The organism is Pseudomonas sp. Pseusp3, assembly GCF_047304225.1.
GTDB classification, from domain to species: domain Bacteria; phylum Pseudomonadota; class Gammaproteobacteria; order Pseudomonadales; family Pseudomonadaceae; genus Aquipseudomonas; species Aquipseudomonas fluorescens_CD.
In genome coordinates this window covers 1-57,671 of sequence record NZ_JBGLYV010000032.1, presented here as the reverse complement: position 1 = coordinate 57,671, position 57,671 = coordinate 1, and the positions used below count along the sequence as shown (strand labels likewise).

The 57,671-nt window shown below is 60.7% G+C and carries 54 protein-coding genes and 1 pseudogene (1 of these 55 running past the window's edge); 3 read left to right on the top strand and 52 right to left on the bottom strand.

What is annotated here, in order from left to right:
- The 52 genes from flhA to ACCD00_RS13270 all read right to left on the bottom strand — a co-directional run.
- Positions 1-113, bottom strand: partial view of a flagellar biosynthesis protein FlhA gene (flhA, locus tag ACCD00_RS13525; RefSeq protein ID WP_413425170.1) — the beginning only. 2,017 nt of this gene lie to the left of the window's left edge; only the first 113 of its 2,130 coding nucleotides appear in the window; the start codon lies at positions 111-113; the stop codon falls past the left edge of the window.
- 211 nt (positions 114-324) lie between these two features.
- A complete protein-coding gene (gene flhB / locus ACCD00_RS13520) occupies positions 325-1,464 on the bottom strand; it encodes a flagellar biosynthesis protein FlhB (protein WP_413425168.1) in 1,140 nt (379 codons plus the stop codon).
- A gap of 3 nt (positions 1,465-1,467) precedes the next feature.
- Entirely contained in the window at positions 1,468-2,250 is a 783-nt protein-coding gene (gene fliR / locus ACCD00_RS13515; RefSeq protein ID WP_413425166.1) for a flagellar biosynthetic protein FliR, read from the bottom strand.
- Between the two features lie 3 nt (positions 2,251-2,253).
- Positions 2,254-2,523, bottom strand: a complete 270-nt coding sequence (fliQ, locus tag ACCD00_RS13510) for a flagellar biosynthesis protein FliQ (protein WP_413425164.1) — start codon at positions 2,521-2,523, stop codon at positions 2,254-2,256.
- Positions 2,520-3,278 carry a flagellar type III secretion system pore protein FliP gene (gene fliP / locus ACCD00_RS13505; RefSeq protein WP_413425162.1) on the bottom strand — a complete coding sequence of 253 codons (759 nt, stop codon included), beginning with the start codon at positions 3,276-3,278 and terminating at the stop codon, positions 2,520-2,522. Before fliP ends, fliQ begins: the two co-directional genes overlap by 4 nt.
- Positions 3,278-3,691, bottom strand: a complete 414-nt coding sequence (gene fliO, locus ACCD00_RS13500; RefSeq protein ID WP_413425183.1) for a flagellar biosynthetic protein FliO — start codon at positions 3,689-3,691, stop codon at positions 3,278-3,280. The genes fliP and fliO overlap by 1 nt, the downstream gene beginning before the upstream one ends.
- Before the next feature lie 30 nt (positions 3,692-3,721).
- A complete protein-coding gene (gene fliN, locus ACCD00_RS13495; RefSeq protein WP_057398370.1) occupies positions 3,722-4,168 on the bottom strand; it encodes a flagellar motor switch protein FliN in 447 nt (148 codons plus the stop codon).
- A 66-nt stretch (positions 4,169-4,234) separates the two neighbouring features.
- The gene (gene fliM / locus ACCD00_RS13490; protein ID WP_007983373.1) at positions 4,235-5,203 is read right to left on the bottom strand and encodes a flagellar motor switch protein FliM; all 969 of its coding nucleotides are present in this window, start codon (positions 5,201-5,203) and stop codon (positions 4,235-4,237) included.
- Positions 5,204-5,212: 9 nt separating this feature from the next.
- Positions 5,213-5,716 carry a flagellar basal body-associated protein FliL gene (gene fliL / locus ACCD00_RS13485; RefSeq protein ID WP_413425160.1) on the bottom strand — a complete coding sequence of 168 codons (504 nt, stop codon included), beginning with the start codon at positions 5,714-5,716 and terminating at the stop codon, positions 5,213-5,215.
- A gap of 229 nt (positions 5,717-5,945) precedes the next feature.
- Positions 5,946-7,316, bottom strand: coding sequence for a flagellar hook-length control protein FliK (locus tag ACCD00_RS13480; RefSeq protein ID WP_413425158.1), 1,371 nt, complete (start codon positions 7,314-7,316; stop codon positions 5,946-5,948).
- An 83-nt stretch (positions 7,317-7,399) separates the two neighbouring features.
- The gene (locus tag ACCD00_RS13475; RefSeq protein WP_413425156.1) at positions 7,400-7,768 is read right to left on the bottom strand and encodes an Hpt domain-containing protein; all 369 of its coding nucleotides are present in this window, start codon (positions 7,766-7,768) and stop codon (positions 7,400-7,402) included.
- Between the two features lie 30 nt (positions 7,769-7,798).
- Positions 7,799-9,505: a SpoIIE family protein phosphatase gene (locus ACCD00_RS13470; RefSeq protein WP_413425154.1), complete on the bottom strand. Its 1,707-nt coding sequence runs from the start codon at positions 9,503-9,505 to the stop codon at positions 7,799-7,801.
- Positions 9,506-9,510: 5 nt separating this feature from the next.
- Positions 9,511-9,810 carry an STAS domain-containing protein gene (locus ACCD00_RS13465; protein WP_085717005.1) on the bottom strand — a complete coding sequence of 100 codons (300 nt, stop codon included), beginning with the start codon at positions 9,808-9,810 and terminating at the stop codon, positions 9,511-9,513.
- Between the two features lie 199 nt (positions 9,811-10,009).
- Entirely contained in the window at positions 10,010-10,459 is a 450-nt protein-coding gene (gene fliJ, locus ACCD00_RS13460) for a flagellar export protein FliJ (protein WP_413425152.1), read from the bottom strand.
- A gap of 6 nt (positions 10,460-10,465) precedes the next feature.
- Positions 10,466-11,824, bottom strand: coding sequence for a flagellar protein export ATPase FliI (gene fliI, locus ACCD00_RS13455; protein WP_413425150.1), 1,359 nt, complete (start codon positions 11,822-11,824; stop codon positions 10,466-10,468).
- Positions 11,814-12,599, bottom strand: a complete 786-nt coding sequence (gene fliH, locus ACCD00_RS13450) for a flagellar assembly protein FliH (RefSeq protein WP_413425148.1) — start codon at positions 12,597-12,599, stop codon at positions 11,814-11,816. The genes fliI and fliH overlap by 11 nt, the downstream gene beginning before the upstream one ends.
- Before the next feature lie 4 nt (positions 12,600-12,603).
- On the bottom strand, positions 12,604-13,623 hold the full coding sequence (fliG, locus tag ACCD00_RS13445) for a flagellar motor switch protein FliG (RefSeq protein ID WP_007983391.1): 1,020 nt from the start codon (positions 13,621-13,623) through the stop codon (positions 12,604-12,606).
- Entirely contained in the window at positions 13,616-15,403 is a 1,788-nt protein-coding gene (gene fliF, locus ACCD00_RS13440; protein WP_413425145.1) for a flagellar basal-body MS-ring/collar protein FliF, read from the bottom strand. Before fliF ends, fliG begins: the two co-directional genes overlap by 8 nt.
- 16 nt (positions 15,404-15,419) lie before the next feature.
- Positions 15,420-15,746 carry a flagellar hook-basal body complex protein FliE gene (gene fliE / locus ACCD00_RS13435; RefSeq protein ID WP_008021337.1) on the bottom strand — a complete coding sequence of 109 codons (327 nt, stop codon included), beginning with the start codon at positions 15,744-15,746 and terminating at the stop codon, positions 15,420-15,422.
- 258 nt (positions 15,747-16,004) lie between these two features.
- Positions 16,005-17,390 carry a sigma-54-dependent transcriptional regulator gene (locus tag ACCD00_RS13430; protein ID WP_413425143.1) on the bottom strand — a complete coding sequence of 462 codons (1,386 nt, stop codon included), beginning with the start codon at positions 17,388-17,390 and terminating at the stop codon, positions 16,005-16,007.
- Between the two features lie 5 nt (positions 17,391-17,395).
- The gene (locus ACCD00_RS13425; protein ID WP_413425181.1) at positions 17,396-18,589 is read right to left on the bottom strand and encodes a sensor histidine kinase; all 1,194 of its coding nucleotides are present in this window, start codon (positions 18,587-18,589) and stop codon (positions 17,396-17,398) included.
- A gap of 128 nt (positions 18,590-18,717) precedes the next feature.
- Entirely contained in the window at positions 18,718-20,193 is a 1,476-nt protein-coding gene (locus ACCD00_RS13420; protein WP_111280501.1) for a sigma-54 dependent transcriptional regulator, read from the bottom strand.
- Positions 20,194-20,365: 172 nt separating this feature from the next.
- On the bottom strand, positions 20,366-20,662 hold the full coding sequence (locus tag ACCD00_RS13415; RefSeq protein WP_015096255.1) for a hypothetical protein: 297 nt from the start codon (positions 20,660-20,662) through the stop codon (positions 20,366-20,368).
- 10 nt (positions 20,663-20,672) lie between these two features.
- On the bottom strand, positions 20,673-21,068 hold the full coding sequence (gene fliS / locus ACCD00_RS13410) for a flagellar export chaperone FliS (protein ID WP_413425140.1): 396 nt from the start codon (positions 21,066-21,068) through the stop codon (positions 20,673-20,675).
- A gap of 129 nt (positions 21,069-21,197) precedes the next feature.
- Entirely contained in the window at positions 21,198-22,634 is a 1,437-nt protein-coding gene (gene fliD / locus ACCD00_RS13405; RefSeq protein WP_413425138.1) for a flagellar filament capping protein FliD, read from the bottom strand.
- 82 nt (positions 22,635-22,716) lie between these two features.
- Positions 22,717-23,070 (bottom strand): flagellar protein FlaG, encoded by a 354-nt coding sequence (locus ACCD00_RS13400; protein ID WP_413425136.1) that lies wholly within the window; start codon positions 23,068-23,070, stop codon positions 22,717-22,719.
- A 72-nt stretch (positions 23,071-23,142) separates the two neighbouring features.
- Positions 23,143-23,994, bottom strand: a complete 852-nt coding sequence (locus ACCD00_RS13395; protein WP_111280493.1) for a flagellin domain-containing protein — start codon at positions 23,992-23,994, stop codon at positions 23,143-23,145.
- A gap of 242 nt (positions 23,995-24,236) precedes the next feature.
- Positions 24,237-24,503 (bottom strand): hypothetical protein, encoded by a 267-nt coding sequence (locus tag ACCD00_RS13390; protein WP_413425134.1) that lies wholly within the window; start codon positions 24,501-24,503, stop codon positions 24,237-24,239.
- On the bottom strand, positions 24,500-25,792 hold the full coding sequence (locus ACCD00_RS13385; RefSeq protein WP_413425132.1) for a motility associated factor glycosyltransferase family protein: 1,293 nt from the start codon (positions 25,790-25,792) through the stop codon (positions 24,500-24,502). Before ACCD00_RS13385 ends, ACCD00_RS13390 begins: the two co-directional genes overlap by 4 nt.
- A gap of 91 nt (positions 25,793-25,883) precedes the next feature.
- On the bottom strand, positions 25,884-26,810 hold the full coding sequence (locus ACCD00_RS13380) for a ketoacyl-ACP synthase III (RefSeq protein ID WP_413425130.1): 927 nt from the start codon (positions 26,808-26,810) through the stop codon (positions 25,884-25,886).
- 226 nt (positions 26,811-27,036) lie between these two features.
- On the bottom strand, positions 27,037-28,089 hold the full coding sequence (gene pseI, locus ACCD00_RS13375; RefSeq protein WP_413425128.1) for a pseudaminic acid synthase: 1,053 nt from the start codon (positions 28,087-28,089) through the stop codon (positions 27,037-27,039).
- Positions 28,082-29,587 carry a UDP-2,4-diacetamido-2,4,6-trideoxy-beta-L-altropyranose hydrolase gene (gene pseG, locus ACCD00_RS13370; protein WP_413425126.1) on the bottom strand — a complete coding sequence of 502 codons (1,506 nt, stop codon included), beginning with the start codon at positions 29,585-29,587 and terminating at the stop codon, positions 28,082-28,084. The genes pseI and pseG overlap by 8 nt, the downstream gene beginning before the upstream one ends.
- Positions 29,584-30,291: a pseudaminic acid cytidylyltransferase gene (pseF, locus tag ACCD00_RS13365; RefSeq protein ID WP_413425124.1), complete on the bottom strand. Its 708-nt coding sequence runs from the start codon at positions 30,289-30,291 to the stop codon at positions 29,584-29,586. The genes pseG and pseF overlap by 4 nt, the downstream gene beginning before the upstream one ends.
- On the bottom strand, positions 30,288-30,908 hold the full coding sequence (locus ACCD00_RS13360; protein WP_111280481.1) for a pseudaminic acid biosynthesis-associated methylase: 621 nt from the start codon (positions 30,906-30,908) through the stop codon (positions 30,288-30,290). Before ACCD00_RS13360 ends, pseF begins: the two co-directional genes overlap by 4 nt.
- Positions 30,908-32,098, bottom strand: a complete 1,191-nt coding sequence (gene pseC / locus ACCD00_RS13355) for a UDP-4-amino-4,6-dideoxy-N-acetyl-beta-L-altrosamine transaminase (RefSeq protein ID WP_413425121.1) — start codon at positions 32,096-32,098, stop codon at positions 30,908-30,910. Before pseC ends, ACCD00_RS13360 begins: the two co-directional genes overlap by 1 nt.
- Before the next feature lie 134 nt (positions 32,099-32,232).
- Entirely contained in the window at positions 32,233-35,157 is a 2,925-nt protein-coding gene (locus ACCD00_RS13350) for a TIGR00180 family glycosyltransferase (RefSeq protein ID WP_413425119.1), read from the bottom strand.
- 52 nt (positions 35,158-35,209) lie between these two features.
- Positions 35,210-35,938 carry a cephalosporin hydroxylase family protein gene (locus ACCD00_RS13345; RefSeq protein WP_015096269.1) on the bottom strand — a complete coding sequence of 243 codons (729 nt, stop codon included), beginning with the start codon at positions 35,936-35,938 and terminating at the stop codon, positions 35,210-35,212.
- 30 nt (positions 35,939-35,968) lie between these two features.
- Complete coding sequence (locus ACCD00_RS13340; RefSeq protein ID WP_413425117.1) at positions 35,969-36,634, bottom strand: NeuD/PglB/VioB family sugar acetyltransferase; 666 nt, start codon at positions 36,632-36,634, stop codon at positions 35,969-35,971.
- The gene (locus tag ACCD00_RS13335; protein ID WP_413425115.1) at positions 36,631-37,752 is read right to left on the bottom strand and encodes a DegT/DnrJ/EryC1/StrS family aminotransferase; all 1,122 of its coding nucleotides are present in this window, start codon (positions 37,750-37,752) and stop codon (positions 36,631-36,633) included. The genes ACCD00_RS13340 and ACCD00_RS13335 overlap by 4 nt, the downstream gene beginning before the upstream one ends.
- Positions 37,749-38,975, bottom strand: coding sequence for a methyltransferase domain-containing protein (locus ACCD00_RS13330; RefSeq protein WP_413425113.1), 1,227 nt, complete (start codon positions 38,973-38,975; stop codon positions 37,749-37,751). The genes ACCD00_RS13335 and ACCD00_RS13330 overlap by 4 nt, the downstream gene beginning before the upstream one ends.
- The gene (locus tag ACCD00_RS13325) at positions 38,972-39,532 is read right to left on the bottom strand and encodes a dTDP-4-dehydrorhamnose 3,5-epimerase family protein (RefSeq protein ID WP_413425111.1); all 561 of its coding nucleotides are present in this window, start codon (positions 39,530-39,532) and stop codon (positions 38,972-38,974) included. Before ACCD00_RS13325 ends, ACCD00_RS13330 begins: the two co-directional genes overlap by 4 nt.
- Positions 39,529-40,611, bottom strand: a complete 1,083-nt coding sequence (gene rfbG, locus ACCD00_RS13320) for a CDP-glucose 4,6-dehydratase (protein WP_413425109.1) — start codon at positions 40,609-40,611, stop codon at positions 39,529-39,531. The genes ACCD00_RS13325 and rfbG overlap by 4 nt, the downstream gene beginning before the upstream one ends.
- Positions 40,593-41,366 carry a glucose-1-phosphate cytidylyltransferase gene (gene rfbF / locus ACCD00_RS13315; RefSeq protein WP_413425107.1) on the bottom strand — a complete coding sequence of 258 codons (774 nt, stop codon included), beginning with the start codon at positions 41,364-41,366 and terminating at the stop codon, positions 40,593-40,595. Before rfbF ends, rfbG begins: the two co-directional genes overlap by 19 nt.
- Before the next feature lie 442 nt (positions 41,367-41,808).
- Positions 41,809-45,402 (bottom strand): glycosyltransferase, encoded by a 3,594-nt coding sequence (locus tag ACCD00_RS13310; protein WP_413425105.1) that lies wholly within the window; start codon positions 45,400-45,402, stop codon positions 41,809-41,811.
- A 115-nt stretch (positions 45,403-45,517) separates the two neighbouring features.
- A complete protein-coding gene (locus ACCD00_RS13305; RefSeq protein WP_413425103.1) occupies positions 45,518-47,089 on the bottom strand; it encodes a flagellar hook-associated protein 3 in 1,572 nt (523 codons plus the stop codon).
- 13 nt (positions 47,090-47,102) lie between these two features.
- Positions 47,103-49,148 carry a flagellar hook-associated protein FlgK gene (gene flgK, locus ACCD00_RS13300; RefSeq protein ID WP_413425101.1) on the bottom strand — a complete coding sequence of 682 codons (2,046 nt, stop codon included), beginning with the start codon at positions 49,146-49,148 and terminating at the stop codon, positions 47,103-47,105.
- A 23-nt stretch (positions 49,149-49,171) separates the two neighbouring features.
- Positions 49,172-50,458 carry a flagellar assembly peptidoglycan hydrolase FlgJ gene (gene flgJ, locus ACCD00_RS13295; protein WP_413425099.1) on the bottom strand — a complete coding sequence of 429 codons (1,287 nt, stop codon included), beginning with the start codon at positions 50,456-50,458 and terminating at the stop codon, positions 49,172-49,174.
- Positions 50,459-50,469: 11 nt separating this feature from the next.
- Positions 50,470-51,579 (bottom strand): flagellar basal body P-ring protein FlgI, encoded by a 1,110-nt coding sequence (locus ACCD00_RS13290; RefSeq protein ID WP_413425179.1) that lies wholly within the window; start codon positions 51,577-51,579, stop codon positions 50,470-50,472.
- An 18-nt stretch (positions 51,580-51,597) separates the two neighbouring features.
- Complete coding sequence (flgH, locus tag ACCD00_RS13285; RefSeq protein WP_413425097.1) at positions 51,598-52,293, bottom strand: flagellar basal body L-ring protein FlgH; 696 nt, start codon at positions 52,291-52,293, stop codon at positions 51,598-51,600.
- Positions 52,294-52,345: 52 nt separating this feature from the next.
- Positions 52,346-53,131 (bottom strand): flagellar basal-body rod protein FlgG, encoded by a 786-nt coding sequence (flgG, locus tag ACCD00_RS13280; protein WP_015096282.1) that lies wholly within the window; start codon positions 53,129-53,131, stop codon positions 52,346-52,348.
- 45 nt (positions 53,132-53,176) lie between these two features.
- Positions 53,177-53,917, bottom strand: a complete 741-nt coding sequence (locus tag ACCD00_RS13275; protein WP_008021361.1) for a flagellar basal body rod protein FlgF — start codon at positions 53,915-53,917, stop codon at positions 53,177-53,179.
- Positions 53,918-54,257: 340 nt separating this feature from the next.
- A complete protein-coding gene (locus ACCD00_RS13270; protein WP_413425095.1) occupies positions 54,258-55,817 on the bottom strand; it encodes a sigma-54-dependent transcriptional regulator in 1,560 nt (519 codons plus the stop codon).
- A 394-nt stretch (positions 55,818-56,211) separates the two neighbouring features.
- Here ACCD00_RS13270 and phhA point away from each other — a divergent pair, with 394 nt between their 5' ends.
- The 3 genes and pseudogenes from phhA to ACCD00_RS13255 form a co-directional block, all read left to right on the top strand.
- Positions 56,212-56,997 (top strand): phenylalanine 4-monooxygenase, encoded by a 786-nt coding sequence (gene phhA / locus ACCD00_RS13265; RefSeq protein ID WP_413425093.1) that lies wholly within the window; start codon positions 56,212-56,214, stop codon positions 56,995-56,997.
- 105 nt (positions 56,998-57,102) lie between these two features.
- Positions 57,103-57,459 carry a 4a-hydroxytetrahydrobiopterin dehydratase gene (locus tag ACCD00_RS13260; protein ID WP_007975310.1) on the top strand — a complete coding sequence of 119 codons (357 nt, stop codon included), beginning with the start codon at positions 57,103-57,105 and terminating at the stop codon, positions 57,457-57,459.
- Positions 57,459-57,563 (top strand): annotated as a pseudogene (locus ACCD00_RS13255) (hypothetical protein); the annotation flags it as partial. The gene ACCD00_RS13260 and the pseudogene ACCD00_RS13255, both read left to right, overlap by 1 nt.
- Positions 57,564-57,671 lie beyond the last annotated feature (108 nt).

The following is a 57,671-nucleotide window of genomic DNA, read 5'->3' as shown; positions in this document are numbered from 1 at the left end:
GGCAGCATCATCATCGCCAGCATGACCAGCAGCAACAGCGGCACGCCCAGATTGCCTCGACTGAGGTCGGCAATGTTGCTGCGGGCACTGTTGATTAACTGAGAGCGATCCACCGGTTTTCCCCGTTCCTTTAAAGCAAACTTTTGACGCCTGAAGCGGGCGCAGAGCGGCTACTGCAAGAAGCTTTCCAACTTTTGCAAAGGGAGAAATAGAGCGATTTTTCAGGGGGATATGTGTTGCCTGGGCAGGCCTCTTCGCGAGCAAGCCCGCTCCCACAGGACCTCGTCGAACCCGGCGATGGGGCCGTCAGCGACAGCGCGAAACTCAGGAATCGCGGCGCAAATCCGGCGGAATCGGCAGATCATCCTTGAGCGGATCCGGCCGCTTGCCTTTACCCGCCCTGTATTGGCGAATCTGATAGACGTAAGCCAGTACCTGCGCAACCGCCAGATAGAGCCCGCCGGGGATTTCCTGCTCAAGCTCGGTGGAGTAGTAGATCGAGCGCGCCAGCGCCGGGGATTCCAGCAACAGGATCTCGTTGGCCGCCGCGATTTCACGAATTTTCAGGGCCAGGAAGTCGGTCCCCTTGGCCAGCAATACCGGCGCACTACCCTTTTCCGGGTCGTACTTGAGCGCCACGGCGTAGTGCGTCGGGTTGGTGATGACCACGTCGGCCTCGGGAATGGCGGCCATCATCCGCCGCTGGGACATCTCGCGCTGCAGCTGTCGAATTCGCTGCTTGACCTCCGGCCGCCCCTCTTGATCCTTGTGCTCGTCACGCACTTCCTGCTTGGTCATCAGCAGTTTCTTGTGGCTTTCCCAGAGCTGCACCGGCACGTCCACCACAGCGATGAGGATCAGCCCGCACGCCATCCACAAGGTGCTCCAGCCCACGACTTGCAGGCTGTGAATGATGGCCATGTCCAAGGGTTCATGGGCGATCCGCAGCAGGTCATCGATGTCCGACGACAACACCGCCAGCGCCACGAACAGAATGATGATGAACTTGGCCAGGGCCTTGAGCAGTTCGACCAGCGACTTGGTCGAGAACATGCGCTTGAGCCCGGGGCCGGGGTTCAAGCGGCTGAATTTGGGCGCCATGGAGCTCGCCGCGAACAGCCAGCCCCCCAGGGAAATCGGCCCGATGATGGCGGCCAGCACCAGCGTGATCATCACTGGCTGGATCGACCAAAGGGCAATTTGCCCCGAGCGCATCAGGTAGGTGGCCATGTAACGCTGGTCCAGGATCACTTCCCGCGGCAGCGAGAAGTTGATGCGCATCAGCTCCATCATGTCCTGCGCCATCGCGCCGCCAAAAATCAGCAGCGCCGAGGCACCGACCAGCATGATCGCCAGGGTGTTGAGCTCCTTGGACCGCGCGACCTCGCCCTTTTCACGGGAGTCCTGCTTGCGCTTCTCCGTGGGGTCTTCCGTTTTGTCCTGACCGCTTTCGCTCTCAGCCATGACTCAGCGCGCCCGTGCCATATCGCGCAACAACTGCAAGGCCTCGGAGGCCAGCGGCTGATACTGATTGAGAATGTCCGCCAGCCCGACCCAGACGATAAACAGCCCAAGCACCAGGATCAGCGGGAAGCCGACAGAGAAAATGTTCAGTTGCGGTGCCGCCCGGGTCATGACGCCAAACGCGATGTTGACCACCAGCAGCGCGGTAATCGCCGGTAGTACCAGCAACAACGCAGAACCGAGCACCCAGCCGAGCTTGCCGGCCAGTTCCCAGTAGTGGTTGACCATCAGGCCACCACCCACCGGCAACGTGGTAAAGCTCTCGGTGAGGATCTCGAACACCACCAGATGACCGTTCATGGACAGGAACAACAGCGTCACCAGCATGGTGAAAAACTGCCCGATCACCGCCGTCGATACGCCGTTGGCCGGGTCGATCATCGAGGCGAAGCCCATGCCCATTTGAATGGCGACGATCTGCCCGGCCACCACAAAGGCCTGGAAGAACAACTGCAAGGAAAAGCCCATCACCGCGCCGATGAGGATCTGCTCGGCGATCAGCAACAACCCGCTAAGGTCCAGGGGATTGACCGGAGGCATCGGTGGCAGGCCCGGCGCGATGACCACGGTAATGGCCAATGCGAAATACAGGCGGATGCGCCGAGGCAGCAAGGTCGTGCCGAACACCGGCATGACCATCAGCAAGGAGCCGACGCGAAACAGCGGCAACATGAACGTCGCCACCCAGGTGCTGATCTGCGTATCGGTCAGCGCAAGCAGTGACATGGTTTAGCCGATGACCTGAGGAATGCTGCCGTACAGCTGAATGATGTAGTCCATGAAGGTCTGCACCAGCCACGGACCACCGACGATCAGCGTCACCAGCATCACCAGCAGGCGCGGCAGGAAGCTCAGGGTCTGTTCGTTGATCTGGGTGGCGGCCTGGAACATCGCCACCAACAGCCCCACCAGCAGGCTCGGAATCACCAGCACGGCGACCATCATGGTGGTCAACCACAGGGCTTCGCGGAAAATGTCTACGGCGACTTCAGGGGTCATGGCGAGACACCACCGAAACTGCTGGCCAGGGTGCCGATGATCAACGCCCAGCCATCCACCAGCACGAACAGCATGATTTTGAACGGCAGGGAAATGATCAGCGGCGACAGCATCATCATACCCATGGCCATGAGCACACTGGCCACGACCAGGTCGATGATCAGGAACGGAATGAAGATCATGAAACCGATCTGGAATGCCGTCTTGAGCTCGGAGGTCACGAAGGCCGGCACCAGGATGGTCAGCGGCGCCTGATCCGGCGTCGCGATGTCAGTGCGCTTGGACAGGCGCATGAACAACTCCAGATCACTGGTACGGGTCTGGGCGAGCATGAAATTCTTGATCGGCACCTGCGCCTTGGCGACGGCATCCTGGGCCGTCAGCTTTTCCGCCAGATACGGCTGCAAGGCGTCCTGATTCACCCGGTCGAACACCGGCGCCATGATGAACAGGGTCAGGAACAGTGCCATGCCGGTGAGGATCTGGTTCGACGGTGTCTGCTGCAGGCCCAAGGCCTGGCGCAGGATCGAGAAGACGATGATGATCCGGGTGAAACTGGTCATCAGCATGACAAACGCCGGGATAAAACTCAGCGCGGTCATGATCAGCAGGATTTGCAGGCTGACCGAGTACTCCTGCGCACCCTGCGCATTGGTGCCCAGGGTGATGGCCGGGATCGACAGCGGATCGGCGGCGAATGCCAGCGGCGAGGCCAGCATCAGGGCCAGCGTCAAGACGATGCGTAGCGCACCCATTACTTCTTATCCTTCTGATCTTTACCCAGCATCTCCAACAGGCGCTGGGCAAATTCCGGCGTCGGCTTCTCGCTACTCGGCACTTGCACCGGCTCCTTGAGAACGTGCAGCGCAGTAATGCTGCCCGGGCTCAGGCCCAACAGGATCTGCTCGTTGCCGACCTGTACCAGCATCAGCCGGTCGCGAGGCCCCAGTGCGCGGGAGCCGACAATGTCGATCACCTGCCCCTTGCCGGCCGGTCCGGCCTGCTGGACCCGACGCAGCAACCAGGCGAGGAGGAAGATCAGCCCCAGCACCAGCAGCAGGCCGAACACCAGTTGCGTCAGTTGGCCGCCCACACCACTGTTCACCGCTGGCGCAGCAGCCGTGGTCGCCGTTGCAACCGGTTCGGCCGCCAGCACGCTGAACGGCATGACCAGCACAGCCCCCAGAAGCTTTTTCACTCAGCGCAGCTTCTTGATGCGTTCGCTTGGGCTGATCACGTCCGTCAGGCGGATGCCGAACTTCTCGTTGACCACCACCACTTCGCCGTGGGCGATGAGCGTGCCATTGACCAGCACGTCCAGCGGCTCGCCGGCCAGGCGATCAAGCTCGATCACCGAACCCTGGTTCAGTTGCAGCAGGTTGCGGATGTTGATGTCGGTGCTGCCCACTTCCATGGAAATCGACACCGGGATATCGAGGATCACGTCCAGGTTCGGGCCTTCGAGGCTCACCGGATCGTTGTTTTTCGGCACGCTGCCGAACTCTTCCATTGGCAGGCGGTTGGAGGCGGAGCTGCCGGAATCGGCGGCCAGCAAGGCGTCGATGTCGGCCTGCCCGGCATCACCGGTTTCTTCCAGGGCCGCAGCCCACTCATCGGCCAGAGCCTGGTCGTCTTGGGTGTTCATATTGTCAGTGTCCTCGGCGAGCAAAAGTTCAGAATTCGGTTATTCGCGAATGGGTACCAGCGCCAGTCAACGGCGCTCGATCGGCTCGATCACTTGCAACGCCAGGTTGCCCTTGTGTGAGCCCATCTTGACCTTGAAGGCCGGCACGCCGTTGGCGCGCATGATCATTTCTTCCGGCATCTCGACCGGGATCACATCCCCCGGCTGCATGTGCAGGATGTCGCGCAGGCGCAACTGACGACGAGCCACCGTTGCGCCGATCGGCACGTCGACGTCCAGCACGTCCTGGCGCAGGGCATTGACCCAGCGTTCGTCCTGGTCGTCGAGGTCCGACTGGAAGCCGGCGTCGAGCATTTCGCGCACCGGCTCGATCATCGAGTACGGCATGGTCACGTGCAGGTCGCCGCCGCCGCCATCGAGTTCGATGTGGAAGGTCGACACCACGATGGCTTCGCTCGGGCCGACGATGTTGGCCATGGCCGGGTTCACTTCCGAGTTGATGTACTCGAAGTTGACTTCCATGATCGCCTGCCAGGCTTCCTTCAAATCGACGAAGGCCTGCTCCAGCACCATGCGCACCACGCGCAGCTCGGTCGGGGTGAATTCACGCCCTTCGATCTTGGCGTGCCGGCCGTCACCACCGAAGAAGTTGTCCACCAGCTTGAACACCAGTTTGGCGTCGAGGATGAACAGCGCGGTGCCACGCAGGGGTTTGATCTTGACCAGGTTGAGACTGGTCGGCACGTACAGCGAGTGCACGTATTCGCCGAACTTCATCACCTGCACGCCGCCGACCGCTACGTCTGCCGAGCGCCGCAGCATGTTGAACATGCTGATGCGGGTATAGCGGGCGAAACGCTCGTTGATCATTTCCAGGGTCGGCATGCGTCCACGGACGATGCGATCCTGGCTGGTCAGGTCATAGCTTTTGACGCTACCGGGTTCGGCAGCGTTTTCAGTCTGTACCAGACCATCGTCGACGCCATGCAGCAGCGCGTCGATCTCATCCTGGGACAGCAGGTCCTGCACGGCCATGTCGTGTTCCTACTGCAGTACGAAATTAGTGAAAAGCAACTGTTCGACCACCACTTTTCCGAGCTCTTTCTGCGCTACTTCCTGCACGCTGGCGGTGGCTTTCTGCCGCAGCATTTCCTGGCCGACCGGCGACGCCAGGGTCGCAAAGTCCTGCCCGGAGAACAGCATGACCAGGTTGTTGCGGATCACCGGCATGTGAACCTTGAGCGCATCCAGATCCGCCTGGTTGCGCGCGAGCATGGTGATGCTCACTTGCATGTAGCGCTGGCGACCGTTCTGGTTGAAGTTGGCCACGAAGGCCGGCGCCATCGACTCGAAAATCGCTGGCTGCTTGCCGACGGGAGCCGTCTCCGCCACGGCGGCGGCAGGCTTGCTCTGAGCGCTGTGCATGAAGTACCAGGTCGCCCCCACGGACACACCGATCGCCAGCAGCAGGGCCACCGCGATCACGATAATCAGCTTGAGTTTGCCTTTGGTTGCGGGGTCTTTTACTGCTGCGTCGCTCTTCGCCATGCCAATAATCCGTCACTATTCGGGTTTTCACAGTCGCACGGCAAGGCAAGAGCAAGTGTTATGCCAGAACGGTTGGGAGGGAGATGGGTGGACAGACGCCTTTTTGAAGAGCACCGCCAAACAAATGTGGGAGCGGGCTTGCTCGCGAATGCGTTGTGACAGTCAACATCAATGTTGAATGTTAAACGGTATTCGCGAGCAAGCCCGCTCCCACAGGGTTTATGTTTGATCAGGCGTAGTAGTCGACGGCGCTGGAGCCGATCACGCTGGTAGCCGTTGCGGCAACTTCTGTGATGCTCGGGGCGATTTCGTCATCCATGGTTTCAAGACGACCACCACTGGCGCTCGTTCGCCCGCTCTGGCCCTGTTGAGCCTGCTCCTGTCCCTGCTGCGAACCACGAGACTGGTCCGAAACATTGACATCGACCTGCCCCATGCCCTGCTGCGCAAACATGTCGCGCAAGCGATGGACCTGGCCGTCCAGCGCCTCGCGGACTCCCGGATGCGCACTCATGAACGTGACCTGGGTCTGCTGGTCGGGAACCATGTTCACCCGAATGTCCAGGCGTCCCAGCTCGGCGGGCTGCAACTGGATGTCCGCCGCCTTGAGATTGGCGCTGGACAGGTACATGACCCGGTTCACCACTTCTTCGGTCCACCCGCTCTGATGCATGGCGATCGGCTGGTTCACCGGCAAGGCATTGGCGGTCTTCGGAGTGGCCGCCTGGGTCAGCGCTGCCAGGCGGTTGGCGAAATCGTCGACACGGGTGTCGCTGCTGGCGGACTTGAGATCCTTCAGACCGTCATCGAGCAAGCCGCTGAAAGCCTTGTCGTCCCCCTGACCCGTGCTGCTCTTGTCGCCCTGAATATCCAGCATGGTCGCCATGCCGGCGGCAAAGTTTTGCGCTGGCGTCAGTTCACCGTCAGCCTGGGCTTGCGCCGGTGTCGGTGCAGACTTGGGCTGCGCCTGGCTGGACGCCGAGACATGACCGCTCTGCTCCATCGCCAGACGCACCGCCGGCAATGCGTCGAGCGGATCGGCTTCGGGATCGAAATCGCCGTCGGTGCCGGTCGGTGCCGGAGCGTTTGCAGCCGTGATCGCCGCAGCAACCGGTGCTTCAACCACTGGCTGCGCTGCTTCGGCCACGGCAGGCGTTGTCGGCACCGGCGCTGGCGCAGGCATCACTGGCTGTACGGTTTGCTGCAATGAGGGATCAAGCGCCGGATCGACCGGCGCAGCATCGACGACCAGCGCCGGGGCGGCATCCGAGGCATCATCGCCGGCTGTCTTGTCGTCAGCCTGCAGCGGCTTGTCGGCAGGCAAGGATTTGCCGCCATCGGCAACCACCGGTTCCTCGGCGGCAGACTTGTCGTCGCCAGCGTCTTTTTTTCCGGCGACATCGGAGGCTTTGTCACGACTCGTCCTGGACGAGACATCCGCCACCGCATTGGGCTTGCCCTGTGCCTGATTGGCGTAGACATGAGCGAAGCTTGCGGCCTTGTCCCCGGGCTCAGCGGTCAGCGCCGGAGGATTGGCGGAGGCGGCTTGAGTCTTGGCCTGTACGGCAGCCTGAATAGGAATATTGGGGGTAACGGGCATTTAACGGTCTCCGCTGCACTGGGATCGTAGGTACAGTCGGGAGAGTTGAATGCAAAGGTTGCGCCAGTTTTGTTCGGTCGCGATCAATGAGGCCGAACGGTCGCGATGGCCAAGAGAGAATGCTGACGCGCCTCCTCATACAGAGGTCGGACAAGCGCGAATTCCCGGACGACTTCAGCGATTTTCGCCCCCAGGTCTGAAACGCTCTGCACTTTGGCATCTTGCTCCAGGTCATGACACAGCTCGGCCAGGCGAGTCGCCCCCATGTTGCTGCTACTGCCCTTGAAGCTATGGGCAGCCTCGATAATCTGCGTAGCGTCGACAATCATGGTCAACTGCCGCAGCCGCTCTTCGGAGTCCGCAAGGAAGGTATCGATCAAAGTCGAAAACTCGTCTTCCATGACTTCCCGCAACGCTTTCAGCACGTCCGGGTCCAGATGTATGTCAGCCACTTGCTCACTCCTTGATCAAGAATGCGCGGATTATGCCAGAGCGTCCCAGATAAACTCCACGCGTGCACTTCGACCATCGTCGGTCCAACGGGCATTACGCCCCAACTGGCGGATCAGGCTGACCCCACGTCCCGACAGGCGGATGTCATCCAGAGGCCTTTGCATCACCCGCTCGACATCGAAACCCTTGCCGCTGTCTTCGATGTGAATGGTCAGGCAACCGCCGTCGTCTGTTGGCGCCACCTGCAAATGCAGCCGTACATAGCCCTCCTGAAGCTCGTCCAGGCGCGCATTGCGCTCTTGATAATATCGCGCAAAACCCGAGGCATCGCGCTTGAGGCGCGAATCCAGCCCCAGCACGCCATGCTCCAGCGCATTGGAGTAGAGCTCCGCCAGCACGCTGTAGAGCGCACCGCTCTGAGCCCGAAGGCCATGCACCTCCAGCAGCAACTGCAACAGATAGGGCAACGGATTGAATCGCTTGAGCGTGGCGGCGCGAAATTCGAAACTCACCGACCAGTCCAGCGGACAGGACTGGCCGCTGTCGGAGTAGATCAACGCTGGCGGAGTGATCTGCGCCGGCTCCACCAGGCTGATTTCGACCATGCTGACATCGTCGCGGTTCTCTCCGCCGAAATCGCGCAGCGCCTGCTCGAGTTCTTCGAACAGCGCATCTGGCTGACGGTTGGCGGCAAACACCTGCTGCAATCGCTGCTCGCCAAACAACTGGTCATTGGCGTCGCAGGTATCGATCACCCCATCGGACAACAGGAAAACCCGATCCCCGAGCGCCATGGGAAACACATCGGTGCATTCATCGAAGGCTTCCGGGCTCAGCACCCCCAAAGGCAGGTGCCGCGCCGGAAGCGGCGTTCGCTCGCCACTGGCAATGCAATGCAGGTAACCGTCCGGCATTCCACCGTTCCACACTTCCACCGAACGGCGCTGGAAACTCAGGCACAGCAACGTGGCACAGCAGAACATGTCCACCGGCAGGATGCGCTTGAGCTTGGCATTCATCTCACGCAGGGTTTCCGCCAGGCCATAACCCTTGGCCGTCATCCCGTAAAACACTTCGGCCAGGGGCATGGCCCCCACTGCCGCCGGCAGACCGTGGCCGGTGAAGTCGCCCAGCAGTACGTGCATGTCTCCGGCCGGCGTGAACGCGGCCAGCAACAGGTCGCCGTTGAACAGCGCATAGGGCGATTGCAGATAACGGATGTTCGGCGCGGCATTCAGGCAGCCCGAGTGCGCCACCTTGTCGAAAACGGCCTTGGCCACACGCTGCTCGTTGAGCAGGTAGTCGTGGTGCCCGGCGATCTGGTCTCGCTGTTGCAGCACCGTGTCCTGCAAGCGCCGCAAGCGATCCATCGCCTTGATCTTGGCTGCGAGAATCACCTGGTTGTACGGCTTCGCCAGAAAGTCGTCACCGCCAACCTCCAGACAACGGGCCAGCGCTTCGCTTTCGGACAAGGAAGTGAGGAAGATGATCGGCACCAGGGTTTCCCCGGCCAGGGCCTTGATCTGCCGGGCCGCCTCGAAGCCGTCCATCACCGGCATCAGCGCATCCATCAACACCAGATGCGGTGGCTGCTGGCGAAACGCCTCGACCGCTTCGGCACCGTTGGCCGCCGTCAGCACTTCGTGCCCCTGGCGGCGCAGGATGCTCGACAACAGCAGGCGATCGGCGGCGCTGTCCTCGGCAATCAGGATCGTCAGCGGCTCCAGTGGCTGCATGGCAATCAACTGATGTCGAACAGCTTGTCGAAATTGGAGATGGCGAGGATCTTGCGCACGTCGGTACTGCTGTTGACGACGCGGATATCGGAATCATCGCCACCGGCGTGATCACGCAGCAGAAGCAGCATGCCCAGGGCCGAGCTGTCGAGGTAAGTGGCGTCTTTCAGGTCGACCACAACCGCCGATAGCTGTTTATCTTCGTAGGACTGGCGAAACTCCTGATGCTTGGCGAAATCGAATCGTCCCTTGACCGATATCGTCAGTTTTTGCCCATCCGGAGAGACTTCTGTAACGACTGACATTTCATGGCTTCCTTGTCATTGGTAAACCCGCTTGCACAAGGTTTAGCATTTGGTAGAGGTTGGAGCAAGGCGGGAGGTTTTGGCGACTGTCAAATCGCTATCGCTGTAGGAGCGAGCTCGCTCGCGATGGTCGTCAATATTATCGCTGTAAACCTGACACCCCCGTGCGCTCACAGGTTCATCGCGAGCGAGCTCGCTCCTACGGGTGATTTTGCCGTGGCAGGCGCTGGGACAATTCATCCAGCAATTTCTGCTCACGCCGGTCTTCAAGCGCCCGCGCCTCATCGGCATAGCGCTGAACCAGTTTGCGCAGGCCCTCGACCCGGGCAAACGCCTGCTGCCAGGTTTCCCGGGCTTTGTTGAGGTTGTTCTGATGCCAGGCCAGGCTTTGCCGCTGCTGGTCGATGGCCGTGCCCAGTTGCGCAAGAAAGCCCTGATAACCCAGCAACCATTGACCCGAGACACCGCCGCTGCCACGTACGATCCATTGTTCCTGATAGTCGAGACGGAAGGCTTCAAGGTCGGCGAGTTTGCTTTGTGCCAGGCGAACCTGCCCTTGAAAGTGCCCCAGGCGCTGGACCGCGGTTTTCTCGGCCTTTTCGGCCATTTCCACCACCGGCGCCAGCCGGCCCGCCCGACTCTGGGCCATGACCGCTTAACCGCCTGCCGCGGGCGCGAAGATCGAGGCGAGATACGCTTCGCTTTCGCCCAGGCTGATGCTGTCGTTGAGGCCCTGACGCAGGTATTTGACCAATTGCGGTTGCAGGGAAATCGCCAGATCGGTCTCCCGATCTCCGCCGGCGACATAGGCGCCAACGCTGATCAGATCGCGGCTCTGCTGATAGCGCGACCACAGCTGCTTGAAATACTGCGCACGGGTCATGTGCTCCGGCGACACCACCGCCGGCATCACCCGGCTGATGGACGCCTCGATATCAATGGCCGGGTAATGCCCTTCCTCGGCCAGGCGCCGGGACAGCACGATGTGCCCGTCGAGCACGCCCCGCGCCGAGTCGGCAATCGGGTCCTGCTGGTCGTCGCCTTCGGACAGCACGGTGTAGAACGCGGTGATCGAACCTCCGCCCTTCTCCGCGTTACCCGCCCGCTCCACCAGTTTCGGCAACTTGGCGAATACCGACGGCGGATAGCCCTTGGTCGCCGGTGGCTCGCCAATGGCCAGGGCGATTTCCCGCTGGGCCTGAGCGAATCGGGTCAGGGAATCCATCAGCAACAGAACGTTCTTGCCCTTGTCGCGGAAATACTCGGCGATGCGCGTGCAATACATGGCAGCGCGCAGGCGCATCAGCGGCGCATCGTCCGCCGGGGACGCCACCACCACTGAACGCTTGAGCCCTTCTTCACCGAGGATGTGCTCGATGAACTCTTTAACTTCACGACCCCGTTCACCGATCAGCCCGACGACGATAATGTCGGCCTCGGTAAAGCGCGTCATCATTCCCAGCAACACCGATTTACCGACACCGGTACCGGCAAACAGGCCAAGCCGCTGGCCACGACCGACGGTCAACATGCCGTTGATGCAACGGATGCCCACGTCCAGCGGTTCGCTGATCGGCTCGCGCTTGAGCGGGTTGATGGTCGGGCCATCCATGGGTACCCAGTCTTCGGCCTTCATCCCGCCCTTGCCGTCCAGAGCACGACCGGCACCGTCGAGCACCCGTCCGAGCATGCTCATGCCCATGGGCAGGCGACCGTTATCCGCCAGGGGCACCACTCGGGCACCGGGCGCAATGCCGGCGACACTGCCGACTGGCATCAGGAAGACTTTACTGCCGGAGAAGCCCATTACTTCGGCTTCGACCTGCACCGGGTGATAGCTGTCGTCATTGATGACCATGCAGCGGCTGCCCATGGCGGCGCGCAGGCCCTCGGCTTCGAGGGTCAGGCCGACCATGCGCAGCAGGCGCCCTTCGAGAATCGGTGCGCCCTCCAATTGCGTGGCCTCGGCATAACTGCCCAGGCGCTTGGCAAAACTGGTGCGTTCAAGGCGCATCGGCAATGTCCGACGCAGGCTTGCTTTCGATCGGCAGTTCCAGGCTGACGTCCGGCGCCGCCGGGTGCAAGGCCTGCTCGTGCAACTGATCGAACAGCTTGTCCATCACCCGCGCGATTCGGGTTTCCACCGTGGCGTCGATGCGGCTGTGTTCGGTCTCGACCCGGCAACCGCCAGGCAACAACGATTCGTCCTCGACGATGCGCCAGGTTTCTTCATGGCGTTCGCGCAGGGCTTTGACCTGTTCGAAATCCTGCGGATTGATGTACAGCCGCACATTGCCCACGCCCAGCGGCAGGAGCTTGAGGGCTTCGCGCATCACGTGTTCGATCTGTGACGAGTCGATCGCCAGTTCGCGCTGGATCACCTGCCTGGTGATGTGTTGCACGAGGTCGACCAGGGACTTTTCGATCTGGGTGTCCTGCTCGGCGATGGGCTCGAACAGATGGCTCATCAATTGCTCCAGCGCCCCGATCTTGGCCGTCAGGGCCACTTCGGCTTCCTGGCGGACCTTGAGCGTGGTGCTGTGGAATCCTTCTTTCTCACCCACCGCGAAGCCTTCGTTGTAGGCTTCCTGGCGAATGCTTTCGAGTTCTTCGAGGGTCAGTGGCTGGACTTCCTCCAGCGGCACTTCCTCCATTTCCGGCGGCTCGGGTTCCGGCTCCGGTTCCGGCTCGGGTTCCGGCGGGTCGAAACTGGGCAGTGCCCAGGTATCGAAGCCACTGACATCCCTGGCCCGGATCAGGTCAGTGGGTGCATCATCATTCTTGACCATGGTGTTAGATCATTTCCTCGCCGCCCTTGCCGCCGAGAACGATTTCTCCGGCTTCGGCCATACGGCGGGCGATGGTGAGGATTTCCTTCTGCGCGGTTTCCACGTCGCTGACGCGCACCGGGCCCTTGGCTTCCAGGTCGTCGCGCAACAGTTCGGCCGCACGCTTGGACATGTTCTTGAAGATCTTCTCCTTGACGCCTTCGTCCGACCCCTTGAGGGCCAGCACCAGCACATCGGAGGACACTTCGCGCAGCAGCGCCTGGATCCCGCGGTCGTCGACATCGGCCAGGTTGTTGAAGACGAACATGAGGTCTTCGATCTGACCGGACAGGTCTTCGTCGACTTCGCGAATCGAATCCATGAGCTGGCCTTCGATCGAGCTGTCGAGGAAGTTCATGATGTCCGCCGCACGCTTGATGCCACCCAGGGTGGTGCGCGAGGCATTCGAGTTGCCGGAGAACTGCTTCTCGAGAATCTGGTTGAGTTCTTTCAGGGCCGCTGGCTGTACGGTGTTCAGCGAGGAGACTCGCAGGATGATGTCCAGCCGCACCTTGTGGTCGAAGTTGCCGAGCACTTCACCGGCCTGGTCCGGATCGAGATACGCCACCACGATCGCCTGGATCTGCGGGTGCTCGTAACGGATCACGTCGGCGACGGCGCGCGGCTCCATCCACTTCAGGCTGTCGAGGCCACTGGTGTTGCCACCAAGCAGGATGCGGTCGATCAGGCCGTTGGCCTTGTCTTCACCCAGGGCCTGGGTGAGCATTTTGCGCACATAGTCGTCGGAACCGACGCCCAGGCTGGTCTGGTCGCCGACGATATCGACGAACTCGCTCATCACCTGCTCGACCTGCTCGCGGTGCACATTTCCCATCTGGGCCATGGCCACACCCACGCGCTGAACCTCTTTGGGGCCCATGTGGCGCAGCACCTGGGCCGCGTCGGTGGAGCCCAGGGACAGCAACAGGATGGCGGCCTTGTCGACCTTGGACAGTTTGGCGGCAACGGCTCGGTTATCACTCATCTGCGTTAATCCACTCTTTCACGACCTGGGCCACACGACCCGGATCTTCTGCCACCAGACTCTTGATTGCGTTCAACTGTGCGTCATAGCCTTCGCTCGGGCTCGGCAGCAGAATGCTTTGCGGGCCGCCGAGGCTGACGCGGTCGTTGGCCAGCTCGCCGTCCAGGCCGCCCATGCCACCCAACTCGACGTCGCTGCCGATGCCGGCCAGCTGCTTGCCCTTGCCGCCACCGGTGATGTTGTTGAGCACCGGACGCAATACACCGAACACCAGCACCAGGATGAACAACACACCCAGCACTTGCTTGACGATGTCCCAGAACCACGGCTGGGAGTAGAACGGAATATCGGCAATCACTTCACCGCGCTCGGCGGAGAACGGCATGTTGATCACGCTGACACTGTCACCACGGCTGGCATCGAAGCCGACCGCATCCTGAACCAGGCGCGTGAAGCGCGCCAATTCATCGGCGCTCCATGGCGCACGGGTGGTTTCGCCGTTGGCCGGGTTGATCTTGACCTGATCGTCCACTACCACCGACACCGACAGGCGATTCAATCGGCCCTGCTGTTGCTTGGTATGGCTGATGGAACGGTCGAGTTCGAAGTTTTTGGTCGATTGCTGACGCTTGTCCGCCGGGTACGGTGCGAGCATCGGCTGACCGGTGGCCGGGTCCATGATTTGCTGGCCGTTGGCGTCGATCAGTGGCTGGCCTGGCTGCACCATGCCGGCCGACGCGGTCGCGCCACCGGTGGTTTGCGGCGCGGAGGCCGGCGACGGCGGCTGGTTGCTCAAGGCACCCGGCACGCCTTGCGGACCATTGCTGGCGGTACGTTGTTCGTTGACCGACTGCTCGCTGCGCAATGCCGGTTGATCCGGGTTGAATTGCTCGGAAGTCGACTCGACCGCACTGAAGTCCACATCGGCGGACACTTCGGCTTTATAGCGATCGTTGCCCAACACCGGCTGCAGGATGTTGTGTACGCGCTGGGTGAGCATGCTTTCCATGCGACGGCTGTAGTCGAATTGCTTGCCGGCCATGGTCAGTTCGGAGTTTTCCGCCTGATCCGACAGCAGGTTGCCTTTCTGATCGACTACGGTGATCTGCGACTTGCTGAGTTCGGGAACGCTGGTCGCCACCAGATTGATGATGGCAACGACCTGGCCTGGTTCGAGGGAGCGACCGGAATAGAGTTCAACCAGAACCGAAGCGCTCGGCTTGCGTTCATCGCGCACGAACACCGAACTTTTCGGGATCGCCAGATGCACGCGGGCACCCTTGACGTTGTTCAGGCTGGAAATGGTGCGGGCCAGTTCGCCTTCGAGGCCGCGACGATAGCGGGTCGCTTCCATGAACTGGCTGGTGCCCAGCCCCTGTTCCTTGTCGAGGATTTCAAAACCGATGTTGCCGTCGCTGGGAGTGACACCAGCGGCCGCGAGCTTGAGCCGCGCACGGGACAGGTCATCGGCCTTGACCAGCAAGGCACCGGAGTTGGGTTCGACGGTGTACGGAATATCGGCGGAGGCCAGGGTATCCATGACCTGCTTGGCGTCCATGCCGGCAAGGCTGCCGTACAGAGGCCGGTAGTCCGGCTGCTGGGACCACAACACCACGGCGAAGCCAATCGCCACGCTCGCCGCCAGGCCGACCAACAGGCCCACCTGACGCAACATGGTCATCTCGGAGAGGTTTTCCAGGAAGGACAATCCGAACAGCGGCGGCTTGCCGTCTATTGGAGTGGCCTTGGCCGGAACGTTATCGGCGACTGCTTCTGCCATGACTCAATCTCGTCCTTTAAACAGGCATCTGCATGATGTCTTGATAGGCCTGAACCAGCTTGTTGCGCACCTGGGTCAATGCCTGGAATGACACACTGGCCTTCTGCGAGGAAATCATCACGTCTGTGAGGTCGACGCCGCTTTTACCGATTTCGAAGGCGCTGGCCAACTGAGTGGAAGCCTGTTGGGTGTCGTTCACTTTATTGACGGCTTGGCCGAGCATGTCGGAAAAGCTGCTGCCCGCCACTTCAGGGACGGCCGTCGATTTCGGCGCAGACATGGCATCCATTTGCATGGCGCGCATATCCAGCATCAACCGATTGAATTCAATACCTTGGCTCATGGTTTCTCTCTTTGACGACCCGCAATTTTTTGACACTCACTCGGCGGGTAGTGAGGTGTTAGCAACAAGGGTGCCAGCTCCATGGCTGAGTCATACAAAAGCCCGTCCCGAGCTTCATTCCGATCTATGTAGGAGCGAGCCCTGCTCGCGATGGTCGTTAACGATAACGCGGGATTGCAGGAAAAACGCGGCGCTCTTGAGTCCATCGCGAGCAGAGCTCGCTCCTACAGGAACAGGTCCAGGTATTGGAACCAGGGATCAGGTGGCAAAGAGATAGGCTTCCACATCCATGCCGGCATCGCGCATCTGCGCCAGCTTGTAACGCAGGGTTCGCGGGCTGATGCCCAGGCGCTCGGCCGCCTCTTTGCGACGGCCGCGCTCGGCGCGCAAGGTGTCGATGATCATCTGGAATTCATGGCGACGCAGGTCATCTCCCAGCGCCCCGGCCGACTCGGCCTCGACTTCCACCGGACGCACCGGCACCTGCGCCAACGCCGGCAATGGAGCGCAAGCCACCGGCCCGGCCAGGCAGAAATCCTGCGGCTGGATCAAGCCACCCTGCTGCAAAATCAGCGCACGCTGAATCGCGTTGTCCAGTTCGCGCACGTTACCCGGCCACGGATAACCGATCAGGCACGCCTGAGCCTCGGGCGACAACCTGGCAGGCGAATGCTTCATTTTATTGACGTGCCTGGCCAGCAGGCGCTCGGCCAGCGGCAGGATGTCGGCGGTGCGCTCGCGCAATGGACGCCAGGCAAGAGGAAACACCGACAGGCGATAATAAAGGTCCTCGCGAAAGCGCCCCGCCGCTACCTCACCCGCCAGGTCGCGATTGGTGGTCGCGACCACACGAATATCCAGCGTGACCGGTTTGCGCGCCCCAACCCTTTCGACCTCGCGCTCTTGCAGCACGCGCAGCAATTTGGCCTGGAGCCCCAGGGGCATTTCAGAAATTTCATCGAGCAGAATGGTGCCGCCGTCGGCCTGCTCGAACTTGCCGGCTTGCGCGGCAATGGCGCCGGTGAAGGAGCCCTTCTCGTGACCGAACAAGGTCGCTTCGAGCATGTTGTCCGGGATCGCAGCGCAGTTGATCGCAATGAACGGCTGACGGGCGCGATGAGAATGCTGATGGATGTAACGCGCCAGCACTTCCTTGCCCGTGCCCGACTCACCCGAGATCAGCACCGTGGAATCGCTGCGTGCGACCCGCGCCGCCAACTCGAGCAACTGCGCGCTCGCCGGTTCGAACGCTACCGGCCCTTCACCTTCGGTAAGGCCGAGGCTGCCCAGGGCATGACGCCCCACCAGATCGAGCAACGCCTTGGGTTCGAATGGCTTGACCAGGTAGTCCGCCGCGCCCTGGCGCATCGCGTCGACCGCACGCTCGACCGCACCGTGAGCCGTCATCAGCAACACCGGCAACTGCGGCTGCCGCACTCGCAGCATGCCGAGCAACTGGTGGCCGTCCATGCCCGGCATATTGACGTCGCTGATCACCAGGCTGAAGGCCTCGTCGCCGACAGCAGCCAGCGCATCTTCAGCCGAACCCACTGCCTTGTAATCGTGCCCCGCGAGCAACAGCGTATCAGCCAGTGCCTCGCGCAACGCGCGGTCGTCCTCGACCAGCAGAACCTTGATCCCCATGTGCGTCACTCCGCCCCTTGAGCGCTGCTGAACAACGGCAGGATCACCTGCGCGCAGGTGCCGCGACCGAGCCGCGAACGCAACTGCAATTCTCCCTGATGAGCACGCGCCACTGCCTTGACCACGGTCAGACCAAGACCTGTGCCGGTGGTTTTGGTAGTGAAAAAGGGTTCGCCCAATCGCGCCAGAACGCCGGCATCGATACCGGAGCCACTGTCACTGACGCACAGGCGCAGGTTGTTGCCGCGGGTGTAGAGGTGAATCTTGAGGCGCAATTGACCGGCACTGGCCTGAATGGCGTTCTCGATCAGGTTGAGGATCGCTCCGACCAGCGTGTCGCGATTGCACAGCAACGCCCCCGAGTGACTGTCGCACTGCCAGCGGATCGGCAGATCCTGCACGTGGGTCAGCGCGGCCGCCTGCAACGACTGCATCAGTTGAGCAGGGGTCACGCGATCGGTCAGCGGCAACTCGCCCCGGGCGAACACCAGCATGTCACGCACCTGGTGCTCCAGTTCGTGCAGGCGCTCCTTGAGGCGCCCGGCAAAGCGCTGCTGGGTAGCGACCGGCAGCTCCTGCTCGGTCAAATGGCTGGCGTACAGCAACGCGGCGGACAACGGCGTGCGTATCTGATGAGCCAACGAAGCGACCATGCGCCCCAGCGACGACAGACGTTCATGTCGGGCCAGTTGATCCTGCAGGTGACGGGTTTCGGTCAGGTCATTGAGCAACACCAGCTGGCCGGGCTCGGCGTCCAGCGAGCGCGTGGCGATCGACAGGCGTCGACCATTCTTGAGGGAGACTTCATGACCATCGTCTTCGCGTGGTGCAAAACAGCGGGCAATGACGTGGCGCCACAATTCACCTTCCAGCGGCAAACCCAGCAACTCGCACGCTGCCGGATTGGCTTCGCGCACGATGCCCTGGGCGTCAATGACAATGACACCGCCGGGTAACAGATCAAGGAGGTTTTGCAGGCGGTTGGCCAGGCGTTCTTTTTCCGCCAGCTCCTGCATGCGCTGAGCACTGACCACCGCCAGTTCACCCTTGAGCTCGGTTACCCGGGCTTCAAGCATGCTGTAGGAATCGGTCAACTGACTGGACATCTGATTGAACAGCGCGAATGCCTGCTCAAGGCCCAGCCGACTCGCCTGCTCTACGGACGACGGTTGCCGCGAAGCATCAGGGACAGGAGACATCTGGGCGGCTTGGGGCATTGTGCTCTCTCGCTTGGCTGACCGTCAGTGAAACGGAACGTTGCGAGGGACGTAGCAATACCCGTGCCTAAAAAAAACTCATTGTAAATGAATGACTTGAAAAACAGGCGTCAATCATCCGCCTGTTCGTCTCCATCACGACGGCTCATGCCGTACTTGCGCATCTTTTCCACCAGCGTGGTGCGACGAATACGCAGTCGCTCGGCCGCGCGCGCCACAATGCCATTGGCATCATCCAGCGCCTGCTGAATCAACCCTTGCTCCAGACCACCGAGGTAGTCCTTCAGGTCCAGGCCTTCGGGAGGCAACATGGCGTTGGCCGTGAAGTCCGGCGTATGACCGTTGATGGCCACGCGCTCTTCCAGATCGCTGCGCAGGCTGTCGACCATCTGCTCGTCTTCATCGTCGACGTAGCGGAATTTCTTCGGCAACTCGGCCACGCCGATCACACCGTACGGATGCATGATCGCCATGCGCTCCACCAGGTTGGCCAGTTCACGGACGTTGCCCGGCCAGCCATGCCGGCACAGCGACATGATCGCTGCCGAGTTGAAGCGGATCGAACCGCGCTTCTCGTGCTCCATGCGCGAGATCAGTTCGTTCATCAGCAGCGGAATGTCTTCGACCCGCTCGCGCAGCGGCGCCATCTCGATCGGGAACACATTCAGGCGGTAGTACAAGTCTTCGCGGAAGGTGCCGATCTCGATCATGCTTTCGAGGTTCTTGTGGGTCGCCGCAATGATGCGCACGTCGACGCTCTGGGTCTTGTTGCTGCCCACGCGCTCGAAGGTGCGCTCCTGCAACACGCGCAGCAGCTTGACCTGCATCGGCAGCGGCATGTCGCCGATTTCATCGAGGAACAGGGTGCCGCCATTGGCCAGCTCGAATCGACCGGCGCGGCTGGTGATCGCCCCGGTGAAGGCGCCCTTCTCGTGACCGAACAATTCGCTTTCCAGCAACTCGGCCGGGATCGCCCCGCAGTTGACCGGCACGAACGGCGCTTCGCGGCGCTTGGAGTGGTAATGCAGGTTGCGTGCAACCACTTCCTTGCCGGTGCCGGACTCACCGAGGATCAGCACGCTGGCATCGGTATCGGCGACTTGCTGCATCATCTGACGGACGTGTTGAATCGCCCGGCTGGTGCCGACAAGACTGCGGAAAAGATTGGGCTCGCGATGACGACCGCGCTCGCGGGCCTGGTCGTACATCTCGCGATAGACCTGGGCACGGTGCAGCGAGTCGAGCAACTTGCTGTAGCTGGGCGGCATTTCGAGGGTCGAAAGCACCCGGCGACGCTGGTCTTCCGGCAGGTCAATGGAAGAATTATCGCCCATTAACAAAACCGGAAGGAACTCATCCCAGGTCGAGAGTGTCTTAAGCAAGCCCAGAAGTGCACCAGGAGCATTTACCGTCCCGATGAGGACACAGATTACTTCACGACTTGACGACAATGAGCCGACAGCCTGCTGCCAGTCATGGCTACCGCAGGGTAAATTTTCTTCGCCGAGAAAATTCAAGATCACCGCCAAGTCGCGGCGGCGGACGCTATCGTCATCGATCAGCAGAATTTTGGTTTCACGCCACATGCAATAGCAACTTCCCTAGTCAACTCAATGCCCAAAATGCTGGGGCAAGCTAGACGCTTGCAGACACGTTGTGCCTGAAGACGACTGAAATCTGGAACCAGCCACTAGTTAAGTCAAAAAAACGTGCACAGTCAAATTTATGGCGCACATGTCTGGATTAACTTGGGGTTAATTAACCAAACAGATGGTAAACCTTTGCCGCGTTCCGCGCTTGCTGGATCTGAGACATTTCATCGACTATCGCCTGCCTCTCCCCCATCGCCACCTCAAGCAGTTGCTTGTAGACATACAGCAACTCCTCAAGATTGCTGCGCAGAACTTCTTCGTCCAGCGAAGCCTCGCTCAAGACGTCTTCCATGCACGAACGGCAATCCAGGTCCAATTGACCGATAGCCTCCCAGTCGCGCTCGGCCAAGGCACCGACCAGCGCTTCACGGGTTTGTTCTATTCGCTGCAATACAAGACTCATGGCGATCTCCCTAGAACTGCGGACCTGGCTCAGCAATGCCGTCCCAGCCTTCTTTCACCGTGCGAAGCAACCCCGCGACCTCATCGAGAATCTTCAGGTCGCTGCTGATGTTCGCCTCGGCCAGGCGCTTCATCATATAGATGTAAAGACTGTCGAGCTCGCCCACGGCATCGGCGCAATTTTCAAGATCCAGGCCTTCACGCAAGCCACCGATGATGCCAATCGCCTTGCTGATCGACACACACTTGCCGGGAATGTCCTTGCGTTCCAGGGCGCCTTTGGCCTGAGCGATACGGTCCAGGCCACCTTCCATGAGCATTTGCACCAAACGATGCGGACTCGCTTCGGACGTCTGGGCGTGCGCGCCCACTTTCTGATACTGCCGAAGGGCTAACATTGGATTCATGTTCTACCTCATTACCACAATGACTCGTATGAGCAGTGTATCGTCCGCGTACCGGAAAACTTTAGAGCAAAAGACAAAAACCCGGCACACGCTAAAATGCGTAGCCGGGTTTTTGTCGTCAGCTCATGACTAGCTGTTGGACTTCTGGGCGTTCAAGGACGTGAAGAACGAGGTGATGTTAGTCGCCGTCGCTTTCATTTGCCCGACCAAAAGGTCCATTGCGTTGTATTTGGCGGTCAGCGTCTTGGTCATGTTCGCGACACGCAAGTCCAGCGCAGACTGTTGGTTTGAAAGGTTCTTGCTCACGCTCTGCAGGCTGCTATTGCGCTGGTCGAGCAAGCCACCAGCCTGCACATAAGGCTTGATTGCAGTGCCCATGCGCGCCAGCAGGCCGTTGGTCGCGTTGGTTCCGCTGAACAACTGCTGCACCTGGCCACTCATACCGCCGGTGGACATCGTCTTGTTGAACGCCGTCGTGTCGAATGCCAGGTTGCCGGTTTTCTCGTTTGTCATCACGCCGATCTGCGACAGCACCGCCAAAGGACCGCCCGCACCAGGAGCCGTCAGTACACTGCGAATATCGGAAATCAGTGAGCGCGGCATCGAGTCACCGGTAAACGCCGCCTGAACCGTCAGCTTGCCATCGGCACCCTCTGTCGCCTTGGACAGGGAGTTGATGGTGTTCATCAGGGTGTTGTAGGAATCGACGAACGACTGGATCGATGTTTGCAAACCGGTGGTGTTGGTCGCAACGGTGACGGTCGCAGCAGCCGGCGGTGTACCCGTGCTCGCGGACGCCAGGTTCAGGGTCAGGCCACTGACTGCGCCGGTAACCGTATTACTCTTGCTGGTCACTGCCAGACCATCGATGGTCAGCGATGCATCCACCGCAACTCCGTTGACAGCACCGGAACTTGCAGCCGAAGGGTTGGCGCCCATCGGTTGGGTACCGTCGATTGCAAGGCCGGCGATACCGCTGACCACAAGGTCGGAACCCGCGCCGGTCTTGCTGGAACTGATCACCAGTCGCGACGCACCGCTGCTGTCGGTCACGATGTTGGCAGAAATACCATTGCTCGCCTGCGCAGAGTTGATGGCATCCCGGGTGCTCTGCAGGGTCGCACTGGCTGGAATCGTGACATCGTAATCAGTGCCATTCTGACTGATTTTCAGAGTACCACTCGGAATGGCACTGGCGGCACCGCCGGCAAAAGAAGCACTGGCTACTTTCGAGCTGGTGGCCAGGTTATTCACAACAACGCTGTAGGTACCGGCAACTGCGGTGTTGTCGGAAGTTACACCCAGAATCGACGGGGTACCCGAAGTGGCGGTAAAGCCCGCAAACGCAGGATTGGTCTTGCTACCGAGATTGGTCAGCGCCGTCTGAAAGGCCGTCAGTGCGCTTTTCAAGGAACCGACACCGGAAATCTTCAGCGTGTTGGTTTTGGTCTGGGTATCGATCTGCGTCTGCTTGGCAGATTTGTCGGCGTTGACCAGCGCAGTGACGATATCACCGATATTCAGGCCAGAGCCTAAGCCCGAACCCGGTAAAATTGGACTTGCCATTTTGCGTCTCCCTTCAGGTTGCTGCCACTCTTTTGGCCAATACCTGCGCCCAAGAACTTACAGACACTATTCATGCCAGCTATCAAACTTTAGCGTCGAACAATACGTGGCTCGCATTGCTCAGGCTTTCCGCCAGCTTGAGGGCCTCTGCGGAAGGGATCTGTCGCACGACCTCACCCGTTTCGCTTGCAATCACCTTGACGACGACCTTTCCGGATTGCTCGTCTATCGAGAACTCCAGATTGCGCTTGATCGACTGCACAAACTTTTCGATCTGCTGCACCGCCTGCTTCAGGTGAGTGTCATCCGCATCCAGCTTCTTGTCCGCCACTGGAGTCACGCTGACGGCTTCAGGCTTTTCCGGTGCTTTATCCGAGACGCTGCTCGCTGGCTGGGGAGCCGGATAAGACACGCCAAGCTTTACGCTCATCTCCATGCCCATCACCTCTTAACGTAAAAAGCGAGAGAGCGTGACAAGCACACTCCCCCGCTCAAACTCATTCCGAAATTACTGAAGCAGCTTCAGTACAGCGGAAGGCAGTTGGTTGGCCTGGGCCAGAACCGAGGTGGAAGCCTGTTGCAGGGTTTGCTGCTTGGTCAGGTTCGCGGTTTCTGCGGCGAAGTCGGTGTCTTGTACACGGCCTTGTGCAGCAGTGGTGTTTTCCACGATGTTCTGCAGGTTGGAGATGGTGCTGGTCAGACGGTTCTGCGAAGCACCCAGGTTTGCGCGGGTGGCGTTGATCGATGCCAGAGCAGCGTCGATCGCGGTGATCGCGTTGTCGATGTTGGCAGACAGGGTAGCGGAAGTCGCACCGGTCAGAACAACAGTACCGCTGCCTACGGACAGGGAAACGGCGTCGAACTTGGAGCTCAGCACCAGGTCGATGCGGTTGGCCGAGCCAGTGTTGGCGCCAACTTGCAGTTGCATGGTACCAGCCGTACCGTCCAGCAGGTTTTTGCCGTTCAGGTTGGTGGAAGCGGAGATACGAGTGATTTCGTCAGACATCTGAGCGAATTCGGAGTTGGTAGCGGTCTGGTCAGCGGTGCTGTTGGTACCGTTACGTGCTTTAACAGCCAGTTCACGCATACGCTGCAGAATGTCGGTCGAAGCTTGCAGCGCGCCTTCAGCGGTCTGGGCAACGGAGATACCGTCGTTGGCGTTCTGGATTGCCTGGGTACCACCACGGATCTGTGCAGCCATGCGGGTTGCGATCTGCAGGCCGGCGGCGTCGTCCTTGGCGCTGTTGATTTTCAGGCCGGAAGACAGGCGCTGCATCGAGGTCGAAAGTGCATCGGTAGCACGGTTCAGGTTTTTCTGAACGCCCAGCGACGTGGTGTTGGTGTTTACAGTTAAAGCCATGACGAATTCCTCGTTGGTTGGGTACTGCGGCTTCCGGCCCTGGCAACCGCCGGGTATGGCCTAGAGAACCTTCGTAATAGTTATCGTCGGGTTGGCAGGTTGCTTGAGGGCTTTTTTGAAAAAAAATGCCATCACCCTGCCACCCCCGAGAAAACAAGGGCTTAGCGCCCCTCAACCGCAAAAAAATGACGCCATGAAACTGTCCAACCCACAAACGCCCGTGCCAAAGCTGTTGCTGCCCCTCAGGCCGGCATGTTTTCGAGCAATTCGATCAACTCATATTCCATGAAATCGGCAAGCCCCAGCCAATCCTGGCGCTCCTGGCAGGCCAGCATTTGCCTGAGCATCAAGGCCCAGGCCTGCTGAACATCCTGAGGTGCCTGTGCAAACAGCCGCTGCGCCTCATCGAACAGATCAACCATGTTCAAAGCCGCCTCGACATCACGCCCCAGGCGAAACAGTCCTGCGCACTGCCGGTACTCTTGGATGCCTTTCACTTGAGGCTTCATTGCACGAAATCCTGATTGAATTGCGTACCGGCAATCATTGCCCCAGCCCGACTGCTATTGAAGAACTGCACCTCGGGATGCCTGGCAATGTAACGTTCGAGCTCGCACAGGTAACTGCGGAAATTCAATTGCGTCTTGACCTTCTGTCCATGTCCATCGTGCACCCAGTGACGGGCCTGGTTCACTGGCGGACCCAGGTCACCATCATTCCAACCGGTATGGGTCCTGTTCATCGGGAAGGAAAAATCCGCACCGAAAAGCGTGATGCGCTGCGCGCCCATCTTCACTGCCAGATCAACTGCCGGATGGATCACGCTGCCGCTGACGTAGAGCTGCGCACGTGGGTGTTGCTCACGTAGTGCGGCATAGATCGGGCTGGCGGAATAACCGCCATAGCGTTTGCCGTTCCAGGCCTTCAGCATGTGTGGATCGCTCAAAGGCAAGTACACCAGCGGAATGCCTTCGGAGTCTTCGCCCGGCAAGTGCAGCGCACTGATGCGCTGATCGATGCTCACCACCAGGTCAGGTTTGATTCCGTGCTCGCGAAGGGGCCTGTAGGCGGTATCCACACTGATGAACAGGGGACGCGGCGTTTGATTGCGCACGGCCGCCAGGCGCTCGAAGTTGCCTTCAAGGCTGGGCCCTGTGCCGATCACATAGATTTCACGCCCGGCACAAGTGCCAAACAGCTGTGCCACATCATCATCGGCAAGCAGCACTTCGAGGGTGTCCTGCAAGCGTTGCTGAATCACGGGAGATTGCGGGTCGAATTCCCGATTGTTGAAACTCAGGTGCACTTCGCTGACCAGGCGATCACGAATCTTCGCACTGAAGTCATCCGCCAGCAGCATTTCCGCCGGCAACGCAAAAAACGGGGTGCAGATGTCCGACAGATCGCCGGCATACAGCAGTTGCACGCGCGGATCGCTCAGCCATTGGCGTTGATCGATCAGTTGCAACACCAGTGCGAAAAGCGCGCCGTTGAGAATATGGACATAGAGCTTTTCAAGCCCCGCGCGCTCCAGCAAGACCGAAGGCAAATCGCCGAAACCGGTGCCGTAAACGTGCAGTATTGGCTTGTCTGGCGCCAGGCTGGCGGCCTGCAAACGGGCCTCACCCAATCGATCATGGCGGCTGGTGAGCTGGATGCCACCCACACACAACGTCGAGTCCCGCCCTTCGATCAGTTCGACCTCGATGGCCAGGTGGTCTTCCATTTCCAATCGCGCATACAGCGACGGCCAGCGCCGCTGGATAACCTGAGCATTGTCTTCAAAGCATTCGCTCATGCTACCTCGCATTCCTTACAAGCAAAAAAGCGCTCAAGGTTAACCCTTGAGCGCTTTTTTGTACCGGCCTTTTTTATTAAAAGACTTTCACTCAAGGGCGATAGATGATCGCCGAACCCCATGACAGCCCCACTCCGAAACCGCTGAGCGCAACGCGCCTCCATTCGGAATCGAGAATATGCTTTTCCAGCAGCAATGGGATGCTCGACGACACCGTGTTACCGGTCTCGACCATGTCCTTGATGAACTTCTGCGGGCATTCTTCGAAGCGCCGCGCGACCGCATCGACAATCGCCGCGCTGCCCTGGTGAATGCAGAACGCATCGATGTCGTCAGCACTCAGTTGCGACTCGCCCAGCAACTCATGCAAATGTGCCGGCACCTTGAGCAGCGCGAAGTTGAAGACCTGGCGGCCGTTCATGAAGAACACGCCGTCAGTGACTTTCAAATGCGGAGCGCCGGAACCATCGGTGCCGAACTTGGCCTTGCCCAGTGCCCAGGTCGGATTTTCACCCATCCAGGTCGCAGTGGCGGCATCGCCGAACAGCATGGTGGTGTTACGGTCTTCCGGGTCGACGATCTTCGAATACGGGTCGGCAGTGATCAGCAGGCCGTTCTTCAGGCCAGCGGCCTCCATGAAGCCCTTGATCGCATAGATGCCGTAGACGTAACCGGAGCAGCCCAGGGAAATATCGAACGCGGCGACGCTGGTCGGCAGGCCGAGTTTGTCCTGCACGATGGCTGCGGTATGTGGCAGGCCTTCTTCGTCACCGTTCTGGGTGACGACAATCAACGCATCGATGGATTCACGCTTCAGATCAGGGTTGCTGGCAAACAGCGCATTGGCCGCTTCAACGCACAGATCGGAGGTTTCCTGATCAACGCCTTTGCGCGGCAGGAAAGCCGAACCGATCTTGCCCAGGATGAATTCTTCATCCTTCTCGAATTTTGCACCTTGTGCGTAATTGTCCACGCCGGCTACAGGAACGTAGCTCGCAATGCTTTTTATGCCAATCATTACGGCTTCCCAATAATAAACAGCCCAATACCACCACTCGCAAGCAATCGAGGGGCGCCGACAAACCTGGATTACCGTCACCCCAGGGCGACGGCAGGGAAGCGTCAAGGACTATCACTGAACCCGATAAAGGGTCAGGCGCCATCTTCCCGGTCAATACAATACAGTGAAGATGCCCGTTATGACTCGCAGGTCACGCATTTTGCCGAATCAGCGCCGCTTGGGGTTATTCGACCAACGACCAGTCCAGCGCTGTTCCACGCTTGATGGCCTGACGGGCACGGCGTCCCAGGAGGCTTTGCGCATGCTTGGGCGCCAGCCCGAGTCCCGGACGGATGGTTCTCAGATTCGTCGCATCGAAGGGCTCTCCGGCCTCCATGTCCTGGGCGACATACAGCGACCGACGGTACACCAGGGATTGCCGTTCGGCCTCGGTGACGCCGTAATGCACTTGCCCCATGGCTTGCCAGGCGCGTTCGGTTTCAATCACCAGGCTTGCCAGTTCAGAGGGCTCCAGCGAGAAACTGGCGTCGACACCACCGGCCGCACGGTCGAGGGTGAAATGCTTTTCCACCACCGTTGCCCCCAGTGCCACCGCCGCCACGGACACACCGACGCCCATGGAGTGATCGGACAGCCCCACCTGGCAATCAAACAACTCGCGCAGATGAGGAATCGTCCTCAGGTTGCTGTTCGCCGGTGATGCCGGATAGGTGCTGGTGCATTTGAGCAGCACCAGGTCCTTGCACCCGGCCTCGCGGGCGGCGCGCACGGTTTCATCGAGTTCGGCGATGCTGGCCATGCCGGTGGAAATGATCAGCGGCTTGCCCGTCGCGGCGACCCGCCGTATCAGCGGCAGGTCGGTGTTTTCGAAACTGGCGATCTTGTAGGCAGGCACGTCGTGGCTTTCGAGGAAATCCACGGCGCTCTCATCGAAGGGCGTGGAGAATGCCAGCAGGCCCAATTCCCTGGCGCGAGCGAAAATCGGTGCGTGCCATTCCCAGGGCGTGTGGGCCTTTTCATACAAGGCGTACAGCGAAGTACCGGCCCACGGGCTTTTGGGGTCCTTGATGAAGAACTCGCCTTCGGCCAGGTCCAGGGTCATGGTGTCCGCGGTGTACGTCTGCAGCTTCAGCGCATGGGCACCGGCCCTGGCCGCGGCCTCGACGATTTGCAGCGCCATGTCCAGGGACTGGTTATGGTTGCCGCTCATCTCGGCAATGATGAATGGCGGCGCATCGGCACCGATCAGGCGCTCGCCGATCTTGAAGCTAGTCATCTGCGTGATCCTTCAATACGCGCGTGAACGCGCAGGCATTCTGGGTAAAACCGGCTTCGCGAAAGACGTTCAGCGACGGCTGGTTAGCGGGCAACACCTGGGCGGTGAGCGACTCCAGTTCTGGCCAACGGGCCTTCACGAAGGCTTCTCCACGGGCCAGCAGCGCCCTGCCCCAGCCCAGGCCGAACCGGCCTTCGAACAGATAAATCGACACTTCGGCGCTAAAGCCGCGCACGTCATAACGCAGCACACCGACCGGACCGTCATCAGCCTCGGCAATCAACAACAGCCGCCGGGGATTGCTCAGGCTCGCGATAAGCCAGTTCTGATGCGCAGGCCATTCGATCACGCCGGTCTCCAGCGACCAGCGGCGCACCGCCAGGGTGTTGCGCCCGTCGAACAACAACTGCGCATCCTCCAGGGTCGCCGGGCGCATCTTCAGCACCGCGCCGGCCAGCGCCGCCGCCACCCGCTGCGCACCCCGGCCATCGACAAGCTGTCGCGACCGCTGTGCCAGGCTCTGGCGCAAACCCTGGTTACCCGCGACAAAGCCGATGGCCAGGCGCAGTTGCTCGACACTGACGTGCTCGCGAGCCCCCATGAACACATGGGCGCCCGCCGCCGCCATTACCTCGCCATTGGCCTGCTGGTTGTTCGACACGGCAATGCAAATCGTCGGCAGCCCCATGGCCGCCCGCTCCCAACTGGTGCCGCCACCCGCCCCGACAAACAGGTCGGCTTCGGTCATCAATCGATAAAAGTCGCTGACAAAACTGTGCAGGCGCCAGTGCGGCCGACTCGCCGCCAACGCCTGCATCTGTGCCCAGGCCGGATTACCCGCACCGGCGACAAAATCGACTTCCAGTTCAGCAAAGTCCGCCAGCGCCAGCATTGCATGATGGGTCTGCATGGCAGCGTCGAACCCGCCGAAATTCACCAGCACGCGCCGGGCCCGGGGCTTGATTTCGATGGCCGGGCAATGGAACTCGTCGCGCAACATGGCAAACCGGGGGCCGAACAATGTCCGGCAGCCTGGCGCCAGCAACGACGCATAAGCCTCTGGAGTCCCCGAAAGATTCTGGTTCAGCAGCAAATCGGCGCTGTAGGTCCGCGTGGCGAGGTCATCCACCACGGCGATCCGTGGCGCCCAGCGCCGCGCGGCCGTCTGCCAGTGATGATCGAGGCCGTAGTGGTCGACAATGATCCAGTCAAACGCCGGCTGGTGTTCCAGCAACGGCCCGAGCGCGGCAATGTCTGCCTGCCATGGCAACATGGATTCGATGGCTTGCTGCGGGTCTTCATCACTGTAGCGTTCGGGCAGTTCGAAGGTTTCGAAACCTTCGGCCCGCAATGCCTGCAGTCGATGTCCCGGTAACAGGCGACAGGCGAACGCCACATGACTGCCCTGCCGGCGCAATACGCGGGCCAGGCACAGGCAGCGCGCGATGTGGCCGCTGCCGATGGTTGGCGAAGCGTCAGAGCGAATCAGTACTCTCATTGCAGTTCACCTCCGGCTTTCAGCGCGGCATACAGGTACTCCGCGCGTTTCCAGTCCTGCGGTGTGTCGATGTCCTGCACCAGATGACGTGGCAGGATGACCGGCAGGCTGTACGGAGAATAAAGCACCTCGCCACGCAACCAGGCATCGCTGCGGCCCCAGTAGAACTGCCCGGCGTCCTGATAGGCGATCGACAGATCCTGGGAGCGGGTATCACGATACTGCGGATACAGTGCCGTCAATGCACCCTGATCATCAAGGGTCAGGGCTCGCTGAACCGGGAAACCAAAGTCGCACACCGAGAATGCGAAAGACTTGTCGGGATGCTGCTCCAGCAGGCTCAACCCCTGGACAAGAAATCGCGATTGCAACAACGGCGCGGTCGCGTAAATGCAGCAGGCGCGGGCAAACTCGTCGCCTTGTTCGCGCAAGGCTTGCAGGGCATGGGCGATCACCGCTGCGGTACCCGTGAAGTCGTCGGCCAGTGCCGCCGGGCGCATGAAGGGCACCTGAGCACCGCACTCCCGCGCCAGCCCGGCGATTTCCTCGTCGTCGGTACTGACCACCACCCGGGAAAACAGCCCGGACTCGAGGGCGACCTGAATCGAGCGGGCAATCATCGGCACACCGGCGAACGGCTTGAGGTTCTTGCGGGGTATGCGTTTGCTGCCACCCCGGGCCGGGATGATGGCGACGTTGTTCAACGGCGTTTTTCCAGGACAAACCAGGTGATGTCATCCACCGGGAATTGCGGATCGCGGTGGTAGCCAAAACCGTAATCGAGCAGTTGCAGGTCGTCATATCGATCAAGCATTTCACCGGCGAAGTCGCGTTTGAACAACTTGCCGCTGTTGCCGCGATACGGGACCTCGACCGGCGCCGGGTTGTAGTACTCGGCGATCAGTATGTAGCGCTGGCTCAGCTCATACAGTTGCGCGTAAGCGGCCGGCAACAACTCCGGTGCCAGATGAATCAGCACGCCTTTGCTCAGCGTCAGGTCGAAGGTGCGCTCGCGAGGAAAATCGAACAGCGAACCCTGCCAGATGTGTGCAATACCCAACGCCTGGGCAGCGGCACAGGCACTGGCATTGATTTCCACGCCGAACAACTCGCAACGGGGCAACAGCTGACGCAGTGCCTGCAGGTTGTTGCCGGCATTGGTGCCCAGTTCCACCAGGCTGTCGATACGCCCGACCCGCGTCAACGCCTTGGCAAACAACGCCAGGTTCGCGGCCACCAGCGGCTGTCCGACATTGCGATCAACGTACTGGTTGCCGAATTCGCCCTGCCAGAAAGTTTCCTGCTCGGTCAGTTCACGCATCACACATTTCCCACACGCCGCAATGGCTGGATTATTTCGATCAACTGCCGCATCTGCTCGACCACATAGTCCTGTTCCTCATCACTGAGCAACGGGTACAACGGCAGGCTGATGGCTTCGGCGTAGTAACGTTCGGCCTGCGGAAAATCACCTTCGGCAAACCCGAGATCACGATAGTAAGGCTGCAAATGCACGGGAATGTAATGCAGGTTCACCCCGATCCCGGCAGCTCGCAATCCCTCGAACACCTCACGATGAGTGAGACTGATCTGATCGAGTTGCAGGCGCACCACGTACAGATGCCATGACGACTCGGCCTCAGGCTGCGCACCGGGCAGGGTCAGCGGCAGATACGCCAGCAAGCGCTCATAACGCGCCGCCAGTTCACGCCGACGCTCGATGAACTCATCCAGTTTGTTCAACTGCGACAAACCAAGGGCCGCTTGCAGGTCGGTGATGCGGTAATTGAAACCCAGCTCCACCTGCTCATAGTACCAGGGGCCGTGGCTGGATCCGGTCATCTGCTGCGGATCCCGGGTCATGCCGTGGCTGCGCAAGCGCTGCAAACGCTCGGCGAGCTCCGGGCTGTTGGTCATCACCATGCCACCCTCGGCACTGGTGATGATCTTCACCGGATGAAAACTGAACACGGTCATCGCGGCAAACTCGCCGCAACCCACCGGGCGCCCGGCGTAGGACGCACCGGCGGCATGGGCCGCGTCTTCGATCACGGTAATACCGTATCGCCTGGCCAGCATGGCAATCCTGCGCATGTCGCAGCTCTGCCCCGAGAACGCCACGGCCACGAGCACTTTCGGCAGCCTGCCTTCACGCTCGGCGCGCTCCAGCTTGACGGCCAACGCAGCGGCGTCGAGGTTCCAGGTCAGCGGGTCGATATCGACAAAATCCACCTCGGCACCGCAATAGCGACCACAGTTTGCCGAGGCGAGAAAGGTGTTCGGCGTCGTCCACAGCCAGTCGCCCGGGCCGAGCCCTGCCGCCAGGCAAGCGATGTGCAGGGCCGCCGTGGCATTGCACACCGCCACGGCAAAGTCTGCCTCGCAGCGTTCGGCCATCGCTCGCTCAAAGCGCTCGATGGTCGGTCCCTGGGTCAGCCAGTCAGACTGCAATACACCGACCACGGCGTCGATGTCCGCCTGATCAAGGCTTTGCCGAGCGTATGGAATCATGCTGGTAACCAGGCATGGGCGCGCTTGTCCGGCAAGCGACGGACGAAATGACGCCCGAACGAAGCGGTGCCGCCTGAGATGAAAATCGATTTTCCGTTGAACATGCCTTGAATCCTTATACCTGTTCGCCGGGCCTACCCGAGCAACTGCGCCCAGTTCACCGAAGCACTTTCGCCCAGGGCAAAACCTTTGCCGCTCAAGGCCAGATTGGCGTTATAGGCCTGATCCTGCGCAAAGGCTGGCGCCCACTTGTCACGCAGCGCATCGAGGGCCTGCGGCACCTGTGGCACTTCACCCGAATGAATGACCTGCACCAGCGGCGTCCACACGGTGAGGTAACCGGCCTGACCGGCCCTGAGGCACAGATCGACATCGCTCAAGCCATCGGCGAAGGTCACGCTGTCCAGACCGTCCAGGTCGTCGAACAACGCTTTGCGCACCATCAGGCACACCTTCGATACCGCCGAGTAGTTCTGCTCCAGCGCCAACCGGTGCAGGTAACCTTCGGCGTCGCGTTTTTCACCGACAAAGGCTGACCCCACACCACCGTTCATGCCCAGAATCAGGCCGGCCTGGGTAACCTTGCCGTCGCGGTCGATCAACTTGGGACCGACCACACCGACTTCCGGACGCTGGGCGTGATTGAGCAACGACTCAAGCCAGTTCGGGTTGACCACTTCACTATCGGCAGCCAACAGCACCAGATACTCGCCCTGCGCCTGCAGGCTGGCCGCGTTGTACAACGCCGCGTCGCTCAGGGTCTGCTCGGCACGCAGCACGCTGACTTTCGGATGCTGGTAGGTGCCCAGCCAATCGTTGACCTCGGCCGACTGATTCGGGTTGAGCGCGATCAGCACTTCGTACTGGATGTAGCGGGTACGCAGCAACACGGCTTGCAGGCACTGTTGCAGGGCCGAAAGATTATCCCCGGCCGGCACGATGATCGACACCAGCGGGCGTTCGGTGTGGCGGTAATCGATCTGCCAGGTACCTGGCACCGTCGAAGTGATCTTGGCCTTGTAGCCACGATTGCCCAGGTGGCGCAACAACGCCAGGCGCTCATCGGCGTTTTCTTCCAGTACCGGCGCCCTGGCAATCACCAGCGGCTCGTCCAGGTGGGCCAGTCCGTTGAGGCCACCCTGCTCGATGATGCGCAGCAGCAAGTCGAATTCCAGGGCCTTGCTGAAGTCAGGCTGGTAACCGCCGACTTCAATGAACACTTCCCGACGGATCAGCCAGTGACGCGCCATCAGGGCCGGCAGGCTTTGCAGCAAATCAAGATTGAAGCCCGGACGGAACACGTCCACCAGTGCGCCTTCCGGGGTGCGCTGGATTTCGTCGGTGGCAACGGCGCGGCAATCCGCAGCAGACAGCAGCTCGAGGCTGGCGCGCAACAGGCCACCGGCGGTGAATTCGTCACCGGCTTCAGCCAGCAGCAACCAATCGCAGGTCGACTGACGAGCACTCTGGTTCAGTTTATCGACATAGTTGCTTTGCGTGACCCGGACAAAGTGCAGGGTGTTCTGCGCCGTGGTCGCCGCCGGTGCTTCACCGGTGGTGAAGACCACAATCCTGAACGCCTTGCTGTGACCTTCGAGCAGGCTGTCGAGAGAGACTTGCAGCTTGTCGATATCGTTATCCAGGTCCAGCAGGAAGATCCCGAACTGTGGGCCACCGTCATTGGCCGCCAGGTGCCGGGCGATCGACTCAGCCTCATGTGCATCGGGCTGACGCGGTGCAAGCCACTTGAGCAAACGACCGGACAGCATCTTGTCGAACGTCGCGCCATTGCCCTCGACCGACACCGCCTCCAGACGTGCAGCCCAGTCACGCAGGGGCTGCGCCTCTTCGTCTTCGCCCAGCAGCTCCAGCTGTGCCGCCAGGCGCTTGACCACCACGCGGTTGAACACGTTGCTGTCGTGGGCTTGCCACAAACGGTCGACCACACTTTCCGGCGTGTCATTGTTATGCGCCAGCATCAGGCTCTGTTGACGGGTCCAGATACCTTCCAGGCCTTGCAACTGAACGCGACCGGCCGGCATGGCGTGCAACAGGAACTCGAACTGGGTCAACTCATCGAAAAATGCCTGGTTGTAGAACGGCATCTCGACGTATTGCTTGGGGCCGAAACGGCGCACAGGGCCTTTCTCGACGCTCGTCCAGGCGGACTCGATAATCAGTTCGGTGGTCAGTGCGCGACCGGTGCGCAAGCTGTCGGCCAAGGCTTCAAAGCTTTGCAGCGCGAACTGCTTGCCTTGCTCCGGGTCCTCGCCTTGAACTTGAGTCGGCAGCCCGAAGAGGAAGGCGGCAAAGGTTTCACGCTCGGCGACCGTCCTGGCATCGGTATGAGCCAGCGTGTGGAAGATCTCGGTGTTGTGATCCGAATACCCGTAGTTCATCTCACGCACGACATACGGGATTGGCAGAATCCGCGCCTTGCCCCGCGCCAGCATGTAATAGGTGTGACCGATTTCCTGCCATTGGAAGGACGTATCCTGAGGCATGACCTGATACCAGTCACGTACCAGGTCGGTGCGCTGTACGGCATAGAAAGGCGGGAGGTACTGGTGCATGTAGTCGAGCACACGCTCTTCGGCGTGCTCGGAGCAATAGTCTTCGCAGACCTTCTTGTCACGCCGGAAGTAGCTGACGCTGTTGGGTTGCGACAGGTACATCATGCTGTAACCGTGGCACAGGCCGTAATCGGGATTGTCCTGCATGAATGCCACGGCTGCGCGCAGGGCGTCGTGCACATGGAAGTCATCGTCGGCGGCGAACACCATGAACGGTGTGGTCACTTGTTCCACGCCATGAGCCAGCTTGGCGCGAACCCCCCAGTAGCCAAACTGCGGGACATGCTGGTAATCCACATTCTCGTACTGCCCGGCCAGGCCCGGCTGACCTTCAGTCGAAGAATCCAGCACCAGAATCCTGCAAGGCAAGCCGCTGTAGAAACGTGCTGCCCGACGTAAAAATGCCGGCCGCTCGTGAGACATCAGCACCACGGTCAACTGTTCGTTGAGTGCCAACCCGTGTTCAGAATTAGTCTTGCCTTGCATACATTTCCCCACAACGGCGAATCGCCGAAAAAACCCAACGATGTCTTGTCGATTACCGCACGCGGCGCAGATAGCCGTCCGGCGCGACGGTGATCAGCAGCTTGCTGTGAATGGCCTGGTCAATTTCAAAATCACGGTTTTCTTCCAGGTAAGCCCATACCGCGGTCTTCGGGTTGTCGCCCTTGCCCCACGGGCGGTCCGGGAAGGCATCTTCCGGCATGTCTTCAACCACGGTATCCATCACCACGCAGTAGCTGCCCACCGAGGTCATCGGAGCATAGGCCCGCAGCTCTTCCAGCACGTGTTCGTGGGTGTGGTTGGAGTCCAGGACCACCAGCACTTTCTTGCCTTCGACGCGCTGGCGGACCTGATCGACGATTGCAGGATCGATGCTCGAACCCTGGATCATCTGGATCCGCTTGCTCATCGGGTGCGCTTCGATTGCCTCACGGTTGTGCTGGCGGATATCGATGTCGACGCCCAGCACTTCGCCATGGCCGATCAGTTCCAGCATCGAGGCGTAAAACACCAGCGAGCCGCCGTGGGCGATGCCGGTCTCGACGATGATGTCCGGCCGCAGTGCCCAGATGATCTCCTGCATGGCGACCATGTCCTGGGGGAACTGAATGATCGGGCGGCCCATCCAGCTGAAGTTGTAGGTGTACTTGTGCCTGGCGGTCGTGCCAACCCAGTCCAGCGACGTGGCTTGCAACGCTTTGTCCTGTTGCAGGCCTTCGATGTTCTCTTTTACTTCTTCACGAAACTGCTCATGAGGATTCATTACAGACTCTCCGGAAATTGGTCGCGGGGGTTACTTGAAAACCCGACCGTCTTGAAAGGAAGCAGGATTGGTCTTGATGGTCCTGGCGGGACTTCCCACCACAACCGCATAGTCTGGAACGTCCCTGGTTACCACGGCGCCCGCACCGATGGTGACCCAACGGCCGATGCGCAATCGCGGCAGGATCGTGGCGTTGGTGCCGATGAAGGTGCCGTCCCCGATCTCGACACAACCGGCAATGCAGACACCCGGCGCCATGAACACGGAATGACCGATCTGCCCCTCATGCCCCACCACGCTGCCAGCGCTGATACTGGTGTTATCGCCCAGGCTGACTTGCGCCTGCATGATCACACCCTCTTGCAGATACGTGCCGACGCCCATCGTGATCATCGTCAGATCGATGCCCGGGTGGATGAAGTTGCCCAGGGTGCCACCGGCCTCGACGATCTCGCAGGTGGTCCGGTAACGCAGCGCCGTGGAGCCGGTGATCAAATTGACAAAGCGTGTGTCGGGCCCTTTCAGCTCGGGCACCTTGTCGGTGCCACCTACCACCGGCACGCCATAAAACAGCGTGCCTTGCTTCGCCGGATCGTTATCGAGAAAGGCGAACTGCACGTCCGGCTGGCTGCGTTGCAGGGTGAGGATCATCCGGACCGCTTCAGGATTGGCCGCCCCCAGCAGGTAAACCTTCATAGCCGGGTCCTTTTGAGTACCAGCGCGCGCAGCACCTCGATGACCCGGCGCTGATCGTCATCGGTCATGTCGTGGTAGCTCGGCAGATTGATCGCGCGCTCCGGCAGCGAATGCGCCACGGGCGAGTCGGCCGTCAGTTCGCTGAACATCGGCAAGGACGACAGCGGCCAGAAGAACACCCGCGCATCGATATCGGCGGCCTGGAAAGCGGCGATCAACATGTCCCGGGTAATCCCCAGTTCGCGGTCAAAGACGACGGTGGGCATCCAGTAACCGTTACGCGAATGGTCCGGCTCGGGGTTCATGGACAGGCCCGGCAAGGAAGCCAGGGCATCGGCATAGTGAGCGAAGATCGCTCGCTTGCGCTGGATGAGCTCATCGATCCGCTCAACCTGCGCGCAACCGACGGCGGCTTGCAGGTTGCTCATCTTGTATTTGAAACCGAGGAAATCCGGCCAGAACTGTTTGCTGCTGCCCGCCACCCGACCATGGTTGGACAGGGTCAGTACACGGTCATACAGGGCCTTGTCCGACGTCACGAAGATGCCGCCTTCACCGGTGGTCATGGTCTTGGTGCCGTGAAAGGAAAACGCGCCGAACGCGCCCAGCGAACCGGCCGCTTGACCGCGCCACTGCGAGCCAATTGCCTCGGCAGCGTCTTCGATGACCGGCAGGCCAAACTCGCGACCGATGGCCAGCAACGCATCCATGTCGCAGAGATTGCCGTAGAGGTGCACCGCCAGAATCGCTTTGGTCCTTGGGGTAATCGCCCGTCGAACCTGCTGTGGGTCAAGGCACCAACTGTCTGCCAGCACGTCGACGAACACTGGCGTCGCACCCAGATAGGTGATGGGCGCGGCCGAAGCGATCCAGTTGGTATCGGCGAGGATCACCTCATCGCCGACACCGATGCCCAGCGCCGCCATCCCCATATGCAGCGCGCCGGTGCAACTGGACGTTGCAATCGCGTACGTCGCTCCCACGTGCCCGGCAAAGGACTTTTCGAACCGCGTCAGGTACTCGTAGCAACGCTCTCCCCAACCATGGCGGACGGCATCGAGTACGTAGTCAGCTTCCAGCTCACCGACACTGGGTTTGGTGTAATGAATTCGGCTCATCGAATGATCAACTCGGGAATGGCAATGACAAAACGACCGTCCCATGCACGAATGCCGGCAAAGGCCTGGGTGATCTCATCCAGCAGGTTCCACGGCAGCACCAGCACGTAGTCCGGTTTTTCGATGTCGATCTGTGCTGGCGACACGATCGGAATGCGGCTACCGGGCAGGTATTTGCCTTGCTTGTGCGGGTTGGCATCGGCGACCCAGGCCAGCAGGTCCGCTTTGACACCGGCGTAGTTGAGCAAGGTGTTGCCCTTGGCCGCGGCGCCATAACCGACCACGCGCTTGCCGTCGGCCTTGGCCTGCAACAGGAAGCGCAGCAGGTCATGCTTGATGCGCTCGGCGGCGGGCGCCAGGGTCGCGTAGTACTCAGGGGTTTTCACACCGGCAGCAAGTTCGGCCTGTAGCTGTTGCTGAACCGCCGGCTGCATTTCGCGACGCTCGCCGTCCAGTCGCTGCACGAACACCCGCAGCGAACCACCATGGGTCGAGAGTTGGCTGACGTCGAACACTTGCAGGCCATTGCGCTCGCACAACGTCTGCACAGCAGTCAGCGACAGGTAGGAATAGTGTTCGTGGTACAGCGTGTCGAACTGCTGGCCGGCCATCAGGGTCAGCAACTGCGGGAACTCGAAAGTCGCCACGCCCGTCGGTTTGAGCAACGTCGCGAAACCGCCAAGGAAATCGTTGATATCCGGGACGTGGGCCAACACGTTGTTGGCGGCCATCAGGTCGGCGCCCCAGCCTTCGCTTTTCAACTGCGCGGCGGTATCGCGACCGAAAAACAGCTCACGAATCTCCAGGCCCTTTTCCCGCGCCGCTTGCGCGGTGCTGCGAGTCGGCTCGACGCCCAGGCAAGGGATGCCGCGCCTGGCCACGTACTGCAGCAGGTAACCGTCGTTGGCCGCGACTTCCACCACGCGACTGTCGGCAGTCAGGCCGAAGCGCTCCACCATCTCGGCCACATAACGCTCGGCATGGGCCAGCCAGGTGCTGGAGAACGAACTGAAATAGGCGTACTCGGCATCGAACAGGCTGTCGGCGCTGGTGTAATCCTCGGTTTGCACCAGCCAGCATTGCTGGCACACGGCAACCTTCAACGGCACCCATTGTTCGACCTGCTCCAGCTGGTCGACACGCACGTAGGCGTTGGACGGCGGCGAGGTGCCCAGGTCGATCAGCGGCAGGGTCAGCGCAGCGGCGCAACCACGGCAGTTCATAGACGCACTCCGGCGAAGTGTTCATCGAGCGCTGGATGGCTGGCATCGCGCACCGACAGATTATTGACAGGCAGCGGCCAGGCAATCGCCAGCCGAGGATCGAGCACCGACAACCCGCCCTCGTGTTCCGGCATGTAGTCGTTGCTGTGCAGGTAAAGCAGCTCGGCGTCGGCACTCAGGGTCTGGAAGCCATGGGCGAACCCGGCCGGAATCAACAGGCTGCGGCCATCGCCGGCACGCAGGTGTTCGGCGTGCCAGTGCAGGAAGGTCTCGGAGTCGGGACGCAAATCCACCGCGACATCCCAGACTTCACCCCGCAGGCAAGTGATCAATTTGGCTTCCGGCGCACAGGCATTCTGGTAATGCAGGCCACGCACGCTGCCGCGTTCGCGGGTGCAGGAGTGATTGATCTGGTGGATATGAAACGCCTGGCCAAACGCACTGAGGCTGCCTTCGCAAAATAACCGGGAAAAGTGTCCGCGCTGGTCCTCGAAGCGTTTGTGCTGCACGCTGAACAAACCGTTCAACGGCAACGCCTTCAACAAAAATTCACTCACAGTGCGCCTCGGTACAGGTTCAATTGCGCCAGGCTGATGGCGCGCATGTCATCGCCGTTCTGCCACGCCAGATGCCAATCCAGGGTCTGGGTCAGGCACTGCTGCAACGACCAGCGCGGTTGCCAGCCGAGCAATTGACGGGCGCGGCTGCTGTCCAGGCGCAACAGGCCGGCCTCATGCATATCGCTCGGTTCGATGCGCAGCCCGCGTGCCTGCGGCCAGCGGCTGGCGAGCAGTTCGACCACTTCACCGACGCTGCACATGTCCGCTTCACCGGGACCGAAATTCCACGCCCCGGCGAATTCCGGGCCTTGCTCAAACAGGCCGGCAGCCAGTTGCAGATAGCCGGCCAGCGGTTCCAGCGCGTGTTGCCATGGGCGCACCGCCTGCGGATAGCGCAAGGTCACGGGCTCATCCGCCGACCACGCCCGCAGCACGTCGGGAATCAACCGCTCCGGGGCGAAATCGCCGCCTCCGAGCACGTTGCCGGCGCGCGCCGTGGCCAACGCCAGACCGTGCTCGGCGTGCTTTTCAGGCGCAAAGAACGAGGCGGCATAGGATTGCGCGAGCAATTCGCAACAAGCCTTGCTGCTGCTGTAGGGATCGTGACCGCCCAACGCTTCGTTTTCGCGGTATGGCCACAGCCATTCCTGATTGGCGTAGACCTTGTCGGTGGTGACCAGCACGCAGGCGCGCACGCCACCCACCTGACGGATCGCTTCGAGCAGATTGAGGGTGCCCATGACGTTGCTGGAATAGGTGCCCAACGGGTCGCGGTAACCTTCGCGCACCAGCGGCTGGGCCGCCAGGTGCAGGACGATTTCCGGCTGGGTCTCGGCAATCAGTTCCAGCAAGGCCCCCAGGTCACGCAGGTCACCGCGCTGATCATTGATGCCTTCGTGAACGCGGGCCAGTTCGAACAGGCTCGGCTCGGTGGACGGATCAAGGGAAAACCCGCTGACCTCGGCGCCCAGGCTTTGCAGCCACAACGTCAGCCAGCTGCCCTTGAACCCTGTGTGCCCGGTGACCAGCACCCGCTTGCCGCGCCAGAATTGCGTGCTCAGTCCCATTGTTTCCATGGGGCCTCCCCGCTCTGCCACAACGCCTCGAGGTGGTTCTTGTCACGCAGGGTGTCCATCGGCTGCCAGAAACCGTCGTGCTGGAACGCCATGAGTTCGCCGCGCTCGGCCAGGCCATCCAGCGGGCCGGACTCCCACGAGGTGTCGTCGCCTTCGATCAACGGCAGGACCTTGGGCGAGAGGACGAAGAACCCGCCATTGATCCAGCCACCGTCGCCGCGAGGTTTTTCGGTGAAACCCAGGACCTTGTCGCCATCGCGATTGAGCGCGCCGTAGCGACCGGGTGGTTGTACCGCGGTGACGGTCGCCAGTTTTTCGTGCTTGAGATGGAAATCAACCAACGCACCGATGTTGAGGTCCGACACGCCGTCGCCATAGGTGAAGCAGAACGCCTGTTCGTCTTCGAGGTAGCGGCGGGCACGGCGCAACCGGCCGCCGGTCATGGTCTCTTCGCCGGTGTCGATCAGCGTGACGCGCCATGGCTCGCTGTAGTTCTGGTGAACATCCATGCGGTTGTTGCGCATGTCGAACGTGACGTCGGAGGTGTGCAGGAAATAGTTGGCGAAGAAGTCCTTGATCGCATAGCCCTTGTAGCCAAGGCAGATCACGAAATCGTGGATTCCATGAGCGGAGTACTGTTTCATGATGTGCCAGAGAATTGGCTTGCCACCGACCTCGATCATCGGCTTGGGCTTTAGGTGCGACTCCTCGCTGATCCGCGTACCCAGGCCACCCGCCAAAATAACTGCCTTCATCCCTTTCCCTCTCGTTCGTCACAGGGCTCAGCCAAGCTGTATCAAGCTTTTGCGGGCCATCCGGGTTAAACCTGCCGCCGTTCAGGGCACGTCCGGACTCACCGGAAGTGCTCGTTTTATGGCGATATAAGGGGGACTTGCAGGAAACGCGCCAGCTCTTTCAGTTCAGTGCCTGGCGATACGAAGAGAGGTCTGCGGCGTACTGCGCCAGGGTCTTGCGGGCAAATGGCTCCTCAATAAATCCCGGGGGAACACAGACCTGTAGGAGCCAGCTTGCTGGCGAAGGTCGTTAACGATAACGCGTATGGACTGGTTAAACGCGGGGCACTTGAGTCCATCGCCGGCAAGCCGGCTCCTACAAGTATTGCGTTATCTGTGAAGGACCCAAAAAAAGGCAGGCGACTCAACGTCGCCTGCCTGGTCAGGATGGATGCGTGAACTGTCAGTCCGCCAGCCAGCCATTTTCCCAGTAGCGCAAATTGTCGCCGCGCAGCACGTAGTCGCGCAGCACGATCTCGCGCAACTCATCGCCCATGCGATAGCTGGCGTCCGGATCGGCCAGGTGCATGCGGATCGCCTGCAGCCACTCATCCGTGGAGTTGGTCTTGACCCGGGTGCACGGCAGGTAGCCGCGATAGGCCTCGGTGTCGGTGCAGATCACCGGGTAACCGCAAGCGCCATACTCCAGCAGCCGCAGGTTGCTCTTGCAATCGTTGAAGATGTGGAACTCCAACGGAGCCAATGCCAGATCCAGGTTCAGGCTGGCCAGCTTGGCCGGGTACACATCCAGCCCGATCACCCCATGAAACTCGTGCATGTACGGGCGCAAATCGTCCGGGCACATGCCGAAGAATACCCAGTCGACTTCATTGGCCAATTCGCGGACCACATCGGCGATGACCGCCAGGTCACCGTGGTGGCTGGTGCCGCCGCCCCAGCCGACCCGAGGCTTCTTCGAGGTGCGGCGCTGGCCGCGCAGGTCGGTCCACAAGTGCGACGCCAACATGTTGGGCACCACGCGAATGTCGTGATGCATGTCCGACAGCGCATTGCCCAGCGGCTCGGTGGAGACCACCACGCGATCGCACATGCCGATGGCGCGCCGGACCAGCTTCTCCATTTCGTCCTTGCCCGGCATGTTGCGGATGTGCGCATTGCGGTGCGGAACGTTGATCACGAAGTCATCCAGCTCATAGATGCGTCGTGCGCTGGAGTATTTTTGCAGGCTCGGGATTTCGTTGATCGGACCTTCGGAATAGCGCCCCTGCAAGATGATCACGTCAGGCGAATGGCGCTCGACTTCGATGATGGTCGGCAGGTTGTAATGAATGCGCCCCTGTGCCCTGCCGGCCGCCTCCAGCTCAATCAACGGTTGCGTGACCCGGTAATGGCCGATGGCGGACGCGTTGACCGGCAACGCGAGAATCTTCGGCAATTGCGCCTTGGAAAACGGGCTCCAACCGGAGCGCAATCCAGGCTCCAGACTGTAGCTTGCCCCGCCCAATCCCTGCAACGCCAGGTTGGTGTTGTAGGCCGGATCACGGGCCACGATCGGCAGCCAGCGTTTGTAGAAAACTTCCTGCTCCCGTTCGCTGCGGACCTGGTCATCTTCATGCACAACCGCCGCCGGTTGCGCGCCCAACGCCAGTTGCGCGTGAGGTGTCCAGACCACCAGATAGCCTTCCTGGCCGACGCGCAAACACAGGTCCACTTCGTTGAGGGACTGTGCCAGGCCCTGCTCATCCAGGCCACCGACCGCTTCGAAGACCGCCTTGCGCACCATCAGGCAATCGCCGCCGACAGCACTGAAATCGTGGGCGACCTGCAAGCGGTACATGTAGCCCGCCGCGTGCAGCATCTCGCCATGGAACGGCACGCCGGCCGGCCCTTGCAACCCGAGAATCAGGCCGGCATGCAGCACGCGGCCATCGGGGTTGAACAACTTGGCCCCCACCACGCCAACTTCCGGACGTTGGGCATGGTTGAGCAATTCACCCAGCCATTCGGCCTGGGTAATCACCGTGTAAGGATTGAGCATCAGGACGTAATCGCCAGCCGCCTGCCGCACGGCGAAATTGCGCACCGCCGCCGCATTGCCTTGCAATTCACTGCGCAACACCCGGATCCGGTCGCTGCCCAGTTGCGCCATGCCGGCGAACCAGTCAAGCGCCTCGACGCTCTCGCTGCCGTTGTCCACCAACAGCAACTCGTATTCGCCGTAGGCCGTTTTCTCCAGCAGGCTCTCGACACAACGTTGCAACGCCAGGGTCTGATCTTTACTGACGATAACGATCGACACCAGCGGCCGCTCGGCATGGTGATAGTCGATCCGATTGAGCAGTTGCGAACTGCCCTGGCGAATGTCGTGGGCGACACCCAGGCGATGCAAGTGCGCCTCAAGCAGCCGCGGATTGGTGTCCACCACTTCCGGCAGCGACAGCCATTTGGTCAGGTCGAACGCCGACTCCAGCAGCACCTCCGAAACGTGTCCGACCACGTGCGTGCCGCTAAGCTCGACCATGCGCCACAACATATCGTGTGGCGCCAGCTCACCGTATGCCGAATCGAATCCGCCCAGCGCCAGGAACTGCTCGCGCTCGAATGCCAGCGCTCGCCCCACGTAGGGATAGCTGCGCATGAGGTCCAGGTTGAAGTCCGGCTTGAATGCAGGCTCGGCCGACTCCCCCTGATGCAGCCCGCCTTCGTCGCTGTACAGGCAGGTCAGCGTGCGCGACAGCGCAATTCGTTCAGCCATGATCAGCAAGGCCGGCGCCACCAGGCGATCACCGGCACGCAACAGATAGAACCAGCCAGCGCCTTCCAGTTGCGGCAACAGGGTGTTGATTTGCTGCTGCCAGTCGTCCTGCAACGGCAAGCGGAACACACGCTCGTCCAGCCCGGCTTGCGTACAGGATGCCGACAGCACCAGTGTCAGTTCAGGGGCGTAATCCTGATCTGCCAGCGATTGCAGGGTGAGCTCCAGCGACGAACGACTGCCATGCTCATCGATGATGACCGGAACGATTTTGGGTCTGCTCGGCCAGGCTTCGAGCGTATCCGCCAGCAGCTCGCGCTGACCGTCGGTGATCGTGCGGCACGCCAGCCACTGGGCATACAGTTGCGCGAAACTGACACTGGCGATGCCGACATGCCAGTCCTGGGTAGTCTGTTTTGTCCCCAGGGTCCGGCTCAGCGGCAATTCCTCCCAAACCCGCGGTGACTCGTCCACTTTGGTCAATGGCACATAACGCACCCAACCCTGCGCCGGCGCAGATTCGCCGCCACGGGCCTTGAGCATCTGCGACAGCCATTGCCGCTCGGTTTCGGCCGCGTCCTTCATCGCCTGCTGGCCGCTCAAACGCTCCGGGTACAGGCGCTCGACGCCGAGCACGTGATTGGACACCGCCAGATTTCCGCGCCGCATCAGGCAGACGTACAAGGCGAAATCGAGGGTCGCGACGAAGCAATGGCCGGGCTGAGTCAGTGCCGGGAACAGTTCGAGCACGTCCGCCCGACGGAACATCGCGTTGCTGAAGCCGCCGAGGATGTTGACCGGGAAGTTTTCGAAGATCGCCAGCAGGTCCTCGCCCTTGAACACCCCGCCCACCGGGGAAAGCGGGGTGTTTTCCAGGCGCGAAGGCAGCGGCATGTCGTCGGCATCCCAGAGCAGCCGCTGGGCCACGACCAGATTGACGTCGGGGCAGTCGATCAGCGCCTGGGCCTGACGCTCGATGCAGGCCGAGAACAACTGGTCATCGTCACAAAGAAACTTGATGTACTCGCCTTGCGCCTGCTCCAGGCAGGCTTGCAAGTTGCCCACCAGCCCCAGGGTTCGCGGATTTCGCACATACCGTACGGCCGCGCCCTGCTCAACCGCCGAAGCCACGATCTCTTCGATCTCATGACCGCGACTGTCATCGCAAACGATGATCTCCAGATTGCCGTAGCTCTGACTCACAGCCGTGTGCAAGGCACGACCGAAGAAGCGCGGATTGAAGGCAGGAATGACCAGGCTGACAAGCGGGAGTGAATTCACGGCGGGCTCACAGGCGGCGCGAGCCCGCCCTGAAAAGCGAGCCCTTTGTTACCGCAAAAAAGACGATAAATACTGAAGGGGCAAGACAATCGGGCGCCTGCGCGCCCGACCGCCATCAGATCTTGTTGAACAGGCCCAACTGGGAAATCTTGCTGAACGCCAGCTGCGCGGCCTGCAGCATGGTCTGCTGCAAGGTCAGGCGAGTCATGACTTCGGCCGGGTCCGAATCGCGAATCGACGACTGGCTCGCCGTGTTCGCCAGGGTCAGGCTCTCGTTGGTCGCGGTCTGGTTATCCAGCGCCTGACCACGGGCACCGATCGTGGTGATGGCCGAGCCGATCTGGTTGGCCGCACTGTCGATGTTGCCCATTCCCGACTCCATGGCGCCCAGAAACACCTGCTTGGCCACCGGGTTGCCGTCGATTGGCGTATTCAGCGCGGTAATCATCTGGCCCAGGGTATCGAGCACGTTCTGGGTCTGATGGTTGTTGGACTGAATCACGAACTGGTCGCCGGACGCCGGGGCGCCACCGCCCAAGGCAAACGTCACACCCGCCGCAGTGGCGTTGCCGCCCGCCACGGTGCCCGACGACACCGGCCTGCTGTCGGCGGTGATCGGTGCCGCATACAGGTCGAAATCGGTGGCACTGGTGAACTTGAGGATCGCCCCGCCCGATGGAAAGGCGTTGGTGTACGCCGTCTGGTTCGTCACGCTGGAACCGGTGATGACTGCGGTCGACGCGTTACCGGCACTGCGCGAAGTGTTGAAGGTATCCGTGGTGGAAGACAGATTGAAACTGTGACCGGCGATCACCGCATCCGGGTTGGTATCAGTGGATTTGAGGTTGATGTTCAGCTTCAGGTCAACGCCACGGAAACTGACCGTCTGGTTGGCACCGTTGGCGTTGCTGATGACGCCGTTCTGGCTGGCTTCGGTCGTAACGTCGTTACCCAGCGAGTCGGTGATCTTCAACTGGGTGCTGCTGAGGAAACTGACGGTGTAGGGCTGGCCGCCAGAGAACTTCGCGTTGTAGGTAGAGCTGGTGCCGACCGTACCGTTGGACAGCACCACGCGACCGTCATCCACTGCCGGAGCGGTCATGGTGGTTTGGGTGCGACCGGTATTGATGGTCTGCTGGAACGCATCCCAGCCGGTGGTGTTGGTCCCGATCGTCATGCCATCGCCAATGCCAAGGTCGACGGTGGTCTGGTCGCCGTTGTAGCTGTAGGTACCGTCCGAGTTCTGCGAATAAGGCGCAGTGTCGGTTTTCGAACCGGAGAACACGTAGTTGCCGTTCGCATCCTTGGAGTTCATCAGGCCCAACACTTGTTGCTGGATCTGACCCAACTCCGAAGCATAGGCCTTGCGGTCCGCGTCGGTGGCGATGCCGTTGCTGGCGGCGAGGGCCAGTTCCTTGGCGCGCTGCAAAGCGGTACCGATGGAGTCGAGCGTCGTTTCCTGCAGGCTCAACGCGCTCTTGGTGCTCTGGATGTTGGTGCCGTACTGATCAAGCATCGCGCTCTGCTGACCCAACTGCAGCAAACGACCGGCACCGATCGGATCATCGGCGGCGGTATTGACGCGGGTCAGGCTGCTGGCTTCGTTGCTGGTCGCGATGGCCTTGTTGAAGTTGCGCTGGTAGTTCGCAGCGGTGATTTCGTAATACTGGGCGGTGGAAATGCGCATGAATTACGACTCCTTAAAGGCTGTTGATCAGCGTGGTGAAAATTTCCTGCGCAGCCTTGATGATCTGCGAAGACGCGGTGTAGTACTGCTGGTACTTGACCAGGTTGCCGGTTTCTTCATCCAGGTCGACCCCGGAGTTCGAATCCCGCGCCCCTTTGGCGTTGGCCAGGATCGCCGTGGTGGCCTCGCTGTCGGACTTGCCCTGGGCCGCCTTGGCGCCGACGTTGGTCACCAGTTTGTTGTAGGCATCGGTCAGGCTGATGCCCTTGCTCGCCGTGCCGGTGTCTACGGTCTGCCTGGTTTGCAGTCCGACCAGCGCCTGGGCATTGCGGTTGTCCGAAGACGCCGCGCCAGCCAGGTTGATGGCGAAGCTTTCGCCGCTGGCTGGCGTGGCGCCGACCGTGGTCTGCACGGTGAACGTCTTCTGCACCGCCGGCGTGACGCTGCTGTCCATGACCGGAGCACCGCTGGCATCGACCATGCCCACTTTCAGGTTCAGTGTGTTGCTCTGGCCGGGAACGATGGTGCCGGTGCCGATCGAGTTGCCCTTGGCATCGACCATGTTGTAGTTCTGGCTACCGCCGCTGGCCGCTGCGAAAACCAGTTTGACCGGCGTCGAGTACTTGAGCGCGGTCTGCATTTCCGCCTGGGCCGCCGGGTTGTAGATATCGATGGTGCTGCTCAGCGTCGGCTGGGTGTAGGTGCCGCTGTTGTTGGCACTGGTCACGCCGGTCAACGGGGCGGCGGCGGCGATTTTTTTCGGGTCGGTGAGCACGGTCTGGATACTGGCCGCCGCGCCTCGAGTCGGCGTCACCTTGAACGAGTCGCCGGCGCTCAGCGCACCGCCGTTCAGGTTCAGGCTGAAGCCATCGATCACCGGAGCCGGAGTCGTCGTGGTACTGAACGCGCCCATGTCGGTGCCGTCCGAGCGCTTGACGGTGTAGTTGGTTGCGCTGGTGAACGTCACCTGATAGTCGCTGGTGGTCAGCTTGCCGGTGTCCTTGATGGTGACATCCAGGTTGCCGGAGCCGGCACTGTTGCCTGCCGACGCAATGCTGCGCTGACTGACCAGCGCGGCACTGTTGATGTTGTTGAAGATCGCCGCGCCGAAATCACCGTTCTTGTCGATACCTTGCGCCTGCTGGCTGTTGATCTGGTCAGCGACCACCAGTGCCACTCGCCCCAGCTCATTGAGCGAAGGGTCCAGCACTTCATTGCGATAAGTCAGCAGACCACCGATTTTACCGCCGCTGATCACCGAGGTCACATCGATGGTGCTGGAGCCACGGTTGAGCTGCAGCGCCATGCGTGATGGATCATCGTTGCCCGGCACGGTTTGCAGTGTATTGGTGGTGTTGCCGACCACCAGTGGCTGACCGCTGCCGACGTAGATGTCGTAGCTGTTGCCACGTTCGACCACCTGGGTACCGACCAGCTCGGACAGTTGGCGCACGGCCTCGTTGCGCGAGTCCAGCAGGTCGTTTGGCTGGCTGCTGCCGGTGGAGAGCTCGGAAATCTTCTGGTTGAGCGTGGCGATCGTGGTGGACAGCTTGTTCACCTGATCCGCCATGTCGCCCAGGCTGCCATTGAGGTTGGTGTTCTGGTCGTTCAATTGCTTGGCAATCGAATTGAAGCGGGCGGACAACGCCTGTGCACCGGTCAGCACCGACTGGCGGGACGTGTCGTCGGTGGCCGAGGTCGAAACGCCCTGCATCGAGGTGAAGAATTTTTGCAGCACACCGGTCAGCCCGGTGTTGCTATCGGAAAGCGTGGCGTCCAGCGGAGTGGCTTGAGCGTTGTACGACGCTGCTTCGCTGTCGAGCGAGGTAGCGGTACGCAGCTGCGAGTCGAGATACGAGTTATACACACGGCGCACATCGGCCAGTGTCGTGCCGGTACCGATGAACACGTTGCCGTACTGAATCGAGCTTTTGCTGCTCTGCACAGATTGCTGGCGCGAGTACCCGGCGGTGTCGACGTTGGCTATGTTGTTGCCGGTCGTCACCAACGAGTTATGGCCAGCACTCAGCCCCGACATCCCGATATTGAGCAAACTCATGATTCAGACCTTATACCTTGTGCCTATAAAGGCGTGGTGGAAACGCCCGCCGCAGCGTAGTTCTGGTAACTCGTCATCTGCTTGGCTATCTGCGAAATCTTGCTTGCGTAGTCCGGGTCGGTTGCGTAACCGGCCTTCTGCAACTCGCGTACAAACTGTTCTGGGTTATCGGCCGACTTCACGACATCTTGATAGCGATTGTTGGTCTGCAGCAAAGTCACGAGGTCATGGAAACTGTCCTTGTAGGAGTCGTAGGAACGGAACTCGGCCGTCTCCTTGACCATCTGCCCGTTTCTGAATTCGCTGGTGATCGCCCGCGCCGAATTACCCTGCCAGCTGTTGCCGGCCTTGATGCCGAACAGGTTGTGGCTGCTGCTGCCATCCTGCTGGCGCATGACCGACTTGCCCCAACCGGTTTCCAGGGCCGCCTGCGCTACCAGGTAACGTGGGTCGACACCGATCCGGGCCGCCGCTTCCCTGGCCATCGGCAACATGGTGTTGACGAAATCGTCGGCGGAGCTGAAGGCTTTCTTCGGCGGCGCCAGAGGAATCTGCGCCATGGCGCGACCGTAAATCTGCATGCCCCCAGAGGAGGATTGTTGCGCGTTCGCCAGCCAGTCGCCGTTGTACAGCGGCCCCGAGCCGGTGGCCGTTGTGCGCTCCGGTAATTGCGTTTTGTTGACCGTCGCAGCTGTGGTCGTCGCCGAAGGCACCAGCCCGGCCAACAGACGATCAGCCAGCTTCGGCGGCAATGCCAGGCGTCGCTGATTGATCAGCGCCATGTCATTGCGATGACCACCCTCACCCGCCTCCTGCGGCGCATGCACCGATCGCGAAGCCCACAATGGACGCTGACCGTTGACCCGCGACAGCGGGCCATTGATCGCCACCGTGCCTGCCGCTACTGGCGTTTGAACGGCTGCTTTCGCGGCCTCCTGTTTGGCCAGCGACGCAGCGGCGGCTTCACCCGGCGCCAGCGGTTTGTTCTTCGACATCTGGCGCATCAGCACGTCCGCCAGGCCGATACCACCACCCTCGCGAGACATGGAAACGGCCAATTGCTGGTCGTACATTTCCTGGTACTGCTTGGCCGCCGGGGTGTTGAGCGGATTGTCCTGACCCAGCGCTTCAGTGGCCGAGCGCATCGACTTGAGCATTTCCCCGAGGAACAGCGATTCGAACTCCTGCGCCACCTTGCGCAGGTTGCCGTCGCTGTTCTTGTCGCCGACCTTGAGCTGATTCAGACGATTGAGGTCCGAATAGGAGCCCGAATCGCTGCTGCTGACCAGACCGCTCTTGCGCATATCCACGATGGCCGTCCTCAGATCACGATCAGGTCGGCTTGCAGGGCGCCGGCCTGCTTCAACGCTTCAAGAATGGCCATCAAGTCACCTGGTGCCGCACCGACCTGATTCACCGCCCGCACGATCTCGTCGAGGGTGGTGCCAGGGCCGAACTTGAACATCGGCTTGGCTTCCTGCTGGGCATTGACCTTCGAACGCGGCACGACCGCCGTCGTGCCATTGGACAGAGGGCCGGGCTGGCTGACGATCGGGTCTTCGGTGATGGTCACGGTCAGGCTGCCGTGAGTCACGGCGGCCGGGGAAACCTTGACGTTCTGACCGATCACGATGGTGCCGGTACGGGAATTGATGATGACTTTCGCCACCGCCTGGCCCGGATCGATCTCAAGGTTTTCCAGGATCGACAGGTAGTCGACCCGCTGGCTCGGATCGAGCGGCGCGGTGACGCGAATCGAACCGCCGTCGATGGCCTGGGCCACGCCTGGGCCGAGCATGTCGTTGATCTTGTCGACGATGCGCTTGGCGGTGGTGAAGTCGGAACGATTGAGGTTCAGCGTCAGGCTGTTGCCCTGGTTGAAACCACTCGGCACCGCGCGCTCCACCGACGCACCACCGGGGATGCGTCCGGCCGACGGAACGTTGACGGTAATCTTCGAGCCATCTCGTCCTTCCGCATCGAAACCACCGACCACCAGGTTGCCCTGGGCCACCGCATAGACGTTGCCGTCGATACCTTTGAGTGGCGTCAGCAGCAAGGTGCCGCCGCGCAGACTCTTGGAGTTGCCGATGGACGAAACGGTGATGTCGACCTGCTGCCCCGGCTTGGCGAACGCCGGCAGATCGGCACTGATCGACACCGCCGCGACGTTCTTCAACTGCACGTTGCCCGAGCCCGGCGGCACCTTGATGCCGAACTGCGAGAGCATGTTGTTGAAGGTCTGCAGGGTGAACGGGGTTTGCGTCGTCTGGTCGCCGGTGCCGTTAAGCCCGACCACCAGGCCGTAGCCGATCAACTGGTTGGAACGCACGCCGGAAATGCTGGCGATGTCCTTCAGGCGCTCGGCTTGAGCATCGAAGGCCACGGACAGCAACAGGGCGCCCACCATAAGGTGTTTGAAGTTCAACATGCTCAACTGGAAAGCCACCTAGAAAGGGAACAGCGGGCTGAGGAAGAAACGGTCGAACCAGCCTGGCTGACTCGCATCGGCAAACGAACCGGTGCCCGAGTAGGTGATGCGCGCATCGGCGACACGGGTCGACGACACGGTGTTGTCGGTAGCGATGTCATCGGCGCGAACGAGACCTGCAATCCGTACCAGTTCGTCGCCGGTATTGAGGGTCATCCACTTCTCACCGCGCACCGCGATGATGCCGTTGGGCAACACATCGGCTACGGTTACGGTGATCGAGCCGGTCAGGGTGTTGCCCTGGGCCGCCTTGCTGTCACCCTTGGTGGCGCGGTCGCCTTCGTAGCTGGCGCTCAGGCTCAGATCGCCATCGCCGAACGGGTTGTTGGTGTTGGGCGTAGAACCGAACAGCGAGGTCAGGCCGATGCCGGTCTTGCTGTTCTTGGCCACCTGCGAGTTGGCGTTTTTACTGGCCTGGGTCCTTTCGTTCAGGGTGATGGTGATGATGTCACCGATCCGGAACGCCTTGCGGTCGCTGTAGAGGTTCTGTTCGAAACCGGCCTGATAGATCGAGCCGTTGTTCGCCGCCGCCGGCAACGGCGTGCGCGGCAACACCGGAGCGTAGTAAGGGTCATTGGGCTTGGGCGTCGCAGGAACGCAACCTGCGAGCGCGGCGATCCCACTCAGTGCCAGAACAGATACATAGCGATTCATGACCCTACCTCACGGTGTAGCAGGCAGCCTCAGGGCCGCCACATAGACTTGATTACAGATTCTGCGTTACGAACGAGAGCATCTGGTCGGCGGTGGAGATCACCTTGGAGTTCATCTCGTAGGCGCGCTGGGTGGTGATCATGTTGACCATCTCCTCAACGGTGCTGACGTTGGACGTTTCCAGGGTGTTCTGCAGTGTGGTGCCGAAACCGTTCAGGCCTGGTGTGCCGACTTGCGGCGCGCCACTGGCAGCGGTTTCCAGGAACAGGTTGTTGCCCACTGCCTGCAGGCCGGCCGGGTTGATGAAGTCGGCGGTTTGCAGGTTGCCGATCACCTGGGCAGCCGGGTTGCCGGCAATGGTGATGGACACGGTGCCGTCGCGGCCGACCGTGAAGGTCTGCGCGTCGTTCGGAATGACAATGGCCGGCTCCAGGGCAAAGCCACTGGCGTTCACGATCTGGCCGTTGGAGTCCAGGTGGAACGTACCGTCACGGGTGTAGGACGTAGTGCCGTCCGGTTGCAGGATCTGGAAGAAACCGCGACCGTCGATGGCCATGTCCAGTGGCTGCTCGGTGGTTTGCAGGCTGCCGGCGGTGAAGTTTTTCTGGGTGCCGACGATGCGCACACCGGTACCCAGTTGCAGGCCCGACGGCAGTTCGCTGTCCTGGGTCGACTGGGCGCCTGGTTGACGCTTGATCTGGTAGAGCAAGTCCTGGAACTCGGCGCGGTCACGTTTGAAACCCGTGGTCGACACGTTCGCCAGGTTGTTGGAAATGGTGGTCAGGTTGGTGTCCTGGGCGGACAGACCTGTTTTGGCAACCCATAGAGCCGGAAGCATTCGATTCTCCTCGTGCGCCTGTTTTACGGCGCGACGTTCTGATAATTAGCTGATCTGCAAGACCCGAGCCATGGCCTGGTCATCGTCTTTGGCGGTGTTCATCATCTTGATGTGCAGCTCGAACTGCTTGGACAAGGCCAGTACCGAGGTCATCTCTTCCACGGCATTGACGTTGCTCGACTCGAGGAACCCGGACACCAGCTTGACGCCGGCATCAGCCTGCGCCGGCTTGCCGTCCTTGGTGTGGATCGAACCATCCAGGCCCTTGGTCATGTTCTTGAGGTCCGGGTTGACCAGCTTGATGCGGTCGACCTCAGCCATCACCCGGGGACCTTCGCCCATTGCGCGGATGCTGATGGTGCCGTCTTCACCGACTTCGATCTGCTGCTCCGGCGGCACGGCAATCGGCCCGCCATTGCCCATGACCGGCATGCCGTTGCCGGCGCGCAACACGCCCAGGGCGTCAACGTTCAGGCTGCCGGTGCGCACGTAGCTTTCAGCGCCATCGGGGTTCTGCACGGCAATCCAGCCATTGCCTTGCACGGCAACGTCGAGGTCGCGGCCGGTTTCCACCAGCGAGCCCGGGGAGAAATCGGTGGCTGGGCGTTCGGACATGGCAAACGCACGCGCCGGAAAGCTGTCACCGAACACCGGCATCGAACGGGCCTGCTCCAGGTCTTTCTGGAAGCCGTTGGTGGAGATGTTCGCGAGGTTGTTGGCATGAGCCTTTTGCGCCAGTGCATTCTGGCTGGCGCCGGTCATTGCCACATAAAGGTACTTGTCCACACTCTTTCCTCTGCCTGCCGGACGTTTGCCGTCCACTGCTGTACTGCTGAGCCATAAGCAATTTGCAGACCAACTTGTTTTTGGCGGCGCGAGGCCCGGCAAACAAAGGACTTGAAGGGATCAGAGGGGATTGGTGATTTGTATCGGAGACGAAAAACCGGCGGTGTCATGCCGGTGGGTGGCAAGAGCCGGCCTCTTGAGTGACTGAACTGTCGCCTTCGTCGGATCGCCGCCCGGAGCAAGCCCGCTCCCACAGGGAGAACGCCGTCCAAATGTGGGAGCGGGCTTGCTCCGGGCGGCGATCCGACGAAGAGGCCGGCAATTACGCCGCAGATTTCAGTCAAGACTCGGTCTTGCCCACCTCATACTCGCGCAACTTGTTGGCAATGGTGGTATGTGAAACCCCCAGGCGCTTGCCCAGTTGCCGACTGCTAGGATGCTCGGAATACAACCGCTCCAGCACGGCTTTCTCGAAACGCCCGACGATCTCGTCCAGCCCCCCTTCCAGCGAAAAATCGCCAAGAGGCTGACGCACGCCATAATCCGGCAGACGAATATGCTCGGCCTTGACCGTGCCGCCGTCGCACAGGGAAACCGCCTGGAACAGCACGTTCTCCAGTTGCCGCACGTTACCCGGCCAATGGTAGTGACTGAGCCGCTCCATGGCCGCCGGGGCGAGTTTGGGTAGCGAACAGCCGATCTGCCGACTGGCCTGATCGAGGAAGTGCTCCACCAGCGGCGTCAATCCGTCGAGGCATTCGCGCAACGGCGGGATGTGCAGCGACAACACATTCAAGCGGTGATAGAGGTCCTGGCGGAACTCGCCGCGAGCACACAATTCGGACAGGTCGACCTGAGTCGCGCAGATCACTCGCACGTCGAGGTAGACCTCTTCATCACTGCCCACCCGACGGAAGCAACCGTCCTGCAAGAAGCGCAGCAATTTCACCTGCAAGCGCGGGCTCATTTCCCCAACGCCATCGAGAAACAGCGTACCGCCCGCCGTCAGCTCCAGCAGCCCGAGCTTGCCTTCGGCCCGCGCCCCTTCAAAGGCACCAGGGCCATAACCGAACAGTTCAGTCTCGGCCATGGACTCCGGCAGACCGGCACAATTGAGCGCCATCAACGGCGACTGCCCGCGAGGACTGGCCAGATGGCAGGCTCGCGCCAGCAATTCTTTACCGGTACCGGTTTCCCCTTCGATCAAAAGCGGCGCATCCAGCGGCGCCATGCGCCGCGCTTCGCGCACTACCGCGGCCATCACTTTCGAGCTCTGAAAGATGCTGTCGAAGCCGCGCAGCTCCTGCTTGCGCACGTTATAGATGCGCTCGCCCACCCGGTCGGCGCGGTGCAGCGTCAGCACCGCACCAGCCATGGCCTCACTGTCGTCGTGCTCCGATTGCAATGGCGCGATGTCGGCCAGAAACACATCACCCTTGACCTTGACCCGCAGCCCGTTGATCCGCGACTTGTTGGCGCGCACCAGTTCCGGCAAATCGAAATCTTCGGCGTACCGCGACAGGGGAATACCCGGCACCTCGTCGACCCGCACTCCGAGCAACTGCGCCGCTGCCCGGTTGGCCGCGACAATGGAACCGCCCATATCGATCGACAGCACCGGACACTCCAGCGCACCGAGCAGTGCATTGAGTTCCATGTGCCGACGCTCGCTGGGCATCAGCCCTACACGCTTGACGCCAAAGACCCCGGCAATCGCTTCGAATTTCGGACGCAAGGCCTGGAACTGAATGTTGATCAGGTTCGGGCAATGCAGGTAGATGGCATTGCCATGCTCACCGCCCACCTCACCGCGGGCCACGTTGATCCCGTACTCCACCAACAGATTGAGAATGTCGCGCAGGATGCCTATGCGGTTCTGGCAGTGGACTTTGATACGCATATAAAAGGCCCGAAAATGCAGTGAGTGAGGTTGAGGTCCTGTGGGAGCGGGCTTGCTCGCGAAGGCGGTCTGTCTGATACATCAATGTTGACTATGCCGACGCTTTCGCGAGCAAGCCCGCTCCCACAGGGGTATTGCAGTGCGCGTTCGATCGCATTTTTCTTTCGAGGCACCCAGATAGTCGTCAAGATTATGTGACAGGCAAAGCGTTTTTCAAACCGGGAAATCTCAATGGCTGCGCGATCGCGACAAATTCGTAACGAAAATTTTACGTTTATCGAGGAGTTTTCCTGTGCACGACGCCCGACACCTGCTGCAACGCTGCAATTCATGGGGTATTTCTAGGTCTATAGCAGCACATAACAAGAACGAATCCCCCTAGCAGGAGAGCAGCATGAAGCAGACGCAATACGTGGCTCGCGAGCCCGATGCGCAAGGTTTTATCGACTACCCCGCCGAAGAACACGCGGTGTGGAACACGCTGATCACTCGTCAACTGAAAGTGATCGAAGGGCGTGCGTGCCAGGAATACCTGGACGGTATCGAAAAACTCGGTCTGCCCCACGACCGCATTCCTCAACTCGGCGAAATCAACAAGGTCCTCGGTGAAACTACCGGTTGGCAGGTTGCCCGGGTTCCGGCACTGATTCCCTTCCAGACCTTTTTCGAATTGCTGGCCAGCAAGCAGTTTCCAGTGGCGACCTTTATTCGCACTCGCGAAGAACTGGACTACCTGCAAGAGCCGGACATTTTCCACGAGATCTTTGGCCACTGCCCGTTGCTGACCAACCCCTGGTTCGCTGAATTCACCCACACCTACGGCAAGCTCGGCCTCAAGGCGACCAAGGAAGAGCGCGTGTACCTGGCGCGCCTGTACTGGATGACCATCGAATTCGGTCTGCTCGACACCCCGCAAGGCCAGCGCATCTACGGCGGCGGCATTCTGTCTTCGCCGAAGGAAACCGTTTACTGCCTGTCGAACGAGCCTGAACATCAAGCCTTCGACCCGCTGGAATGCATGCGCACGCCGTACCGCATCGACATCCTGCAACCCCTGTATTTCGTTCTGCCGAACCTCAAGCGCCTGTTCGACCTGGCCCACGAAGACATCATGGGCATGGTCAAGCAAGCGATGCAGATGGGTCTGCACACCCCGAAATTTCCGCCAAAGGCTGCGTGAACCGCGACTTTTGCTGACAAGTGAGTCTGTCAGTCACCGTCGCTTTGGTTTAGCGTGACGGAACTGTCGACCGATATAAAAACACTCGATTTCAGGAACCACACCATGTCCACTTTGAACCAAGCCCATTGCGAAGCCTGCCGCGCCGACGCCCCACAAGTCAGCGATGAAGAACTGCCGATCCTGATCAAGCAGATCCCGGACTGGAACATCGAAGTACGCGACAGCATCATGCAGCTGGAAAAGGTCTTCCTGTTCAAGAACTTCAAACATGCCCTGGCCTTCACCAACGCCGTCGGTGAAATCTCCGAAGCCGAAGGCCACCACCCGGGCCTGCTGACCGAGTGGGGCAAAGTGACCGTGACCTGGTGGAGCCACTCGATCAAGGGCCTGCACCGCAACGACTTCATCATGGCCGCGCGCACTGACGAAGTAGCGAAGGACGCTGAGGGGCGCAAATAATGCATTTCGACGCCATCGGTCGAGTACCTGGCGACCCGATCCTCGGCCTGATGGAGGCCTACGCGCAGGACCCGAACCCGCGCAAGTTCGATTTGGGCGTGGGGGGGGGGTTAAAAGCCCCCCCCGCGGAGCCCCGGATTGTATAAGGGTTGAGTTTGGGGGCCCCCCCGGGGGGGGGGGGCGCGAACCACAACAAAAAACGGGGGCCCCCC

Bases quoted from the DNA above. Each gene is read 5' to 3' on its own strand.
- flhB (WP_413425168.1), bottom strand. From the start codon at position 1,464: ATGGCTGAGAGCGAAAGCGGTCAGGACAAAACGGAAGACCCCACGGAG.
- fliR (WP_413425166.1), bottom strand. From the start codon at position 2,250: ATGTCACTGCTTGCGCTGACCGATACGCAGATCAGCACCTGGGTGGCG.
- fliQ (WP_413425164.1), bottom strand. From the start codon at position 2,523: ATGACCCCTGAAGTCGCCGTAGACATTTTCCGCGAAGCCCTGTGGTTG.
- fliP (WP_413425162.1), bottom strand. From the start codon at position 3,278: ATGGGTGCGCTACGCATCGTCTTGACGCTGGCCCTGATGCTGGCCTCG.
- fliO (WP_413425183.1), bottom strand. From the start codon at position 3,691: ATGCCGTTCAGCGTGCTGGCGGCCGAACCGGTTGCAACGGCGACCACG.
- fliN (WP_057398370.1), bottom strand. From the start codon at position 4,168: ATGAACACCCAAGACGACCAGGCTCTGGCCGATGAGTGGGCTGCGGCC.
- fliM (WP_007983373.1), bottom strand. From the start codon at position 5,203: ATGGCCGTGCAGGACCTGCTGTCCCAGGATGAGATCGACGCGCTGCTG.
- fliL (WP_413425160.1), bottom strand. From the start codon at position 5,716: ATGGCGAAGAGCGACGCAGCAGTAAAAGACCCCGCAACCAAAGGCAAA.
- ACCD00_RS13480 (WP_413425158.1), bottom strand. From the start codon at position 7,316: ATGCCCGTTACCCCCAATATTCCTATTCAGGCTGCCGTACAGGCCAAG.
- ACCD00_RS13470 (WP_413425154.1), bottom strand. From the start codon at position 9,505: ATGCAGCCACTGGAGCCGCTGACGATCCTGATTGCCGAGGACAGCGCC.
- ACCD00_RS13465 (WP_085717005.1), bottom strand. From the start codon at position 9,810: ATGTCAGTCGTTACAGAAGTCTCTCCGGATGGGCAAAAACTGACGATA.
- fliJ (WP_413425152.1), bottom strand. From the start codon at position 10,459: ATGGCCCAGAGTCGGGCGGGCCGGCTGGCGCCGGTGGTGGAAATGGCC.
- fliI (WP_413425150.1), bottom strand. From the start codon at position 11,824: ATGCGCCTTGAACGCACCAGTTTTGCCAAGCGCCTGGGCAGTTATGCC.
- fliH (WP_413425148.1), bottom strand. From the start codon at position 12,599: ATGGTCAAGAATGATGATGCACCCACTGACCTGATCCGGGCCAGGGAT.
- fliG (WP_007983391.1), bottom strand. From the start codon at position 13,623: ATGAGTGATAACCGAGCCGTTGCCGCCAAACTGTCCAAGGTCGACAAG.
- fliF (WP_413425145.1), bottom strand. From the start codon at position 15,403: ATGGCAGAAGCAGTCGCCGATAACGTTCCGGCCAAGGCCACTCCAATA.
- fliE (WP_008021337.1), bottom strand. From the start codon at position 15,746: ATGAGCCAAGGTATTGAATTCAATCGGTTGATGCTGGATATGCGCGCC.
- ACCD00_RS13430 (WP_413425143.1), bottom strand. From the start codon at position 17,390: ATGGGGATCAAGGTTCTGCTGGTCGAGGACGACCGCGCGTTGCGCGAG.
- ACCD00_RS13425 (WP_413425181.1), bottom strand. From the start codon at position 18,589: ATGTCTCCTGTCCCTGATGCTTCGCGGCAACCGTCGTCCGTAGAGCAG.
- ACCD00_RS13420 (WP_111280501.1), bottom strand. From the start codon at position 20,193: ATGTGGCGTGAAACCAAAATTCTGCTGATCGATGACGATAGCGTCCGC.
- ACCD00_RS13415 (WP_015096255.1), bottom strand. From the start codon at position 20,662: ATGAGTCTTGTATTGCAGCGAATAGAACAAACCCGTGAAGCGCTGGTC.
- fliS (WP_413425140.1), bottom strand. From the start codon at position 21,068: ATGAATCCAATGTTAGCCCTTCGGCAGTATCAGAAAGTGGGCGCGCAC.
- fliD (WP_413425138.1), bottom strand. From the start codon at position 22,634: ATGGCAAGTCCAATTTTACCGGGTTCGGGCTTAGGCTCTGGCCTGAAT.
- ACCD00_RS13400 (WP_413425136.1), bottom strand. From the start codon at position 23,070: ATGGAGATGAGCGTAAAGCTTGGCGTGTCTTATCCGGCTCCCCAGCCA.
- ACCD00_RS13395 (WP_111280493.1), bottom strand. From the start codon at position 23,994: ATGGCTTTAACTGTAAACACCAACACCACGTCGCTGGGCGTTCAGAAA.
- ACCD00_RS13390 (WP_413425134.1), bottom strand. From the start codon at position 24,503: ATGAAGCCTCAAGTGAAAGGCATCCAAGAGTACCGGCAGTGCGCAGGA.
- ACCD00_RS13385 (WP_413425132.1), bottom strand. From the start codon at position 25,792: ATGAGCGAATGCTTTGAAGACAATGCTCAGGTTATCCAGCGGCGCTGG.
- ACCD00_RS13380 (WP_413425130.1), bottom strand. From the start codon at position 26,810: ATGATTGGCATAAAAAGCATTGCGAGCTACGTTCCTGTAGCCGGCGTG.
- pseI (WP_413425128.1), bottom strand. From the start codon at position 28,089: ATGACTAGCTTCAAGATCGGCGAGCGCCTGATCGGTGCCGATGCGCCG.
- pseG (WP_413425126.1), bottom strand. From the start codon at position 29,587: ATGAGAGTACTGATTCGCTCTGACGCTTCGCCAACCATCGGCAGCGGC.
- ACCD00_RS13360 (WP_111280481.1), bottom strand. From the start codon at position 30,908: ATGCGTGAACTGACCGAGCAGGAAACTTTCTGGCAGGGCGAATTCGGC.
- pseC (WP_413425121.1), bottom strand. From the start codon at position 32,098: ATGATTCCATACGCTCGGCAAAGCCTTGATCAGGCGGACATCGACGCC.
- ACCD00_RS13350 (WP_413425119.1), bottom strand. From the start codon at position 35,157: ATGCAAGGCAAGACTAATTCTGAACACGGGTTGGCACTCAACGAACAG.
- ACCD00_RS13345 (WP_015096269.1), bottom strand. From the start codon at position 35,938: ATGAATCCTCATGAGCAGTTTCGTGAAGAAGTAAAAGAGAACATCGAA.
- ACCD00_RS13340 (WP_413425117.1), bottom strand. From the start codon at position 36,634: ATGAAGGTTTACCTGCTGGGGGCGGCCAATCCTGAAGCGGTCCGGATG.
- ACCD00_RS13335 (WP_413425115.1), bottom strand. From the start codon at position 37,752: ATGAGCCGAATTCATTACACCAAACCCAGTGTCGGTGAGCTGGAAGCT.
- ACCD00_RS13330 (WP_413425113.1), bottom strand. From the start codon at position 38,975: ATGAACTGCCGTGGTTGCGCCGCTGCGCTGACCCTGCCGCTGATCGAC.
- rfbG (WP_413425109.1), bottom strand. From the start codon at position 40,611: ATGGAAACAATGGGACTGAGCACGCAATTCTGGCGCGGCAAGCGGGTG.
- rfbF (WP_413425107.1), bottom strand. From the start codon at position 41,366: ATGAAGGCAGTTATTTTGGCGGGTGGCCTGGGTACGCGGATCAGCGAG.
- ACCD00_RS13305 (WP_413425103.1), bottom strand. From the start codon at position 47,089: ATGCGCATTTCCACCGCCCAGTATTACGAAATCACCGCTGCGAACTAC.
- flgK (WP_413425101.1), bottom strand. From the start codon at position 49,148: ATGAGTTTGCTCAATATCGGGATGTCGGGGCTGAGTGCTGGCCATAAC.
- ACCD00_RS13290 (WP_413425179.1), bottom strand. From the start codon at position 51,579: ATGTTGAACTTCAAACACCTTATGGTGGGCGCCCTGTTGCTGTCCGTG.
- flgH (WP_413425097.1), bottom strand. From the start codon at position 52,293: ATGAATCGCTATGTATCTGTTCTGGCACTGAGTGGGATCGCCGCGCTC.
- flgG (WP_015096282.1), bottom strand. From the start codon at position 53,131: ATGCTTCCGGCTCTATGGGTTGCCAAAACAGGTCTGTCCGCCCAGGAC.
- ACCD00_RS13270 (WP_413425095.1), bottom strand. From the start codon at position 55,817: ATGCGTATCAAAGTCCACTGCCAGAACCGCATAGGCATCCTGCGCGAC.
- phhA (WP_413425093.1), top strand. From the start codon at position 56,212: ATGAAGCAGACGCAATACGTGGCTCGCGAGCCCGATGCGCAAGGTTTT.
- ACCD00_RS13260 (WP_007975310.1), top strand. From the start codon at position 57,103: ATGTCCACTTTGAACCAAGCCCATTGCGAAGCCTGCCGCGCCGACGCC.